Source organism: Sanguibacter suarezii NBRC 16159 (assembly GCF_001552735.1).
Lineage (GTDB): Bacteria > Actinomycetota > Actinomycetes > Actinomycetales > Cellulomonadaceae > Sanguibacter > Sanguibacter suarezii.
The window spans coordinates 1-46,131 of record NZ_BCRT01000002.1; the positions used below are offsets into that span (position 1 = coordinate 1).

The 46,131-nt window shown below is 72.0% G+C and carries 39 protein-coding genes and 1 pseudogene; 18 read left to right on the top strand and 22 right to left on the bottom strand.

Going from position 1 to position 46,131, the window contains the following annotated elements; translation table 11 throughout:
- Nucleotides 1-999, top strand: a pseudogene (locus SS2_RS17555) (hypothetical protein); the annotation flags it as partial.
- Nucleotides 999-2,354: a D-arabinono-1,4-lactone oxidase gene (locus SS2_RS01070; RefSeq protein ID WP_066460534.1), complete on the top strand. Its 1,356-nt coding sequence runs from the start codon at nt 999-1,001 to the stop codon at nt 2,352-2,354. The pseudogene SS2_RS17555 and the gene SS2_RS01070, both read left to right, overlap by 1 nt.
- Here SS2_RS01070 and nirD read toward each other — a convergent pair.
- The 5 genes from nirD to SS2_RS01095 form a co-directional block, all read right to left on the bottom strand.
- The gene (gene nirD / locus SS2_RS01075; protein WP_083941485.1) at nt 2,324-2,740 is read right to left on the bottom strand and encodes a nitrite reductase small subunit NirD; all 417 of its coding nucleotides are present in this window, start codon (nt 2,738-2,740) and stop codon (nt 2,324-2,326) included. The two genes, SS2_RS01070 and nirD, sit on opposite strands and share 31 nt — an antisense overlap.
- On the bottom strand, nt 2,737-5,325 hold the full coding sequence (gene nirB / locus SS2_RS01080; protein WP_066460536.1) for a nitrite reductase large subunit NirB: 2,589 nt from the start codon (nt 5,323-5,325) through the stop codon (nt 2,737-2,739). The genes nirD and nirB overlap by 4 nt, the downstream gene beginning before the upstream one ends.
- 64 nt (nt 5,326-5,389) lie before the next feature.
- Nucleotides 5,390-7,147, bottom strand: a complete 1,758-nt coding sequence (locus SS2_RS01085) for an FAD-dependent oxidoreductase (protein ID WP_066460538.1) — start codon at nt 7,145-7,147, stop codon at nt 5,390-5,392.
- Entirely contained in the window at nt 7,144-9,387 is a 2,244-nt protein-coding gene (locus SS2_RS01090) for a molybdopterin oxidoreductase family protein (RefSeq protein ID WP_066460539.1), read from the bottom strand. The genes SS2_RS01085 and SS2_RS01090 overlap by 4 nt, the downstream gene beginning before the upstream one ends.
- A 1-nt stretch (nt 9,388) precedes the next feature.
- Entirely contained in the window at nt 9,389-10,774 is a 1,386-nt protein-coding gene (locus tag SS2_RS01095; RefSeq protein ID WP_066460540.1) for an MFS transporter, read from the bottom strand.
- Nucleotides 10,775-11,016: 242 nt separating this feature from the next.
- On the opposite strand from SS2_RS01095, the gene SS2_RS01100 reads away from it, so the two are divergent.
- The 6 genes from SS2_RS01100 (at nt 11,017) to gadC (ending at nt 17,885) form a co-directional block, all read left to right on the top strand.
- Nucleotides 11,017-11,646 (top strand): hypothetical protein, encoded by a 630-nt coding sequence (locus SS2_RS01100; protein WP_066460542.1) that lies wholly within the window; start codon nt 11,017-11,019, stop codon nt 11,644-11,646.
- Between the two features lie 87 nt (nt 11,647-11,733).
- On the top strand, nt 11,734-12,426 hold the full coding sequence (locus tag SS2_RS01105) for a TetR/AcrR family transcriptional regulator (RefSeq protein ID WP_066460544.1): 693 nt from the start codon (nt 11,734-11,736) through the stop codon (nt 12,424-12,426).
- A 54-nt stretch (nt 12,427-12,480) separates the two neighbouring features.
- Nucleotides 12,481-13,455 carry a DUF5692 family protein gene (locus tag SS2_RS01110; protein ID WP_066460546.1) on the top strand — a complete coding sequence of 325 codons (975 nt, stop codon included), beginning with the start codon at nt 12,481-12,483 and terminating at the stop codon, nt 13,453-13,455.
- A 275-nt stretch (nt 13,456-13,730) separates the two neighbouring features.
- Nucleotides 13,731-14,372: an MBL fold metallo-hydrolase gene (locus SS2_RS01115; protein ID WP_066460548.1), complete on the top strand. Its 642-nt coding sequence runs from the start codon at nt 13,731-13,733 to the stop codon at nt 14,370-14,372.
- Between the two features lie 464 nt (nt 14,373-14,836).
- Nucleotides 14,837-16,237, top strand: coding sequence for a glutamate decarboxylase (gene gad, locus SS2_RS01120; RefSeq protein WP_066460551.1), 1,401 nt, complete (start codon nt 14,837-14,839; stop codon nt 16,235-16,237).
- Nucleotides 16,238-16,247: 10 nt separating this feature from the next.
- Nucleotides 16,248-17,885, top strand: a complete 1,638-nt coding sequence (gene gadC / locus SS2_RS01125; protein WP_083941487.1) for a glutamate/gamma-aminobutyrate antiporter GadC — start codon at nt 16,248-16,250, stop codon at nt 17,883-17,885.
- 75 nt (nt 17,886-17,960) lie between these two features.
- Here the strand turns inward: gadC and SS2_RS01130 are convergent, their stop codons facing one another.
- The 3 genes from SS2_RS01130 to pdhA all read right to left on the bottom strand — a co-directional run bounded on the left by SS2_RS01130 (nt 17,961) and on the right by pdhA (nt 21,942).
- Nucleotides 17,961-19,556: a dihydrolipoamide acetyltransferase family protein gene (locus SS2_RS01130; RefSeq protein WP_066460552.1), complete on the bottom strand. Its 1,596-nt coding sequence runs from the start codon at nt 19,554-19,556 to the stop codon at nt 17,961-17,963.
- Between the two features lie 158 nt (nt 19,557-19,714).
- Entirely contained in the window at nt 19,715-20,797 is a 1,083-nt protein-coding gene (locus tag SS2_RS01135) for an alpha-ketoacid dehydrogenase subunit beta (RefSeq protein ID WP_066460554.1), read from the bottom strand.
- The gene (pdhA, locus tag SS2_RS01140) at nt 20,794-21,942 is read right to left on the bottom strand and encodes a pyruvate dehydrogenase (acetyl-transferring) E1 component subunit alpha (protein ID WP_066460577.1); all 1,149 of its coding nucleotides are present in this window, start codon (nt 21,940-21,942) and stop codon (nt 20,794-20,796) included. The genes SS2_RS01135 and pdhA overlap by 4 nt, the downstream gene beginning before the upstream one ends.
- A gap of 333 nt (nt 21,943-22,275) precedes the next feature.
- On the opposite strand from pdhA, the gene SS2_RS01145 reads away from it, so the two are divergent.
- The 3 genes from SS2_RS01145 to SS2_RS01155 are packed head-to-tail and all read left to right on the top strand — an operon-like array spanning nt 22,276 to nt 25,309.
- On the top strand, nt 22,276-23,655 hold the full coding sequence (locus SS2_RS01145; protein ID WP_083941489.1) for a sensor histidine kinase: 1,380 nt from the start codon (nt 22,276-22,278) through the stop codon (nt 23,653-23,655).
- Nucleotides 23,643-24,317 (top strand): response regulator transcription factor, encoded by a 675-nt coding sequence (locus SS2_RS01150; RefSeq protein ID WP_066460556.1) that lies wholly within the window; start codon nt 23,643-23,645, stop codon nt 24,315-24,317. The genes SS2_RS01145 and SS2_RS01150 overlap by 13 nt, the downstream gene beginning before the upstream one ends.
- Nucleotides 24,314-25,309, top strand: a complete 996-nt coding sequence (locus tag SS2_RS01155) for a DUF4097 family beta strand repeat-containing protein (RefSeq protein WP_066460558.1) — start codon at nt 24,314-24,316, stop codon at nt 25,307-25,309. The genes SS2_RS01150 and SS2_RS01155 overlap by 4 nt, the downstream gene beginning before the upstream one ends.
- Before the next feature lie 46 nt (nt 25,310-25,355).
- Here the strand turns inward: SS2_RS01155 and SS2_RS01160 are convergent, their stop codons facing one another.
- Both SS2_RS01160 and SS2_RS17670 read right to left on the bottom strand, forming a co-directional pair.
- A complete protein-coding gene (locus tag SS2_RS01160; RefSeq protein ID WP_066460559.1) occupies nt 25,356-25,736 on the bottom strand; it encodes a VOC family protein in 381 nt (126 codons plus the stop codon).
- 90 nt (nt 25,737-25,826) lie between these two features.
- Entirely contained in the window at nt 25,827-26,396 is a 570-nt protein-coding gene (locus SS2_RS17670) for a DUF805 domain-containing protein (protein WP_066460560.1), read from the bottom strand.
- A 266-nt stretch (nt 26,397-26,662) separates the two neighbouring features.
- Here SS2_RS17670 and SS2_RS18215 point away from each other — a divergent pair, with 266 nt between their 5' ends.
- Nucleotides 26,663-28,282 carry an LLM class flavin-dependent oxidoreductase gene (locus tag SS2_RS18215; RefSeq protein ID WP_066460561.1) on the top strand — a complete coding sequence of 540 codons (1,620 nt, stop codon included), beginning with the start codon at nt 26,663-26,665 and terminating at the stop codon, nt 28,280-28,282.
- 78 nt (nt 28,283-28,360) lie between these two features.
- Here the strand turns inward: SS2_RS18215 and hisC are convergent, their stop codons facing one another.
- Nucleotides 28,361-29,473, bottom strand: coding sequence for a histidinol-phosphate transaminase (gene hisC / locus SS2_RS01175; RefSeq protein WP_066460562.1), 1,113 nt, complete (start codon nt 29,471-29,473; stop codon nt 28,361-28,363).
- Between the two features lie 50 nt (nt 29,474-29,523).
- On the opposite strand from hisC, the gene SS2_RS01180 reads away from it, so the two are divergent.
- The gene (locus SS2_RS01180) at nt 29,524-29,916 is read left to right on the top strand and encodes a phage holin family protein (RefSeq protein WP_066460563.1); all 393 of its coding nucleotides are present in this window, start codon (nt 29,524-29,526) and stop codon (nt 29,914-29,916) included.
- 57 nt (nt 29,917-29,973) lie between these two features.
- On the opposite strand, the gene SS2_RS01185 is transcribed toward SS2_RS01180, so the two are convergent.
- Nucleotides 29,974-31,569: a hypothetical protein gene (locus SS2_RS01185; RefSeq protein WP_066460564.1), complete on the bottom strand. Its 1,596-nt coding sequence runs from the start codon at nt 31,567-31,569 to the stop codon at nt 29,974-29,976.
- Nucleotides 31,569-31,805, bottom strand: a complete 237-nt coding sequence (locus SS2_RS01190; protein WP_066460565.1) for a hypothetical protein — start codon at nt 31,803-31,805, stop codon at nt 31,569-31,571. Before SS2_RS01190 ends, SS2_RS01185 begins: the two co-directional genes overlap by 1 nt.
- Nucleotides 31,806-32,019: 214 nt before the next feature.
- On the opposite strand from SS2_RS01190, the gene purB reads away from it, so the two are divergent.
- Together purB and SS2_RS01200 are read left to right on the top strand one after the other, a co-directional pair.
- Nucleotides 32,020-33,498: an adenylosuccinate lyase gene (gene purB, locus SS2_RS01195; protein ID WP_066460566.1), complete on the top strand. Its 1,479-nt coding sequence runs from the start codon at nt 32,020-32,022 to the stop codon at nt 33,496-33,498.
- Nucleotides 33,495-34,373: a nuclease-related domain-containing protein gene (locus SS2_RS01200; protein ID WP_245643269.1), complete on the top strand. Its 879-nt coding sequence runs from the start codon at nt 33,495-33,497 to the stop codon at nt 34,371-34,373. The genes purB and SS2_RS01200 overlap by 4 nt, the downstream gene beginning before the upstream one ends.
- 33 nt (nt 34,374-34,406) lie before the next feature.
- Here the strand turns inward: SS2_RS01200 and SS2_RS01205 are convergent, their stop codons facing one another.
- The 4 genes from SS2_RS01205 to SS2_RS01220 all read right to left on the bottom strand — a co-directional run bounded on the left by SS2_RS01205 (nt 34,407) and on the right by SS2_RS01220 (nt 38,331).
- Nucleotides 34,407-35,351: a GNAT family N-acetyltransferase gene (locus SS2_RS01205; RefSeq protein WP_157607144.1), complete on the bottom strand. Its 945-nt coding sequence runs from the start codon at nt 35,349-35,351 to the stop codon at nt 34,407-34,409.
- Nucleotides 35,352-35,389: 38 nt separating this feature from the next.
- Complete coding sequence (locus SS2_RS01210) at nt 35,390-35,929, bottom strand: GNAT family N-acetyltransferase (RefSeq protein WP_245643271.1); 540 nt, start codon at nt 35,927-35,929, stop codon at nt 35,390-35,392.
- A gap of 107 nt (nt 35,930-36,036) precedes the next feature.
- Entirely contained in the window at nt 36,037-36,960 is a 924-nt protein-coding gene (locus SS2_RS01215) for a Ppx/GppA phosphatase family protein (protein ID WP_066460568.1), read from the bottom strand.
- A 45-nt stretch (nt 36,961-37,005) separates the two neighbouring features.
- Nucleotides 37,006-38,331: a glutamyl-tRNA reductase gene (locus SS2_RS01220; protein ID WP_169796239.1), complete on the bottom strand. Its 1,326-nt coding sequence runs from the start codon at nt 38,329-38,331 to the stop codon at nt 37,006-37,008.
- A 55-nt stretch (nt 38,332-38,386) separates the two neighbouring features.
- On the opposite strand from SS2_RS01220, the gene hemE reads away from it, so the two are divergent.
- From hemE to hemC, 3 genes are all read left to right on the top strand, one after another.
- The gene (gene hemE, locus SS2_RS01225) at nt 38,387-39,454 is read left to right on the top strand and encodes a uroporphyrinogen decarboxylase (RefSeq protein ID WP_066460570.1); all 1,068 of its coding nucleotides are present in this window, start codon (nt 38,387-38,389) and stop codon (nt 39,452-39,454) included.
- Nucleotides 39,455-39,514: 60 nt separating this feature from the next.
- On the top strand, nt 39,515-40,966 hold the full coding sequence (locus SS2_RS01230; protein ID WP_066460571.1) for a protoporphyrinogen/coproporphyrinogen oxidase: 1,452 nt from the start codon (nt 39,515-39,517) through the stop codon (nt 40,964-40,966).
- A gap of 175 nt (nt 40,967-41,141) precedes the next feature.
- Nucleotides 41,142-42,077 carry a hydroxymethylbilane synthase gene (gene hemC / locus SS2_RS01235; protein ID WP_066460572.1) on the top strand — a complete coding sequence of 312 codons (936 nt, stop codon included), beginning with the start codon at nt 41,142-41,144 and terminating at the stop codon, nt 42,075-42,077.
- A 24-nt stretch (nt 42,078-42,101) separates the two neighbouring features.
- Here the strand turns inward: hemC and SS2_RS17280 are convergent, their stop codons facing one another.
- From SS2_RS17280 to SS2_RS01255, 5 genes are all read right to left on the bottom strand, one after another.
- Complete coding sequence (locus SS2_RS17280; RefSeq protein WP_157607146.1) at nt 42,102-42,263, bottom strand: hypothetical protein; 162 nt, start codon at nt 42,261-42,263, stop codon at nt 42,102-42,104.
- Nucleotides 42,260-43,738, bottom strand: a complete 1,479-nt coding sequence (locus SS2_RS01240) for a glycosyltransferase family 2 protein (RefSeq protein ID WP_083941495.1) — start codon at nt 43,736-43,738, stop codon at nt 42,260-42,262. The genes SS2_RS17280 and SS2_RS01240 overlap by 4 nt, the downstream gene beginning before the upstream one ends.
- Nucleotides 43,738-44,454 carry a PHP domain-containing protein gene (locus tag SS2_RS01245; RefSeq protein ID WP_066460573.1) on the bottom strand — a complete coding sequence of 239 codons (717 nt, stop codon included), beginning with the start codon at nt 44,452-44,454 and terminating at the stop codon, nt 43,738-43,740. Before SS2_RS01245 ends, SS2_RS01240 begins: the two co-directional genes overlap by 1 nt.
- On the bottom strand, nt 44,451-45,440 hold the full coding sequence (locus tag SS2_RS01250) for an ATP-grasp domain-containing protein (RefSeq protein ID WP_066460574.1): 990 nt from the start codon (nt 45,438-45,440) through the stop codon (nt 44,451-44,453). The genes SS2_RS01245 and SS2_RS01250 overlap by 4 nt, the downstream gene beginning before the upstream one ends.
- A partial coding sequence (locus SS2_RS01255) for a PIG-L deacetylase family protein (protein ID WP_174523178.1) occupies nt 45,433-46,131 on the bottom strand: 699 nt, incomplete at its 5' end. The genes SS2_RS01255 and SS2_RS01250, both read right to left, overlap by 8 nt.

Consider the following 46,131-nt stretch of genomic DNA (forward strand, 5'->3'; position numbering starts at 1 on the left):
TGGGCGGCCCGCCGCGCCCAGCTCGAGCAGCAGGCCGCCGAGCGTCGTCGGATCTACGAGTTCGACCAGGTGGCGCGCGCCCGCGGGGAGCGCCTGGCGCGGCGACGTCGGATGCTGCTGTGGTCCCTGCCGCTGATCCTGGCCGCTCTCGTGGTGATCTGGAAGGCTCTCTCCGTCCCCATCATCGCCAGCTCGGCCGAGGACAAGTACGCCGAGGGCGACTTCACCGGCGCGCAGAGCTCCTATCACCTGCTGCAGACGTGGAACGTCGCCGAGGCGTGGAAGGTGCACTTCAACGAGGGCACCGCCCAGCTGGCCGACAACCAGCTCGACGCTGCGATCGCGACGCTGTTCACCGCCCAGCGCCTGGCTCCGGCCCCGCCGTCGGACATGTCCACGCTGCCCGCGGGCGAGCTCGCCCCGATGTGCGCGGTCCAGGTGAACCTCGCCGTCGCCCACGAGCTCAAGGCCGACGAGACCCACGCCCTGGCCGACGGGTACGTCGACCGGATGAAGCGGGAGCAGATCGCCCTGGACGCCCTCGGTCCTGACGTCCCCACCGACGGCAGCGCACCGGACCCCGAGGCGACCAAGGACCTCGCCATCGCGACGTACCTCGAGGCGGAAGCCCTCTACCGCGAGTCCAACGCGATCCGGGTGCGCAACGGCTGCCCGGACGACGCCGAGGCAGCCGCGCGCAACGTGGAGAAGGAGACGATCGCGCGGGAGAAGCGCGAGGCGTTGGAGAACCCGCCACCGCCGCAGGGCGGTGGGGGCGAGGGCGAGCAGGACCCGCCGCCGGAGGGCGGCGAGCAGCCGCCCACCGACCCGTCCGACCCCTCCGACCCGTCCGCAGGCGGCGAGCAGCCGCTGACCCCCGAGGAGCAGCGCCAGGCTGACCTCGACGCCCGCAACCGTGCCGGTGAGCAGGAGCGACGTCAGACCGAAGGTCTGGTCGACCCGCCCGGGCCCGGCGGTTCCACAGCACAGAACTGGTGATGACAGACGTGACGCAGTCCGTGACGACGCAACCCGCAGGAACCAACTGGGCGGGGAACCTCGCCTACTCCGCTGACGCGGTGGCCTCCCCGAGGACGGTCGCCGAGGTGCAGGAGCTCGTCCGGGCGGCGGCCAGCGCGCCGTCCCGGGTGCGAGCCCTGGGCACCCGGCACTGCTTCAACGACCTCGCCGACACCGACGGGTTGCTGGTCAGCCTCGCCGGCCTGGACCCGGTCGCCGACGGTCACCTGCAGCTGCAGACCGGCGAGGACGGGGTGACGACGGTCCGGGCGAGCGCGGGCACGCGGTACGGCGACCTCGCCGCGGCGCTGCTGCCCCTCGGCCTGGCCGTGCACAACCTCGCCTCCCTGCCGCACATCTCGGTCGCCGGAGCCATCGCGACCGCGACCCATGGCTCGGGCGACACGAACCGCGGGCTGGGCGGCGCCGTCGTCGGGCTGGAGCTGGTGACCGGGACCGGTGAGCTGCTCGAGCTGCGGCGCGGGCAGGACGGGCCCGTGCCCTTCGATGCGGCCGTGGTGCACCTGGGTGCGCTGGGCATCATCACTCACGTCACCCTCGCCGTCGAACCGGCCTTCGACGTGCGCCAGGACGTGTTCCAGGACCTGCCGTGGGAGAGCCTCGCCCAGCACCTCGACGAGATCACCGGGGCGGCGTACTCGGTGAGCGTGTTCACGCGCTGGAACGAGGGCGGACCTGACCAGGTGTGGCTCAAGAGCCGGATGGACGCGCTCGGGGAGGGCCCGCTCGGGGAGGGCGGTGCGCTCGCCTACCAGGACGACTTCTTCGGGGCGCGGCGCGCGACCACCGCGCTGCACCCGCTGCCGGGCATCTCCGCGGTGAGCTGCACCGACCAGCTCGGGGTCGGCGGGCCGAGCCATGTGCGCCTGCCGCACTTCAAGATGGAGTTCACCCCGAGCAACGGGGCCGAGCTGCAGAGCGAGTACCTCGTTCCGCGCGAGCACGCCGTGGCCGCGATCGAGGCCCTGCGCGGGCTGCGCGAGCGCATCGTCCCGCTGCTGCAGATCACCGAGATCCGCACCATGGCCTCGGACGGCCTGTGGCTGAGCCCCGCCGGTCAGTACGACGCCGTCGGGCTGCACTTCACCTGGTTGCCGCTCCAGGCCGAGGTCGAGGCGCTGCTGCCGGTCATCGAGGAGGCGCTCGCGCCCTTCGACGCGCGCCCGCACTGGGGCAAGCTCTTCACGACCGACGCCGCGCGCCTGGCCGAGCTCTACCCGCGGCTCGGTGACTTTGCCCAGCTGGCCGAGACGCTGGACCCGGCTGGGGTGTTCAGGAACGACTACCTGGACCGGGTGCTGCGGTCCACGTAGACCGTGCCGTCCGCGACCCGCACCGGCCACGTGCTCAGGTGCTCGGGCTCGCGGCCCACCGTCTCCAGGCACCGGCCCGTGCGCAGGTCGAAGACCTGCTTGTACATCGGCGAGGCCACCGTCGGTGCGTCACCGCGGGTCCCCACGATCCCGCGGGCCATGACGTACGCACCGCTGAACGGGTCGAGCTGCTGCACGGCGTGCACCGTGTCGTCGGCGAGGCGGAAGACGGCCACCTGGACGCCGTCGACGAGGGCGACCGCGCCGCGCTCGGGGGCGAGGTCCGTCAGTGCGCAGACCGGCAGCCAGGGCTCGCCGGAGGCGAGCAGCGTGGCGGCGGGCAGGGCGGCGTCGGGCAGGGCGTGGGATGCGGCGTCGAGCGTCATGAACGGACCTCCAGAGTGGTTCCTGCGATGAGGACGGCGCCGCTCTCACGCTCGGCCAGGGTCGCCGGGCGGGCCTGGCCGCGCTCGGCGACGTAGGCGAAGGACCTGTCGGTCTCCTCGGGGGCGTTGATGAAGGACCCGAACCGGCGCAGCTTCTCCGGGTCGTCGAGGGTGGCCTTCCACTCGTCCTGATAGGTGTCCACGTGCGCAGCCATCGCCGCATCGAGGTCGGCGCAGATGCCCAGGGAGTCCTCCATGATCACCTGCCGCACTCCCTCGAGGCCGCCCTCGACCTCTTCCATCCACGGCGCGGTGCGCTGCAGGCGGTCGGCCGTGCGGATGTAGTACATGAGGTACCGGTCGATGGTTCGCACGAGGGCCTCGGTGTCCAGGTCCTCGGCGAGCAGCTGGGCGTGACGCGGGGTGAAGCCGCCGTTGCCGCCGACGTACATGTTCCAGCCCTTGTCCGTCGCGATGACGCCGACGTCCTTGCCGCGGGCCTCGGCGCACTCCCGGGCACAGCCAGAGACCCCGAGCTTGAACTTGTGCGGGGACCGCAGCCCGCGGTACCGGTTCTCCAGCTCGATCGCCAGGCCGACGGAGTCCTGCACCCCGAACCGGCACCAGGTCGACCCCACGCACGACTTCACGGTGCGCAGCGACTTTCCGTAGGCCTGGCCGGACTCGAAGCCGGCGTCGACGAGCCTGGTCCAGATCGCCGGCAGCTGGTCCATCCGCGCCCCGAACATGTCGATCCGCTGACCACCGGTGATCTTCGTGTACAGCCCGAACTCCTGGGCGACCGAGCCGATCGCGATGAGCCCCTCGGGGGTGATCTCCCCGCCGGCGATCCGGGGCACCACGGAGTAGGAGCCGTCCTTCTGCATGTTCGCCATGACGTGGTCGTTCGTGTCCTGCAGCGCAGCCATCTCGCCGGCCAGGACGTGCTCGGGGCCGGTCGAGCCGAGGATGTTGGCGATGACCGGCTTGCAGATGTCGCAGCCACGCCCACCGCGCCCGTGCCGGGCGATGATCTCGGAGAAGGTCCGCAGCCCGGTGACCCGCACGGCGTCGAAGAGTTGCGCGCGGGAGAGGTCGAAGTGCTCACAGAGTGCCTTGCTCACCGTCACCCCCGACTTCTCCAGCTCGGACGTCACGATCTTCTTCACCAGCGGCAGGCAGGACCCGCAGCTCGTCCCGGCCTTGGTGCACGCCTTGACGGCGGGGAGGTCGGTGCAACCGTGCTCGGTGACCGCGCCGCGGACGGTTCCGGCGGTGACGTTGTTGCAGGAGCAGACGTTCGCGTCGTCCGGCAGGTCGGCGCCGGGAGCGGGGGCGGACCCTTCCGGGAGCAGGTAGGCGCCGGGGTCGCCGGTGAGCTCGCGCCCGGTGAGCGGGCGCAGCCCGGCGAAGGCGGAGGCGTCACCGACGAACACGCCACCGAGGAGGGTGCGCGCGTCGTCGGAGAGCACGAGCTTCTTGTAGACGCCGGCGACCGGGTCGGCGTAGACGAGCTCCATGGCACCGGGGGTGACGGCGAAGGCATCGCCGAAGCTGGCAACGTCCACACCCTGCAGCTTGAGCTTGGTCGCGGTGTCCGCGCCCGGGAACGTCGCCTCGCCGCCGAGCAGGCGGTCCGCGACCACCTCGGCCATCGCGTAGCCGGGGGCCACCAGCCCGATGCACCGGCCCTCGATGCACGCGACCTCGCCGACCGCCCAGATGGTGGGGTCCTCGGTGTGGCAGGCGAGGTCGACGACGGCGCCGCCGCGCTCTCCGACGGGCAGCCCCGCCACGCGTGCCAGCTCGTCGCGGGGGCGCACGCCCGTGGCCAGGACCACGACGTCGACGTCGAGGCGCCCCCCGTCGGTGAAGTCGAGGCGACCCACGTGGCCGGACCGGCGGGAGGGTCGGATCTCCTTGGTGCCGGTGCTCACCCGCACCGCGATACCCATGGCGTTGATGAGGCGCTTGAGCGCCTCGCCGCCGCCGAGGTCGATCTGGGCGTTCATGAGGTGCGTGCCGGACTGGATGACGGTGGCCTGGACCTCGAGGGCCTTGAGCGCGCCCGCGGCCTCGAGGCCGAGGAGGCCACCCCCGATCACCGCGCCGCGCACGGGCCGACCAGACTTCCGCCGCTCCTCGACCCAGCCGCGCAGCGCTGCGACGTCGTCGATCGTGCGGTAGACGAAGACGCCGGGCAGGTCCGCGCCCGGGATCGGCGGCACAGCCGCGTCCGACCCGGTGGCCAGCACGAGCTCGTCGTAGTCCCATACCCGGCCGAGGCGGTCGGTGACCTGCTGAGCGGCCCGGTCGATCGAGTCGATCGCGCAGTCCTTGAGCAGGGTGACCTGAGGGTCGTCCCACAGGGCTGGGTCGCCGAGGGAGAGCTCCTCGGGGTCACGTGCGGAGAAGTACGAGGTGAGAGCCACCCGGTCGTAGGGGGACCGCGGTTCCTCGGCGAAGACCGTGACCCGCCAGGCGCCTGCGGTGTCCCGTGCACGCAACGCCTCCACCAGACGCTGCGCGACCATACCGCCGCCGACGATGACCACGTGCTTGCTGGGCGGGGGTGTCTGAGTCATGTCACCGACGGTAGGTCGCCCAGATTTCTGTCCGGTACCTCCCGGGTTTCTCTGTCGTTACGTTCTACGGCGCGGCGGGGACGGTCGTGAGCGCGGTGGCGCCCAGCCAGTCCACGAGTCCGCACACCACGTCCGTGCACCCCCCGCACCCGGTGGTGGCCCGGGTGGCGGCAGCCACGTCCGCGACCGACCGCGCTCCGCCGTGCCACGCCTCGACGATGGCGGCCTTGGTCACGGAGTTGCAGCGGCACACGGTCGTCCGGTCGGGCATGTGGGTGGGGTCCGACGCCGTCGTCGTCGCCGAGGCGACCGGTTGGAGCAGCAGGTAGGCCGGGTCCGCTGGCACCGGCGTGCGCCGGGTGTACGCGGCGGTGAGGTCCGCGCCGATCTGCGGTGCACCCACGCACGTCGCCCCGACCACGACCCCACCGGCCACGACGACCTCGACGTGCCGCCCGGCGCTCGGGTCGGACAGCCGCACGGTGCGGTGCGAGGGGTCGAGGGCGCGCCGCGCCCCGCACACCCCCATGGTCACCACGTCCAGGCCGGCGGCCTTGAGGCGCACGACGTCCGTCCCGCGGGGCGCTTCGAGTGCGGGCTGGGCGCTGGCCAGCGCGGTGCCCGACGACGGGCTGTCCACCAACGGGCCGACCGCCGCCCGGGTGACGACGTGCATGCTCAGCCGCAGCGCCATGCTGGCCCGGCCCGGGTCCAGCTGGACGCCGCCGAGCCGGACCCGCGGGGCCCCGGGTGCGTCGACCGTCCGGGCCGCGCTCGCTGCGAGGTGGTCGGCGAGGCGCCGGGACTGGTCCCAGCCCTGGGCGATGAGCCCAGTCCCACCCTCGGGGGGCTGGGCGCAGTCACCGATCGCGAAGATTCGCCGGTCCCCGGGGCTGCACAGAACGTCGTCGACGACGATCCCGCGGTCCACGGGCAGGCCGGCATCAGCCGCCAGGTGGGTCTCGGGGATGGTGCCGCAGGCGAGCACGAGGAGGTCGACGGGCAGGTGGTGCTCGCCGTCGGGCTGGGTCACGCGCAGGCTGGCGAGGTGCCCATCGGTCGTGTGGATCTCGGTGGTGCGGGCGGCGAGACGCACGGCGACGCCCAGCCGGGTGAGCGTCGCGGCGGCAACGGCCCCCGCGTCTGGGTCGAGCTGACGGTCCATGAGGGAGGGACCGCCGTGGACGACGCTGACCGCGAGACCGCGCCGTGCCAGCCCGCACGCCACCTCGAGTCCGAGCACCCCCGCGCCGATGACGACGGCGCGGCGGGCGTTGACGGAGGCGGCGACGATCTCCCGGGCGTCGTCGAGGGTGCGCAGGGCGTGCACCCCGCGGGGCAGCGCGGGTTTCTCGGGGTCAGGCTCGCCGGAACCGGCGGCGCAGGCCGCGCCGGTGTGGCTGGCGGGCCCAGCGAGGCTGGGGAGCCCGGTGATCGCCGGGATGCGGGCGCTCGACCCGGTGGCCAGCACGAGAGCGTCGTAGGGGTGGACCGAGCCGTCCGCGGCGTGCACCACGCGGCGCGCGCGGTCGATGCGCGCGGCGGCGGTGCCCCGGTGCACGGTCGCCCGAGGGTGGACGAGCGCGGGCAGAGCGAGCGAGGCGACCTCCACCTTGCCAGCGACCACCTCGCTGAGGAGCACCCTGTTGTAGGGCTCGTAGGCCTCCGCGCCGAGCACCGTCACCTCGAAGCGGGCCTCCGGCCCGGGACCGGGGCCGTCACGGGCGAGGAGGTCGTCGACGAAGCGGGAGCCGACCATGCCGTTGCCCACGACCACGACCCGGGTCCGAGGGGGGCGGGCCAAGGCGGTGCTGTCGGTCATCGCAGGACCTCCACGCTCGTGGGCAGAGCCGGGGCCAGCACGGTCCCGGCGAGGCTGACGTCGACCGCGCACACCTTGAACTCCGGCATGCCGGAGATCGGATCGGTGGCGTCGGTCGTGATCCGGTTGACGCTGCCCGCACCGGACCAGTGGAAGGGCATGAAGACGGTGTCCTGGCGCACGGACGTGGTCAGCCGGGCCGGGGCGACGATCGCCCCGCGGGCGGTCGCGAGGCGGACGGGTGCGTCGTCCTCGATCCCGAGGGTGAGGGCGAGCACGGGGTGGATCTCCACGAACGGCCCCGGCTGGGCTGCGGCGAGCTCCTCCACCCGGCGGGTCTGCGCCCCGGACTGGTAGTGCTGGAGCACCCGTCCGGTGATGAGGTAGAGCGGGGCGTCCGGGCGCAGGTCGTCGCTCGGACCGACGTGGTCGACGGCGATCATCCGGGCCCGCCCGTCGGCGGTGGGGAAGGTGTCGAGGAAGGTCCGCGGGGTTCCGGGGTGCGGTGCGCCCGTCTCGGCCGGAACCGCGGGGCACGGCCAGAACAGTCCCGGGATGGGCTCGGCGTCCAGACGGGCATGACTGAGCCCGGAGTAGTCGGCCGGCCCGCCGGCGCTCGCCCGGGCGAGCTCGTCGAAGACCTCCGCGGGATCGGTGCCGAAGTGCACCGGTGAGCGCAGGCGCGCGGCGAGATCAGCCAAGATGGCAAGCTCGGAGCGCACCCCCGGCGGGGCGGCGACCGCCTGGCGCCGACGCAGGACCCGTCCCTCGAGAGAGGTCATGGTGCCCTCCTCCTCGGCCCACTGGGTGACCGGCAGCACCACGTCCGCGAGCCGCGCAGTCTCCGACGGGACGAAGTCGCACACCACGAGGAAGTCCAGGGCCTGCAAGTTCGCGGTGACCATCGTGGAGTTCGGAGCGCTGACCACGAGGTTGGAGCCGTGCACGAAGAGCATCTTCGGCCCAGCCGGTGCATCCGGGCCAGCCGGTGCGCCGAGGCGGCGCAACAGCTCGACGGCGGGCAGACCCGGCCCGGGGAGGGACGCCGGGTCCACCCCCCACACCCGGGCGACGTGCTCGCGGGCGGCCGGGTCGTCGATCTTGCGGTACCCGGGCAGCTGGTCGGCCTTCTGCCCGTGCTCGCGCCCGCCCTGCCCGTTGCCCTGCCCGGTCACCGCGCCGTAGCCCGAGCCCACCCGCCCAGGCAGGCCGAGGGCGAGCGCGAGGTTGATCGCGGCGGTGACGGTCGCCGTGCCCTGGGTGGACTGCTCGACCCCACGGCCGGTGAGGATGTAGGCGCCTGAGCCGCCGCCCGCCGGGCTCGCCGCGGCCAGCAGCCGGGCGACCCGGCGCAGCTGCTCGGCGTCGATCCCGCACACCTGCTCGGCGCGCTCGGGCCACCACGGAGCGACCGACCGGCGGACGGCGTCGGCCCCGGTGGTGCGGGCTGCGAGGTAGTCGGCGTCGCCGAGCCCTTCGGCCCACACCACGTGCAGCAGCGCGAGGAGCACGGCGAGGTCGGTGCCCGGGACGGGCTGCAGGTGCACCCCGGCGCCGTCGGCGGTGAGCGCCGCGGTCGCGCTGCGCCGGGGGTCGACGACGACCAGGCCGCCACGTCCGCGGGCACCGGTGAGGTGCTGCAGGGACGGCGGCATGGTCTCGGCGAGGTTGGAGCCGAGCAGCAGGACGGCCTGCGCTCCGCCGAGGTCGGCGAGCGGGAACGGCAGGCCGCGATCCAGACCGAAGGCCCGGTTGGCGCCAGCTGCGGCACTGGCCATGCAGAACCGGCCGTTGTAGTCGATGTTCGCGGTGCGCAGCACGGTCCGGGCGAACTTGCCGAGGGCGTAGGCCTTCTCGTTGGTCAGCCCGCCACCGCCGAAGACGGCGACCGAGTCCCGGCCGTGCGCGGCCGCGATGGCCGTCGCCCGCTCGGCGACGAGGTCGAGGGCGTCGTCCCAGCTCGCCGCGTGCAGCTCGCCGTCGGCGCCGCGCACGAGCGGGGTGGTGAGCCGGTCTCCCACCCCCAGCAGGCTCGCGCTCGTCCACCCCTTCTGGCACAGCCCGCCCTTGTTGGTCGGGAAGTCCCGCCCCTGCACGACGACGGACGCCGACCCCCCGGGCGGCGCGGCGAGCACGGCGTCGGGCACGGCGTCGGGCGCAGGGTCCGGCGCAGGGTCGGGCGCAGGGTGCAGCGACATGGCGCACTGGAGCGCGCAGTAGGGGCAGTGGGTGGCTGTCATGTCAGATCGAGGACGCGGCCATGGCCGAGCCGCGGCGCTGGTAGACGGCCCAGGTGGTCAGTGCCATGACGAGGTAGACGCCGATGAAGACCCACAGCGCCGGGACGAGGCTTCCCGCGTGGGTGGTGGAGAGGGCGAAGCCACGAGGGATGAGGAAGCCACCGAAGGCGCCGATCGCGCCTGCGATGCCGATGCAGCCGGCCGCGGACTTGCGCGCCCGGGCGCGGTCTTCGTCGCGCGCGACACCGGCCTGGAAGACGGCCGGGATCATCCGGTACGTCGCGCCGTTGCCGACCCCGGTGGCCACGAAGAGCAGCAGGAAGGACGCAAGGAAGAGCGGAAAGCTGTGGGAGCCGAGGGCCTGGATGGCGCCCACCGCCCCCACGGACATGACCAGGAAGGCCGTGGTCGTCACGCGTGCCCCGCCGATCTTGTCGGCGAGGATGCCGCCGAGAGGGCGGGCCAGGGAGCCCACCAGCGCACCGAGGAAGGCGATGGACAGCGTGACCTCGGGGAACTGCCCTTTCAGCAGGGTCGGGAAGACACCGGCGTAGCCGATGAAGGAGCCGAAGGTGCCGATGTACAGGAAGGAGATGATCCACGTGTGCCGGTTGCCGGTGGCCGCGGCGAAGGAGCGGTAGTCGGCGCGGGCGCTGGTGAGGTTGTCCATGTACCGCCACGCGAGGAACGCTGCGAGCACGATGAACGGGATGAACATGAGCCCGGCGCGCTCGAGGGCGATGCCCGCACCCGAGACGATGACGAGCGGGACGGCGAACTGCACCGCTGCGGTGCCGAGATTGCCGCCGGCGGCGTTGAGGCCGAGTGCGCGCCCCTTCTCCTTCTCGGGGAAGAAGAACGAGATGTTGGCCATCGAGGAGGCGAAGTTGCCGCCGCCGACGCCGGCGAGCATCGCGATGACGAGCAGCACGCCGAAGGGGGTGTCCGGGCGCTGCACGGCCCAGGCGAGCGCGCCGGTGGGCGCCAGCAGCAGCAGCGCGGAGATGATCGTCCAGTTGCGCCCGCCGAAGAGCGGCACGGCGAAGGTGTAGGGGATCCGCAACGTCGCCCCGACCAGGCTGGGTACCGCGATGAGCCAGAACTGCTGGTCGACGGTGAGCACGAACCCCGCGTTGCCGAGCTGGGGGACGACGATGCTCCAGGTCGCCCAGACCGCGAAGCCGAGGAACTCCGCCAGGACCGAGATCCACAGGTTGCGGTTGGCCACCGCGCGGCCGCCGTCGCGCCAGAACGTCGGGTCCTCGGGGTCCCAGTGGTCGATCCACCGCCCGCCCCGGGCTGGCGGAGTGGCGGGCGGAGCGGTGGGAGCAGCGGTCTTCGCCGGCGCACCGGATGCCTCGAGGTCGTGCGATGTGGGAACAGTCATTGCGGCCTCATTCGATCGCGGCCCGCGGCTCGGGCTCTAGCAGGAGGCTAGGGAGGCCGTGTTTCGGGGGCGGCGTCGGCGGGTTAATCGACCGTTAACTCTGCGCACGTCGGCATCGGGCGGGCGCGAGGACGACGGTGGGCCCGCCGCCAGGAGCGCCCCCGTCCCCGATGCCATAGGGTCACCCTCTCGGCATCGTCGCCGAGCCCGGCGCCCGGCGTCGTGACCCGAAGGACACCGTCATGAGTCTCCTCGACCTCGTCGGCTGGATCGGTTCTGCGATCCTCGTCTGGTCCCTGCTGCAGACCCGCATCGTGCGGCTGCGGGTCATCAACCTCGTGGGCTGCGTCATCCTCATCGTCTTCAACACCCTCGCCGGGGTGTGGCCGATGATGGGCCTCAATGTCGGTCTCGCCGTCATCAACGTCTATCACCTGCGCAAGCTGCTGCTCTCCCGGCACCAGCCCGCGCAGTACACGGTGCTCCCCGCGGACCCGGGCGAGGAGTACCTGCGCTACCTGCTCCGCGTGCACGCCGCTGACATCGCCGCGGTCAACCCCAGCTTCAGCGCCGAGAGCACGCCCTTCGAGCGGGGGTACCTCATCCTCCACGAGGACGAGACGGTCGGTCTCGTCCTCCTGCACGACGCCGGGGACGGGCTCGCGCAGATCGCGCTCGACTATGTGACCCCTCGCTACCGGGACTTCACGCCCGGGGAGTTCGTCTTCCTGCGCAGCGGCCTGCTCGCCGACCAAGGATTCCTGCGGGTGGAGACCATGCCCGGCGCCGTCGACGTCGCCGACGCGGCGACGTACTACCGGCGCCTGGGGTTCACTGGCAACCGCGAGGTTGTGGGCCTCGACGTGGCCTGAGAGATACGACCAAAGTCCCATTGACGGTATGTCAATGGCTCCTACTCTGGTGACATAAGCAGAACGCCACCCCACAAGGAGCCCACCATGGCGACACCGAGCACCCGCCCGGAAGGCACGACGTCGAGCACCGCCGACGCCGCAGCCGTCCCCGCGGCGTCGAGCGCGGCGTCGGGCACGGCGAGCGCGACGGGCCGCACGGTCAAGGCGCCGGACGAGCGGCGCAGCGAGATCCTCGCCGCCGCCCGCGAGCTCTTCGCCGAGCGGGGGATCAACAAGACGTCGATCTCCGACGTGGCGGCCCGGGTCGGCGTCACGCGCGGCCTCGTCTACCACTACGTCGCCGACAAGGACTCCCTCGTGGACGCGGTGCTCGCCGAGTACATCGACGAGATGGTCGACCGCATCCGGGCCTGGGACGCCGCCCGCGAGACCGGCAACATCGAGCAGGCGCTGACGGACTGCATCGCCCTGTTCCGCAGCCTCGCCGGACCCGGGGCCGACGTCCCGCGCATCGACGACACCCGTCTGTACCACCGCTTCCTCGACCGAGCCGTCGAGGCGGTCGTCGACTGCTTCCGCACGACGACGGTCGAGGCTTACGCCCGCCGGCACCGGATCGAGATCGAGAACGTCTACGAGACCTTCTCGGTGCTGATCTACGGGCTCGTCGGGCTCATCCGCGCGGTCCCGACCGTCGACGACGACCGCCTGGTCTCGATCGTCCGGCAGACCCTGCGGCTGGACCGCGCCGAGGAGACCGGAGCGGCGCCCGCCTAGACCATCGCCCCACCCCCTTCCCCCCTTCCTGACGTCCTGTCCTAGGAGACACTGATGTTCTTGTTCGAATCCATCCCGTGGTACTCGGCGCTCATGTGGTTCGCCGTCGTGGCCGCACTCATGCTGGCCAACGAGATCGCCCGTGCCAGCAAGTGGGCGGGTCTGTGCCTGTTCGTGGCGCTGCCCCTCATGCTCACGATCTTCGTGTGGCCCAACACCGCCGGGCCCGGGTCCTCCACCGGCACGTGGTTCCACTGGGTCAAGGTCTACTCAGCCCTCGCCGGCTGCCTCGGCTTCATGGCGCTGCGCTACATCCCGCGCCTGCAGAAGAACAAGATCGCGCTGGCCTTCCCCGCCGCGATCCTCGCCCTGAACATCCTCGAGGCAGTCATCCGTGACTTCCAGGTCTCGAGCATGCACGGCCTCGTCGACGGCGTCATGATGGTCGGCGGATCGTGGAACATCATGAACGGCATCGCCGGCATCCTCAACCTCGTCACCATCTGCGGCTGGGCCGGCATCTACATCACCCGCGACAAGAAGCGGGACATGATCTGGCCGGACATGCTGTGGTTCTGGATCATCGCGTACGACCTGTGGAACTTCGCCTACGTCTACAACTGCGTCGGTGACCACTCCTTCTACGCCGGTGCCGCACTGCTCGTCTCCTGCACCATCCCCGCCTTCTTCCTCCGCAAGGGGGCCTGGCTGCAGCACCGTGCGCACACCCTGGCCTTCTGGATGATGTTCACCATGGCCTTCCCGGCCTTCGTCACCAGCTCGAAGTTCGCCGTGGACTCCTCGCACAACACCACGGCCCTGTTCCTGGTGAGCGCGATCTCCCTCGCCGCCAACATCGCCGTGGCCGTGTACCAGGCGTACCGGATCATCAAGTTCAAGAAGAACCCGCTGAAGGACGAGCTCTACACCGACCTGGCCGCGTACAAGAAGCTCGACGCGGACCGTCCGGTGGAGGCCACCCCCGCGCGGGCCGGTGCCGCCCCCGAGCTGGCCGGCGCCACCTCCTGACTCCGGGCTGAGCAGGGCCCTTCCCCTCAGGCCCTGCTCGGCTCGGCCCCTCTTCCGACGGGGCGTGCTCTCGACGACACAGCGTGCTTTCAACCGCACGCTTCATCGTCGAGAGCACGCCCCGTTCGTCGTCTGAGATGGGTGAGGAGGGAGAGGAGGAGGGCGGGCGGCGGAGGGGCGCTTGGCGCCTGGGGTGGGGGGCGTTGGCGGTGCCTGGTTCGGGGGGCGGGCGTACCGTGAACAGGACTCGCCGCGCGATCCTGAGGAGTCTTGCCATGGAGCTGACCAAGCATGGGCACGCCTGCGTCACGCTGACCAAGGACGGTGTCCGCCTGGTCATCGACCCGGGCTCCTACACCTCCCCCGACGCCCTCGACGGCGCGACCGCGGTGCTCATCACGCACGAGCACGCCGACCACTTCCAGCCCGACCTCCTCAACGACGCCCTGCACGACGACCCGGACCTGACCGTTTGGACCAACCCGGCCGTCGCCGACACGCTCGGGTCGCACGGGGGCCGGGTGCTCGTCGTCGGGCACGGGGACGGCTTCGACGTGGGCGGCTTCTCGATCACCGCCCTCGGGGAGTGGCACGAGGTGATCCACCCGGACATCCCCCGGGTGCGCAACGTCGGCTTCCTCGTCGACGGCACGCTGTTCCACCCCGGAGACGCCTACACCGTTCCGCCGGTCGCGGTCGACACCCTGCTGACGCCGCTGTACTCGCCGTGGACCGGTGTCACCGGTCTTGTCGACTGGGTGCGCGCGGTCCGACCGCGTCAGACCATCGCCGTCCACGATGCCCCGCTCAACGACATCGGCCACGAGATGATCAACCGGTTCCTGCGTCCCGGCGCCCTGGGCACCGGGGCCGAGCACCACCAGCTCGCCGTCGGCGACCGAGTCCAGGTCCCTTGACACACTCTCGCACACCAAGTCAGACATAGGTCAGCCAAGCCGCATCCTCGCTATTTCACTCGACCTGCATGTACCGCCTCACCTCGAACAACGCGATTTGTCTCGATTTACCGATTGCCGAGTCGAATGACACCTGTCACGGTAAAGATCACGGCATGCGAGAGGAGGAGGTCATGGACATCCGTCAGAACACCTCGATCGATCCGACGCCCGCCCGCCTCCACAGCCCCCCATGACCGCTGCAGCTTGGAGGCGCCCCGCTCGTTCCTTCCTGACGGACGAGCGCCTTCCACTCGACCCGAGGGGCCCGCTCTGTGAGCACGCTGCACTCGCCCTGACTCGGGAGCCGCGAGCGCCACGTCAGGGCAGCAAGCGTTCCTGACTGCCCTGTGTCCGCTGCGGCCCATCGCACCATCCCCTTCGACAGTCGACACCAAGCCCTGTCATGACAACGAGGAGAAACCATGCCTGGATCAGCCCGCGGCGCAGAGTCCGAGGACCGCGACGTCGTCTCGCTCAACCCGCTCTTCTCCCGGCCGGGAGAGGCGACCGAGCTTCCCCGCAACACACTTCCGTCCGGGGAGTCTCTACCGGAGACCGCCTACCAGATCGTTCATGACGAGGCGATGCTCGATGGCAACGCCCGGCTGAACCTCGCAACGTTCGTCGGGACGTGGATGGACCCGCACGCACAGAAGCTGTACGCGGAGACCGTGGACAAGAACATGATCGACAAGGACGAGTACCCCGCGACGGCAGCGATCGAAACTCGCTGCTGGAAGATGCTGGCGGGCCTGTGGCACGCTCCAGACCCGGCGAACACGATCGGCACCTCGACCATCGGATCGTCTGAGGCAGCCATGCTGGGCGGCCTCGCCCTCAAGCGTCGGTGGCAGCACGCGCGTCGGTCGGCTGGCAAGTCCACGGACAAGCCCAACCTGGTGCTGTCGAGCGCAGTCCAGGTCTGCTGGGAGAAGTTCTGCAACTACTGGGACGTCGAGGCCCGCTACGTTCCCATTTCCCTCGACCACAAGGTGCTCGACGGCTTCCAGCTCGAGAACTACGTCGACGAGAACACGATCGGGGTCGTCGCGATCCTCGGAGTCACCTACACCGGGATGTACGAGCCGGTGAAAGAGATCTCCGCCGCGCTCGACCGCATCCAGGAGTCGACGGGGCTTGACATCCCGATCCACGTGGACGGCGCGTCCGGTGGCATGATCGCACCGTTCCTCCAGCCAGACCTCGAGTGGGACTTTCGAGTCCCGCGGGTTGCCTCGATCAACACCTCGGGGCACAAGTACGGGCTGGTGTACCCCGGTCTGGGGTGGGCTGTGTGGCGCGACGTCGAGTCGCTCCCTGACGACCTGATCTTCCGCGTGAGCTATCTCGGCGGAGACATGCCGACGTTCGCGCTCAACTTCTCTCGCCCCGGCGCCCAGGTGCTGCTGCAGTACTACTTGTTCCTGCGCCTAGGGTTCGACGGCTACCACAAGGTGCAGAAGGCGTCGCAGGACGTTGCCCTCTACCTCTCGGGCGAGATCGCAAAGATGCCGCAGTTCGACCTGTGGAACGACGGAAGCGATATCCCCGTCTTCGCATGGAGTCTCAAGCAGGGCGGCGACACCAACTGGAACTTGTACCACCTCTCAGATCGCCTCCGCCTCAAGGGATGGCTGGTCCCTGCCTACCCGATGCCCGCGGACCTCGAGGAGCTCACGGTCCAGCGCATCGTCGTGCGAAACGGTCTGAGCATCGACCTGGCCCGTGCGCTGATCGAGGACCTCAACGCGGAGGTCTCCTATCTCGAGGCCCTGTCTGGGCCCATGCCCGTCGAGAACCAGCACCCCGGCTTCCACCACTGAGGGGGCAACGATGTCAACGAACTCACAGGGCGGCCCATCACGAGCGAGCAGCCCGCGATCTGGATCCGTCACCCGAGCAGATGGAACTCAGGCACCCAGTGGTACCCCTGTCCCCCCGCATCCATACGGCAAAGACCCAAACCACACAGGTCCCGCGATCGGAGCACCCGCCGCGTCTGCCACGGCGTTCCTGTCGGTCTTTCAGCTCGCAATGCTTACGGTCGTCACCGTCGCATCATTGCGTTCCCTGCCCGCGATGGGCACCTACGGCCTCGGGTCCATCACCCTCTTCGTCATCCCGGCGATCGTTTTCCTCGTGCCGACCGCGCTCGTCGCCGCAGAGCTCGCCACCGGGTGGAAGGGCGGTGTCTACACCTGGGTCAGGGAAGCCTTCGGCAACCGGCTCGGTTTCGCAGCCATCTGGCTCCAGTGGATCCAGAACGTCGTCTGGTACCCGACACAAATTGCTTTCATCGCTGCCAGCCTGTCGTTCGCCATCGGCAACCAAGGGCTCGCTGACAACGGGCTCTACACGGCAGTGGTCATTCTTGTCCTCTACTGGGGATCGACGCTCATCACGCTCAGGGGCGGCAACCTCTTCGCCAAGGTCGGTTCATGGAGCGGTGTCCTGGGAACCCTGTTCCCCGCCATCCTGCTGATCGTGCTCGGTGCGATCTGGCTCGCGACCGGGGAGAAGTCAGAGACGTCTCTCGAGGCCTCCGCCGTCATCCCCCCGTGGACAGGGATCGCCTCCATCGTCCTCGTCGTCTCCAACGTCCTCGCCTATGCCGGGATGGAGGTCAACGCAGTCCACGCGAACGACCTGAAGAACCCGGGCAAGAGCTTCCCCCGGTCGATCGCCATCGCCACGGTCCTCATCCTCGTCGTCTTCATCCTTCCCACGATCGCCATGGCAGTCGCAGTCCCCAAGAAGGAGCTAGGGCTGACCAACGGCATCAACCTCGCCTTCGAGGTCTTCTTCGACAAGTGGGATCTGCCTTGGGCGCTCACTGCGATCTCAGCGCTCATCGCCCTGGGCGCCTTCGCATCGGTCGTCACGTGGATCGCCGGTCCGTCACGAGGGCTGCTCGCGGCCGCTCGGACAGGCCTGCTGCCACCTGCCCTCCAGAAGCGCAATGCTGCGGGCGTCCAGGTGGGGATCCTCGGAGTCCAGGGGATCGTGGTGTCGGTCCTCGCACTGATGTTCATCGTCATCCCGAACATCAACACGGCCTTCATCGCCCTCATCGACATGGCCGCCGCGCTCTACCTGATCATGTACATGATGATGTTCGCCGCAGCCATCCGCCTCCGAAGCTCCAAGCCGGACGTGGTGCGGACCTACCGGACACCCGCGATGCGATTTGTCGCGGGACTGGGATTCGTCGCGTGCGCCGTGGCTTTCATCCTCGCCTTCGTCCCACCTGAGGGGTTCACGGGCCTACCTTCGGGTGCCTACCCCTTCGTGGTGGCCGCAGTGGTCATCGTCCTCGGCGGACCACCGCTCCTCTTCTACGCCATGCGTAAGCCGGACTGGGATCAGAGGACCCCTGACGAGAAGGACTCTCCGGAGAACGTGCTGGTCAACCCACCCTCGAAGACCAGCCCAGCATCACCCCCGACGCCCCCTGGCCCAGATCGTCATTGACCCTGTGTACACACCGCGGCACTGACCGTCCCTGGGTCGGTGCCGCGGTGAGCACCGCTACAGACGGTGAGCGGGTCAGCTCCAGACGAGGGCCTGGGAGGGCTCCTCCAGGACGGCGGCGACGTCGGACAGCAGGCGGGAGCCGAGGGCGCCGTCGACCAGGCGGTGGTCGAAGCTCAGCGCGAGCTGGGTGACGAAGCGCTTCTTGATCTTGCCCTTGTGCACCCACGGCTGCTCACGGATCGCGCCGAAGGCCAGGATCGCGGCCTCGCCAGGGTTGAGGATCGGGGTGCCGGTGTCGATCCCGAAGACGCCGACGTTGGTGATGGTGATCGTCCCGTCAGCCATGTCCGCCGGGCTCGTGCGGCCTGCCCGCGCGGTCGCGGTGAGGTCGGCGATGCCCTGGGCCAGGCCCTTGAGGCCGAGGCGGTGGGCGTCCTTGATGTTGGGCACCACGAGACCGCGCGGGGTCGACGCCGCGATCCCGAGGTTGACGTAGTGCTTGTAGACGATCTCCTGGGCGGTCTCGTCCCAGCTGGCGTTGATCTCCGGGTGACGGTTCACCGCGAGCAGCAGCGCCTTGGCCGTGATGAGCAGCGGCGTCACGCGGACGTCGGAGAACTCACGGTCCTCGCGCAGGCGGGTGACCAGACGCATGGTCTTGGTGACGTCGACCGTGTGGAAGACCGTGACGTGCGGGGCTGTGAAGGCGCTCGCGACCATGGCTTCCGCGGTGCGCTTGCGCACGCTCTTGACCGGCACGCGGGTCTGGCGTCCGTCGGAGGACACCTGACCGGTGGCCAGCCACGGCGCGTCGTCGTCGACGTAGGTGGCGAGGTTCCGGGGCTGCGCCTGCGCGCTGTAGGCGAGGACGTCTTCCCGGGTCACGATCCCTCCCGGGCCGGTCGCGTGGACGCTGGAGAGGTCGACTCCCATGTCCCGGGCGAGCTTGCGGACGGGGGGCTTGGCGCGGACGGCGAGGGTCCCCGGGCGCGGGGCGACCTGCGTGACGGACTGCACCGGGTGCGCGAGCGCGGGCACGACCGAGGCGGGGCGCCCGGCGGGCGCGGCCGGTGCGGTCAGCCCGGCAGCGGCCACAGCGGGAGGGATCGGTGCGGAGACGGCAGGCGCCGGAGCCCCCTGCTGCCGGACGGCGTCCGGCCGGGCCGGCGCAGCAGGCACAGCGGGCGCGGCTGAGGCGACGGGCGCAGCAGACGCCGCCGGCTCGCTCGCCCGGCGGGCGCGGCGGGTGGTCCCGGCGGTCGCGACGCCGTAGCCGACGAGCACCGCGCCGCTCTCCCCCTCGGCCGCCTCGCTCGACGACCCGCCCTGAACCCCTGCCACGTCCGACGCCGCAGCGACAGGCGCACCAGCAGCAGCCGCAGCACCGGCGGAGCCGGAGTCCGCGGGTCCAGCGGTGCCGGTGGGGTCGGTGTCGATGACGATGATCGGCTGCCCCACCTCCACGGTCGTCCCCTCGACGGTGAGGATCTCGGCGACCACCCCGGTGAACGGGGACGGCAGCTCGACGAGAGACTTCGCGGTCTCGATCTCGACGATCGTCTGGTTGACCGTGACCGGGTCACCCACGGCCACGTGCCAGGTGACGATGTCCGCCTCGGTGAGGCCTTCGCCGGCGTCCGGCATGGTGAAGCGCTCAAAGGTGGGCATGGGGCTCCTTCGGCAGTGCAGGTAGGTGAAGCGCGGTGCTGAGCCCCTCGCGGGGCCGGTCTGTCAGGTCAAGTGTCGTCGATCCCGGCTGGGACCCTCGACGGTGCGGCGCGGACGCCGGCGATCAGGTCAGGCGGCCCGGCAGGGCCGTGACCTGGTCAGAATGCCAGCGAACGGTCCACGGCGTCGAGCACGCGGTCCAGGCCAGGCAGGTACTCGTGCTCGATCTTGGCCACGGGGTAGGGGGTGTGGAAGCCGCCCACGCGCAGGACCGGTGCCTCGAGGTCGTAGAAGCAGGCCTCGGTGACGGCGGCGGCGATCTCCGCGCCGGAGCCGAGGAAGGTCGGCGCCTCGTGGACCACGACGCAGCGGTGGGTCTTGCGCACCGAGGCGATGACCGTCTCGGTGTCGATCGGGGAGATCGAGCGCAGGTCGACGACCTCGATGCTCGTCCCCTCCGAGGCAGCGGCCTCGGCGACCTTGAGCGCGGTCGCCACGGTGGGCCCGTAGGCCACCAGCGTGAGGTCGGTGCCCGGGCGGGCGACGACGGCCGTGTTGAGGGTCGAGAAGCTGTTCGGGTCAGCGGCCGGGGCTGCGGCATCCCGGGCTCCTGCGGCGTAGGGACCGGCACTGAGGTCCACCGCGCCCTTCTCCCAGTAGCGGCCCTTGGGCTCGAAGAAGAGCACCGGGTCGGGGCTCGCGATGGCCTCCTGGATCATCGTGAAGGCGTCCTGGGCCGAGCCGGGCGAGACGACGCGCAGCCCGGGGGTGTGGGCGAAGAGCACCTCGGGGCTCTCGGAGTGGTGCTCGACCGCCCCGATCCCACCGCCGTAGGGCACGCGGATGACCACGGGCAGCGTGAGGCGCCCGCGCGAGCGGTAGTGCATCTTGGCCAGCTGGGTGGTGATCTGGTCGAAGCCCGGGAAGATGAAGCCGTCGAACTGGATCTCGCAGACCGGCCGGTAGCCGCGCAGCGCGAGGCCGATCGCGGTCCCGATGATCCCCGACTCTGCGAGCGGGGTGTCCACGACGCGGTCCTCGCCGAACTCGGCCTGCAGCGCGTCGGTGACGCGGAAGACGCCGCCGAGCGGGCCGATGTCCTCCCCCATGAGCAGGACCTTCGGGTCGGCGGCCAGGGCCGCGCGCAGGCCGGCGTTGATCGCCTTGGCGAAGGGCAGCGTCGTCGGGCCAGCGGGCGCGGTGGGTGCGGCGGTGGCGGACGAGGTGGGTGCGGCGGTCATCGGTGGCCTCCCTGGGTCTCGGCGAAGGACGCCTCGTAGTCGGCGAACCAGGCGCTCTCGCGGGTCACGAGGGAGTGGTCGGTCGCGTAGACATGGTCGAACATGGACGACGCCGCAGGCCGGCCCAGTCCCTTGACGTAGGTCCGCACGCGCTCGCCGAGGGCGGCTGCCTCGGCGTCGAGCTCAGCCTGCGCGGCGTCGTCCCACAGGCCCTCCGCGACGAGGTAGGCGCGCATCCGGTCGATCGGGTCGCGGTCGCGCCAGTGCTGCTCCTCCTCGGCGGTGCGGTAGCGGGTGGGGTCGTCAGAGGTGGTGTGCGCACCCATCCGGTAGGTGACAGCCTCGATGAAGGTCGGGCCGCCGCCGGTGCGGGCCCGCTCGAGGGCCTCCTGGGTCGCGGCGTAGACGGCGAGCACGTCGTTGCCGTCCACCCGGATGCTCGGTACCCCGAAGCCGGCGCCGCGGCGGTAGATCGGCACGCGCGACTGCTTGGCGGTGGGCACCGAGATGGCCCACTGGTTGTTCTGGCAGAACAGCACGACCGGGGCGTTGTTGACGGCCGCGAAGCCGAGGGCCTCGCTCACGTCCCCCTGGGAGGTGGCGCCGTCGCCGAAGTAGGCGACGACGGCGGTGTCGGTGGCCGGGTCACCGGTCCCGACGAGCCCGTCGCGCTGGACGCCCATGGCGTAGCCGGTGGCGTGCAGCGCGTGCGAGCCGATGACCAACGTGTACAGGTGGAAATTGTGGGCCTGCGAGTCCCAGCCGCCGTGGTCGATGCCGCGGAAGAGCTGCAGCACGTGAGGCAGGTCGACGCCGCGGGTGTAGGCCACGCCGTGCTCGCGGTAGGAGGGGAAGACCATGTCCTGGGGCGCCATCGCGCGACCGGAACCGATCTGGGCGGCCTCCTGCCCGAGCAGCGGGGCGTACAGGGCGAGCTCGCCCTGGCGCTGCAGGCTTGTCGCCTCGGTGTCGAAGGCGCGGACCAGGACCATGTCCCGCAGCAGGCCGCGCAGGGCGTCGGCGTCGAGGTCGGCGACGCGGGCCCGGTAGGGCGCGTTGCGCGCGTCGGCGACGCGGCTGCCGTCGGGGGCGAGGAGCTGCAGAGGGGTGTCCTCGTCGACCTGGGGCCCCTCGGTCGACTGCATCACTTCGGTCACGCGTTCTCCTCTGGTCGCGGCGCCCGGTGGAGCGCCCTGCGTAGAGATGAGACGACACCCGATCACCGGGCGGCGTCAACCTACGTTTGCGTAGGCTACGCCAGCGTAACCTACGGCTCCGTAGGTCAAAAGCCCCGCACCCGCGCAACGCCGCCATCTCCGGCCCCAGGCCTCTGTCAGATGAGACGACCCCAGCCAAACATATCGGACATCGGCAGTGACTCGGCAGGTGTCAGTGCAGGTGGGGGTGGGTTAGCCCTACCGTGAAGACGTGGGTCGGCGGGCTGGGGAGCGTGCCGCGCGGTCCCCTACGGTTGCGGCATGGACATCTCCGCCCCGCAGACCGGCGTGCTCGACCGGACCGCCTGGCACCCCCGCTCCGGCGGCCGGGTGGCCACGGTCGCCCCGGCCCTGACCGACCGACGAGCGCTGCTCACCGCCCCCGTCGCCCCCGCCACCTGGCGGGCGGTGTCGCAGGCGACCATCGGCTTCCCGGTCCTGCTCGCCGCGGGGATCCTCACGCTCGTCCTCGTCCCGCTGTCCGTGGGGCTCATCCCGGTCTTCGGCGTCGGCGTCCCGCTGCTGCTCCTCACGCTGGCCGGCGCACGCTGGTTCGCCGGCGTGGAGCGCGCCCGTCTGCGCGCCCAGCTCGACGTGGTCATCGCCCCCGGTGCCCGCCACCAGGCGCCGAGCCTGCGCAGCTGGGCGGGGCTGCGCGCAGCCCTCACCGAACCGGTCGGCTGGGCGTCGCTCGCCTACTCCGCCGCAGCACTCGGCCTGGTCTGCGTCCAGGTCTGCGTCGCGTGGGGGCTGGGCCTCGCGCTCGCACTGATCGCCGCGCCCTTCGTCGTGTGGGACTCCACCCCGACCCGATGGCAGCTAGCCCTGCTCGCGCTGGGCGTGGCCGGCCCGTGGCTGTGGGCCGTCGCCTGCCAGGGCCTGGCCCTGACGCAGACGCGCCTCGCCGGCGCCCTGCTCAGCCGGTCGAGCCTGGACGCCGACCTCGCCCGCGCCGAGGCGGCCACCGCCGCCGCCCGCGCCGACGCCGAGCGCGCCGAACAGCGCGCCGAGCACCTCGACGCGACCCGCACCCGGGCCGTCGGCGCGGCCGACGACGACCGCCGGCGCATCGAGCGCGACCTGCACGACGGCGCCCAGCAGCGTCTGGTCGCCCTCGGGGTCAACCTCGGCGCCGCCAAGCGCGCCGCCGCCACCGACCCCGCCGCTGCCACCGCGGCCCTCGATCACGCCCACCACGAGATCAAGGAGACCCTCGCCGAGCTGCGCGACCTCGTCCGCGGCATCCACCCGGCCGTCCTCACCGACCGCGGCCTCGACGCCGCTCTCTCCGCGATCGCCGCCCGCCACCCGGTCCCGGTCACGGTCGAGGTGCCCGACGCCGCAGCCCTCGGGGCCACCAGCCCCGGCGCCCAGGCCGCCGCGTACTTCGTGGCGGCGGAGGCGCTGACCAACTCCGCCCGGCACGCCGGGGCCACCCACGCAGTGGTCCGCGCCGAGGTCGACGCCGGTCGGCTGCTCCTCACTGTGGCCGACGACGGCCGCGGCGGCGCGCTCGCCTCCCCCGGCGGCGGGCTCGCCGGGCTGCGCAGCCGCGTCGAGGCCCTCGACGGGACCTTCCACCTCGACAGCCCTGCCGGTCGCGGCACCCGCATCACCGTGGAGGTCCCGTGCGCATCGTGATCACCGAGGACTCCGTCCTCCTCCTCGACGGCCTCACCCGCCTGCTCGTGGCCGAGGGGCACACGGTCACCGGCCACCGCACGGCCGACGAGCTCGTCGCCGCCTTCGCCCACCTCACCCCGGACGAGCTGCCTGACGTCCTGGTCACCGACGTCCGGATGCCGCCCACGCACACCGACGAGGGCCTGCGGGCCGCCGTCCACCTGCGCAGCCTGCACCCCCGGCTGCCGGTGCTCGTGCTGTCCCAGTACGTCGAGCAGCGCTACGCCTCCGAGCTCTTCGCCGGAGACGTGCGCGCCCTCGGCTACGTCCTCAAGGACCGCGTGGCGGACGTCGACGACTTCCTCGACGCCCTGGGCCGGGTCGCCGCCGGCGGCACCGTGATCGACCCTGAGGTGGTCTCCCAGCTCCTCGCCCGCACCCGCGGTACCCAGCTGGACCGGCTGACGCCCCGCGAGCACGAGGTGCTCGCGCTCATGGCCGAGGGCCGCTCGAACGGTGCGATCGCCGAGCAGCTGTTCATCGGCACCGCCGCCGTCGAGAAGCACGTCACCTCGATCTTGACCAAGCTCGACCTGCCACCCGACTCCGACGACCACCGCCGCGTGCTCGCCGTCCTGCGCTGGCTCGAGCACACCCCCACCCAAGGAGACCGCTCGTGAGCGCCCTGGACGTCCACCCCTCCCCCGCCCAGCCCGCCCCCGGCGAGCCGACGCCGCCGCTCCCCACCGCGCGCGCACCACGCGGCCCGCGCTCTCGCGCCCTGCTGTGGGCCGGCGTCGGGCTCGGTGCGCTGGCCATCGCGCAGGTCACCTACCAGGGAGTGGACTGGCTGTCCGCGACCACCTCGGTGTCCACGCAGGTCTACGCGAGCGCGCCGGTCGTCGAGCTGATCGCGGACGGCGACGTGACGGTCACCGGCACGAGCACGGACGCCGTGACGGTCGAGCGGAGGTCCCGCACCGGGCTCCAGGAGACGCGCTACACGGCCAGCGAGGCCGCGGACCTGGTGCGGGTCGAGCACACCTGCCCCCGGGTGTGGAGCAACGGCGTCTGCCAGGCGAAGCTCGCGGTCGAGCTGCCCCGTGGCACCACGGTCGTGGTCCGCTCCGCCGCCGGAGCCGTGCGCGCCGAGGGCGTGGTGGGCGACGTGGACCTGCGGACCTGGGACGGTGGCGTGACGGTGCTGCAGGCCGGAGGGTCGGTCGAGGCGCGGTCAGCCAGCGGGTCCATCGACGTCGACGGCGCAGGCGGGGAGGTCGTGGCGATCACCGGCGACGGCAGCGTCACGGTGCGCGCTGCCGGTGGCGCGGTCACGGCGACGTCGTCCAGCGGACGCGTGCTGGTCGACGGCGCCGGCGGGGACGTGAGCGCGCTCACCGGAGACGGCGCCGTGGAGGTCCGGACCGTGACCGGGTCGGCTGTGGCCAAGTCCTCGGCCGGCGGGGTGCGCGTGGGCGGGGTCACCGGGGACGTCTCGGCGATCTCCGGCGACGGGGAGGTCGTGGTGCGGGGCACCGGGACGCCCGTCGCCCTGCAGATCAGCACCGGCGACGGACGCTCCACGGTCGAGGCCCCCACGGACCCGGCGGCCTCCAGGACGGTGACGATCCGCTCGAGCAGCGGGGACGTGTCCTACCTCGGCGCGGAGTAGGTCGGGGGCTCTGACGGCGTCCTTGACATGTGGGGCGTCAGGGACCTCAGGGATGCTCCGCACGGTCGGAGTCGCTGCGCAGCACGCAGAACTCGTTCCCCTCGGGGTCGGCCAGGACGACCCACCCGGAGCCGTCGGGATTGCGGTAGTCGGAGACGTGCGTCGCGCCGATCCCGGTGAGCCGGGCGACCTCCTCCTCGCGCGAGGTCTCCGGGCGCAGGCACAGGTGGATCCGGTTCTTGATCGTCTTGGGCTCGGGGACCTGGTTGAAGTAGAGCACCGGCCCCTCGGGCAGCAGCACCTCGGTCTCCGCGTCACCCGGAGCGCACCCGGGGTCCACGGGCTGTCCGGTCACCCTGCTCCAGAACTGCGCCAAGCCATAGGCGTCCGCGCAGTCGATCGCCACGTTCTGCACCACTGAGACCATGTGCGGCCGGCCTTCCATGCTCGATGGGACGGTGGGCTGCGCCACCGCCAGCCACGGCTACCGGTGGCTGGCGGTGGCGTCAGCGCGGCGTCAGTACTTGGGGCCCTCGGGGGTGTCGTTCTGCTCCGGGGAGAAGGCGGAGTAGGGGTTCTGGCGCTGACCGGTCTCACCGGTGGGCTGGGTCGGGTATGCCTGCCCGGTGGCCCCGTAGCCCTGGTCAGCCGGGGCGTCGTAGCTCGGAGCTCCGTAGCCCTGGGGGGCGCTGTAGCTCTGGGGCGCGCTGTAGCCGCCGTAGCCCTGGTCAGCCTCGTAGCCCTGCGGGTAGCCCGACGCCGCGCCGGACCCGATCTGGTAGTTGCCGTAGGCGGGCAGCTGGGACCCGGGAGGGAACGGGCTGCCCGTGGCAGCCTCGAGCGCCCGGCGGGTGAGCTCGAGCTCGCGCTCGACCGGCCACGGCCGCAGCGCGAAGATGCAGAGCATGACCAGGTTGACGATGGGCACGAACATGATGAACACCCACGGCCACGGGTACCCGGAGCGAGCCACGATCTTGGCGTAGATGAACACCCCGAAGGCGATCACGGCGAGGTAGACGGCGATGATGATGGGAACGAGGACGAACGATCCGTCCTCGGACGCTGCGAGCAGTTCTGGCTGCATGGGGACTCCTGAGGTCTGGGCGCCACCTGACGAGAGAGATGAACGTCAGGCGGTTCGCCCCACAAGATATCGGATCCAGCCCTTTGGGCGGGTCGGGCGAGAACATCCGGACTGCCGCCGGACGCACCGGCGGACCTCGTGGCCCGCAGGACGGCCGATACCTGATTGAATGTTCAATGAGATAGGCCCGCGTCCGCCCTCCCTACGCCTACCCCGTCCCGCTCCCTCGCCCTGCCCCGCACTCGCCAGCAAGGAACACTGCACTCATGACTGACTACGGCCACGACCTGCTCTTCGGCACGTTCCTCACGCCTGCGGCGGCCCAGCCGCAGGCCGCAGTCGCGCTCGCCCAGGTCTCCGAGCAGGCCGGGCTGGACCTCGCCACCTTCCAGGACCATCCCTACCAGCCGGCGTTCCTGGACTCCTGGACCCTGCTGTCCTATGTCGCAGCCAGCACCGAGCGGATCCGGCTCAGCCTCAACGTCGCCAACCTGCCCCTGCGCCAGCCCGCGGTCCTGGCTCGCTCGGCGGCCAGCCTCGACCTGCTCACCGGTGGGCGGGTCGAGCTCGGCCTCGGCTCGGGGGCGTTCTGGGACGCCATCGAGGCCATGGGCGCGGCGCGGCTGACACCCGGGCAGGGCGTGCAGGCCCTCACCGAGGCGATCACCATCATCCGCGGCATCTGGGCCGCCGACGACCGCAGCGCCCTGCGGGTGGCCGGCGACTTCCACCGCGTCGACGGCGCCAAGCGCGGCCCCGCCCCGGCCCACGACATCGGCATCTGGCTCGGCGCCTACAAGCCCCGGATGCTCGCCCTCACCGGCCGCACCGCCGACGGCTGGCTGCCGTCCATGGGCTACCTCAAGCCCGGCGACCTCACGCGAGGCAACGCCGCGATCGACGCCGCCGCCACCGACGCTGGCCGCTCCCCGGCAGCCGTGCGGCGCCTGCTCAACATCAACGGCTCCTTCGCCGCGCGCTCCGGCGGGCCGCTGCAGGGGCCGGTCAGCCAGTGGGTCGACGAGCTCACCGCGATGGTGCTGACCGAGGGGATGAGCGCCTTCATCCTGGGCACCGACGACCCTGCCGACATCCAGCGCTTCGGCGAGGAGGTTGCCCCCGCGGTCCGTGAGGCCGTGGCCACCGAACGCGAGGCCGCCCTCCAGCGCGCCGCAGCCCCGTCGACGATCGACGTCGCAGACGTCGCAGCAGTCGCCCCTGCGGGCGAGCCGCACGCCGCGAGCGCGTCACCCGCTGCCGCAGCCGCAGCAGCCTCCCGCCTGGGCCTGTCCCCCACGCCCGACGACGGCCGCCGCCTGAGCAGCCAGCGTCCCTTCGACGAGGCGACCCGCCCGCACTACACCCCGCCCACCCCGGACGTGACCTACACCGACCAGGGACGCGCCGTCGGGCAGCACCTCATCGATGTGCACGACGCGCTGCGCGCGGAGCTGGACACGCTGCTGGACGTCGTCGGGCAGGTGGTGGCCGGGGTGCGCAGCGTGGGCAGCGCGCGCTCGGAGATCAACAAGATGACCATGCGGCAGAACAGCTGGACGCTGGGCGCCTACTGCGCGGCGTACTGCACCACCGTGACCGGGCACCACAGCCTTGAGGACACCGCGATCTTCCCGCACCTGGCATCCTCAGACGAGGCCCTCGAGCCGGTCATCGACCGGCTCACCGCCGAGCACCACACCATCCACGAGGTGCTCGAGGGCGTAGACAAGGCGCTCATCGCCCTGGCGGCCGACCCGTCACGCATCGACGAGGTCCAGGAGGCCGTCCACGTGCTGGCCGACACCCTGCTCTCGCACCTGTCCTACGAGGAGATCGAGCTCGTCGAGCCGCTCGCCCGGCTCGGGTTCTACCCGGGACAGGTGTAACGCTCGCGTCAGCTGACCCGCCCGGCGCCTGCTGTCCTGCCCAGCGCCACTCGTCCTGGTCAGCGCCGGTCGTCCTGGTCAGCGCCAGCCGGCGGCGATCTTGACGAACAGGTCGGTCGCCTCCGGCTCGCCGACGCTCACCCGCATGCCCTCACCGGCGAAGGGACGCACGATGACCCCGGCTGCGGTCGCCTCAGCGGCACGTGCCGCGGTCCGCGCGCCGAGCTCCAACCAGAGGAAGTTCGCCTGGGCGTCGGGGACGTCCCAGCCCTGCTCGCGCAGTGCGGCGGCCATCCGCGCACGCTCGGCGACGATCGTCTCGACCCGCGCGAGCAGCTCGGTCTTGGCGCGCAGCGAGGCGACCGCGGCCCGCTGAGCGATGTGGGAGACGCCGAAGGGCGTGGTCGCGGACCGGATCCCGGCGGCCAGGCGCGGCCGGGCGACGGCGTACCCCACCCGCAGGCCCGCCAGGCCGTAGGCCTTGGAGAAGGTCCGCAGCACGACGACGTTGGGGTGGTCGGCGAGCGCGGCCAGGCCGTCGACGGGGTCATCCATGCGGACGAACTCCAGGTAGGCCTCGTCCACGATGACCAGCACGTCCGTGGGGACCTGGGCGAGGAACTCCTCGAGGGCGGTGTGCGTGATCGCCGAACCGGTCGGGTTGTTGGGGGTGCACACCATGACCACCCGGGTGCGGTCGGTGACAGCCGCCGCCATCGCGGGCAGGTCGAGCCCGCCCGCTGCCGCCAACGGGACCGGCACCGACGTGCCACCGGCCACGGACACCACGATCGGGTAGGCCTCGAAGGACCGCCACGGGTAGACCACCTCGTCACCGGCGTCGACGACGGCCTCGAGGATGTGGGCCAGGACGGCGACCGACCCATTCCCCACCACGACCTGCTCCGGGGTGATGGGTCCGTCAGCCGCGAGCGCCTCGAGGCTCAGCCCCGCGGTCAGGTCCGCAGCGAGGGCCTCGGTCAGCTCGGTCGCGAACATGTCCGGGTAGCGGTTCACGTCCGACGCCGCGTCGATGATCGCGGCCTGGACCGAAGGCAGCGGTGGGAAGTGGTTCTCGTTGGAGGACAGCTTGAACGCCGCCGCACCGACGGGCACGCGGGCACCGGGGACGTAGGCGGGCAGGGCGCTGATGGCGGGGCGGAGGGGGACGCGAGGAGTCACGTACCTCATACTCCCACCTCCTGCCCACCCTCGGCAGGCATCAGTGGCAGGATCACTCCATGAGCTTCGTGATCCGAGTCATCGTCAATGCCGTGGCCATCTGGCTGACCACGCTGCTGCTGGGCAGCCACTTCGAGGTCGTCGGAGGTGAGGGCACCGGAGGGCGCATCGTCGTCTTCGCGGTGGTGGCCCTGATCTTCGGGGTGATCAACGCCTTCGTCAAGCCGATCGTCCAGCTCTTGTCGCTGCCGCTCTACATCATCACCCTGGGCTTGTTCACCCTCGTGGTGAACGCCCTGATGATCCTGCTGACCGCATGGATCACCGAGGCTGCGGACTGGGGGCTGCGGGTCAACGGCTTCTGGTGGGCGGTCCTGGCGGCCCTGCTCATCTCCTTCTTCTCCATGATCATCTCGGTCATCGTGCCCGGTGGGCGCAAGCAGTCCCGCTGACTCGCACGCGGCGCGCCTGACCTGCGCGCAGCCCCGCCGGGCCCGCGGCGAGGATGCTCACCTGTCCCCGACGATCGCGACTGCGGCGTCATACCGCCGGGTCATCTCCGCCCAGTCCGGCGACCCGTCCGCCGCGGTGGGCGGCGCCGGCACGGTCAGGGCCGGTGGCGGCGGCGGCGCAGGCAGGCAGACCGGTGGTGGGACCGGCGTCGGGCCGGGCGAGAAGCGCGTGATGACCACCTCCGTGGGCGGAAGGCTCACCTGCCGGCCGGCGTCCGGGACGCCGGCGCCGAGCATGACCGCCGTCGGTGCCGCGAGCACCTCGGTCTGCTGCTGCACGGCTGCGGCCACCCCAGGCAGGTCTTGGTCCAGCGCGGACCCCAGGACGGCGGCGTGCGTGTCCAGGGAGTGCGCGCCGGCGCCCGTGGGGCCAGCGCCGAAGGCCCCGGGCAGCTCCGCGTCGATGGTCACCCGTTCCGGGGAGTCCGGGGGCGCAGCTCCCGCCAGGCTCGAGACCACCTCGTCCTGGTTCTGGACGCTGAGCATCGGCACCGGTGTGCTGGGGACGATCGCGGCGACCGGCGAGCCGAAGGTCGCCACGCTGCGCACGTCGTAGCGACGCCGGAAGGTCGGGTCGGCAGCCAAGGACGCCGCGACGGTGCCGCCCTGGCTGTGCCCGTAGATCCCGACCACCCCGCCCACCGGGATGCCTGCCTGCACCATGGCGGACTCGACGAACGCCATGCCGTCAGAGCGTTGCCCCTGCGCCAGGAGGAGGTTGTTCTCGGCGCTGAAAGGGCTGGTGGACCCCACGGTGAGGTCGTCGGTCCCACGGACGAAGACAGCCCAGGTGACGCTGCCGTCACCGTGGGTGACCTGCTGGACCTCGACGGTCTCGTCCGGCAGCGCCGCGATCTGCGCCATCGCCCCCGGCACCGTGGTGACCGGAGCACCCGAGGTCCGGCTCTCGGTGAGGTGGCCCGGCCGCAGGTCCCTCGCCGTGCCCGGGCGCGCTCCGGGCAGGTGCTGCCTGGTCATCGGGACCGTCCACGCGCCGTAACCCGCGGCGCCGAGACGCAGCAGCCCGGCCGCATCCGCGGTCTGGGGCGGACGCAGGAAGTTGCGCCCCAGGTTGTACTTGCCGAGCCCCGCCCCGAAGCCCGCCACGAGCCGTTCCCGAGCGGACCCGCCGGTGGCGCTGAGCGCGCCGAACAGCGCCGTGCGCCCCACCATCACCGGGTTGAGGTCCCAGCCGTCGACCGTGCGCGCGGTGGCCCACAGCCCGTCGAGCAGGCCCTGCTCGGCGGCGTCGAGCACCTGTGCCGCGCTGCGGGTGCTCTGGTCGAGGCTGTGGAGCAGGCTCACCTGGGCGGCCAGCGCGGCGTCGAGCAGGTGGGCGGCCTCGATGGCGCTGCGCAGGTGGACGCCGCGGACCGGGTCACGCGCGGGCGAGGGGTCCAGGCAGTGCTGGGCGTAGGCCGTCTGGGTGGCCGCGGCCAGGACGGCGCAGCGACGGCGGGCGTCGTCGAGGTGGGTGGCGGCTGCCGCGACCAGGGCCGCTGACGTAGCGATGTCGGCTGTGTTCGCGGCCTGGCCGCCGGCGCCACCGGTGACGGTGATGCGGATGGGCGGCTGGGGCGGGTCCTGGCTCATCACAAGGCCCGGGTCACCGCTGTGCGCACGCTCGCCACGGTCAGGCTTATCGCGGCGATGCGCCGCTGGGCGTCGGCGAGCTGCCCGCGGAACAGGTCCGCCGAGACCGACACCCAGTGCGCGGTCGACGCCGCGGCGAGGGTCGCGTCGGCGTCGGTCAGGTCGGTGTCGATGTGGGCGAGCACCGCCCGCAGCGGTGCCAGGTCGAGGGAGGCGAGGTCACGAGAGAGGGTCATGCCCGCGACGCTAGGCCGGTGCCAGGGAGAGGCGCCGGCCCGGGGAGCACGGGTGTGGGCGCGGCTCACCAGCAGCGCCCTGTGGGCGCCGGTCCGCGGCCCGATCACCTACGTCCACCGCTCAGCAGACCCCCGTTCGACGGCCGTCCACGACCCCTGCGCCGCCCTGCGGACACCCCTCCGCTGACCGGCACGGTCATGGAAGAATGACGCCATGCCCAACAGCTCCGCGCCCTCGCCCGCATCCCTCGAGTCCCCCCGCGTCGCCCTGGCGGACGTCACCCCGCCCATCGCCCTGGGGCCGCTCGACGGACGCTACCGCGCGACCATCGCACCGCTCGTGGACCACCTCTCCGAGGCGGCCCTCAACCGCGAGCGCCTGCACGTGGAGGTCGAGTGGCTCATCGCGCTCACCGACGGCACCCCCGCCGGCCCCATCGTCCCGGGCGCCCCGCGCCTGAGCGACGCCGAGAAGACCTACCTGCGCACCGTCGTCGCCGACTTCGGCGGGGCAGGCATCGCGGAGATGGCCGAGATCGAGCGCGAGACCGTCCACGACGTCAAGGCCGTGGAGTACTTCCTCAAGCGTCGCCTGGCCGCCGCCCCCGGGCTGCTGGGAGAGAACACCGTGCTGCCCAGCGTCGGTGAGCTCGTGCACTTCGCCTGCACCAGCGAGGACGTCAACAACCTGTCGTACGCGCTCATGGTGCGTGGCGCCGTCGTCCAGGTCTGGCTGCCCGCCGCCCAGGCCCTCGTCGACCAGATCGCCGACCTGGCCCGCGAGCACGCCGCCGTGCCGATGCTCAGCCGCACCCACGGCCAGCCGGCCACCCCGACCACCGTCGGCAAGGAGCTTGCCGTGCTCGCGCACCGCCTGCGCCGCCAGGTCCGCCGGGTCGAGGGCGCGGAGTACCTCGGCAAGCTCAACGGCGCCACGGGCACCTACGGCGCGCACGTCGCCGCCGTCCCCGGGACTGACTGGCCGGCCGTCTCCAAGGCCTTCGTCGAGGGCCTGGGTCTGACGTGGAACCCGCTGACCACGCAGATCGAGAGCCACGACTGGCAGTCCGAGCTGTACGCGGACATCGCGCGGTTCAACCGCATCCTGCACAACCTCGCCACGGACGTGTGGACCTACATCTCGCTCGGCTTCTTCAAGCAGATCCCGGTGCCTGGTGCGACCGGCTCCTCGACCATGCCGCACAAGGTCAACCCGATCCGCTTCGAGAACGCCGAGGCCAACCTCGAGATCTCCTGCGCGCTGCTGGACACCCTCTCCGCGACCCTGGTCACCAGCCGCATGCAGCGTGACCTCACCGACTCCACCACCCAGCGCAACATCGGCCCGGCCTTCGGCCACTCGCTGCTCGCGATCGACAACGTGCGCCGCGGCCTCAAGGCCCTCGCGGTCAACACCGACCTGCTGGCCGAGGACCTCGACGCCAACTGGGAGGTGCTCGGCGAGGCCATCCAGTCCGCCATGCGCGCCGCCTCCGTCGCCGGCGTGGCCGGCATGGAGAACCCCTACGAGCGTCTCAAGGAGCTCACCCGCGGGCACCGGATCAACGGGGACGACCTGCGCACCTTCGTCGCCGGCCTCGGCCTGCCCGACGACGTCGCGGCGCGCCTGGCAGCCATGTCACCCGGGTCCTACGTGGGCCTGGCCGAGCAGCTGGTCGCCGACTACCTGTGACCGAGGCTCCCCAGCCGCCGGTGGCGGCAGCAGATGCCGCCGCCGCTGCCGACGCCGGGCGCGCGGTGGCCTCGCTGACCGCCCACGTCCCCGGGCAGTCCGTCATGGTCGAGGCGCTCGCGGCGCAGCAGTCCGCGCCCGAGCGTGGCTGGTGGGCGCGGGTGACCGGACGGTCGCCGCTCACCGAGGAGGCCCGCCCGTGGTACCTGGGGGCCGTCGGGGAGATCCGCGTCGCCCGGCTGCTGGCCCGGCTGGGTCCGGAGTGGACCGTGCTGCACGCGGTGCCGGTCGGGGCGGGGACCTCGGACATCGACCACGTGCTGGTCGGGCCCGCCGGGGTGGTGACGGTCAACACCAAGAACCACGGGCTGCAGAAGGTGTGGGTCGCCGGCAAGGCCTTCCTCGTCGCCGGGCAGAAGCAGCCGTACATCCGCAACTCTGAGCACGAGGCCGCACGGGCCGCGAAGCTGCTGACCGCCGCGGTAGGCCGCCCGGTCACCGCGTCGGCGATGATCGTCGTCGTCGACCCCAAGCAGATGGTGGTGCGGGAGAAGCCCGCCTCGGTCGTGGTCGTGTCCTCCGACGGGATGCTGCGCGCGCTGCGGAACCAGGCCAGGCGCGGTCCCGTGCTCCCGGCCGCGGACCTCGAGGCGCTGCGCGCGGCGGCCATCGAGCCGCGCACCTGGCACCGTTCCCCGCAGCCCGCCATCGACACTGCTGAGCTGCAGGGACGCTTCGACCGCCTGCACCGCACCGTCGTCCAGGCCCGACGACGCCGCGCGGCCTGGCGCTTCGCCGGCCTGCTGGCCGTGATCACCCTGGCCTGCACCGCCTACCTGGCGATCACCTCGGGACTGCTCGACGCGATCACCTGAGGCCGCGCGCGAAGCTGTCGCGACGGATGAGCCCTACTGCGCATGGACGATCCGCGCGCGCGTGAGGGAGAAGCCGGCCCGTTCGAATGCGGCCCGCATCGGCGTGTTGGCCGCGTCGGTCGTGCCGACGATGCGCGCCTGCGCGTCGCCGTGGTGGACATGGACCATCTCCGCGAGCAGGTCGTGCACGTAGCCGAGGCCCCGGTGCTCGGGGAGGACGCCGAGGTAGCTGATGCTCGCGTCGTAGGCGGTCCGCGTCGGGACGATGAACCCGACTGGTGTTTCGTCCTGCAGCTCGGCCGCGCGCCAGGCCTCCCGCTCCCCAGGGAGGGAGAGATAGAAGGCGAGGTCGTCGTCGGCGAGGGCATCGACACCTTCGCGGTCGACCATGTCGAGCGTGTGCGCGTCGAGGCTGCCTGCCGCGACGCGGGCGAACAGCTCGCGGAACGCCTCGTCCGACGCCGCGCCGAAGCGCAGGCGCGTCGAGCGCTCCGGCCAGGGATCGGCGTCCGATCGCGCGAAGCTGACTCGTTCTGTCCTGCGCGTGAACCCACCCGCTCGGGCGGCCGCGTCGCGCCAACGGACGGCCGCGACTGCTGCGGGGTCATCGTTCCAGCGAGGGGGGACGTCGACGTTGAACTCGAGGGCTGCGGCCGACCCGAAGGCGTCGCGCCCGGCACGAATCAGGGCGGCTCCGACGTTCTCGGCAGCACCGGTGGCGCCAGACGTGAGAAGGCAGTCCAGGGTGGAGGGTCGGTCGGCGGTCGGCGTCCCCCACCACAGGGCCCGCCCCACCGCGCGGCCGCCCTCCTCCGCGATCCACGACCACTCCGGCCGGTAGCTTCGTGTGGACAGCTCCGCAGCGAAGCGCGACGCATCAACCCACGCCACGGGGCCGTCGCTCCGCCATGCGCTCAGGGCGGGCAGATCATCGGGTCCTGCTCGTCGGATCGTCAGGGAAGCGCTCGCGTCAGTCATCGCCCCCAGCGTGACGCAGGGGAGGCCGTGCCGCCAGGTTAATTGGCGGCAGATCCCCGCAGGTCAGGCGGGTCCGTCCGGTCTACGGCGGGCGCCGTCGCGGACAGGTCGATCCAGTAGCGCCGTGTCTGGCCGAGCACCGTCTCCCGCACGTCCTCGAGAACGCCGCCGTTGCGTTCGATCGTCCGGGCCGAGGGGATGTTCCCCTCCTGGCAGGTCAGGAGCACCCGGGTCAGGCCCAGCTGGCGGGCGCGGGGCAGGACAGCCCCTAGCGCCCACGTCGCGACCCCGCGGCCACGTGCCGAGGGACGGACGCTGTAGCCGATGTTCCCCGCTGCCTCGAGCATCAACGGGGTGAGCTCGTGGCGCACGTCGATCACCCCGAGATAGTTCCCGTGCTCGACCATCCACCACCGGGTCGCGTGCACCTGTCCGGGCTCGACCACGGTTGTGGGGTCTGCCTGTCGGGTGAGGCGGTCGACCCACGCGGCGAAGCCCGCGCTCGTCTCCACATCGTCCTCAGGGCGCAGGCCCGACCCGTCCTGGTGCCCGCCCGGCCACTCGTCGCGAGCCTGCAACCAGGACGTATGGAGGGCGACGGTGGGCGCGACAAGGTCGATCTTGCGGCGACGCTACCAGGGCCGCTGCCCAGGCCCGCCAGCCGCGGCGCGGACGGGTGAGACCGTCAGAGGTGGTCGAGGTGGCGCAAGAGGACTCCCTCGCGCAGCGCCCAGGGGCAGACCTCGACCTCGTCGACGTCGAGGGCCTTCATCGTGGCGCCGGCGACGACGCCGCCGGCGACGATCTGGTGCGTGCGCTCGGCCGTGATGCCGGGCAGCGCCACCCGCTGCTCGGCCGGGATCTGAGCCAGCCGGGCCACCCACCCCTTGAGGTCCGTGCGGCGCAGCCGCCACCGGTCGTCCGGGCCCACCGCGTCCACCTCGTTGCCGGCCAGGCGGGCCAACGAGCGGAAGGTCTTCGACGTCGCCACGACGTGATCAGCGCGGGGGTAGCCCGCAAATGCCTCGCGCACTGCCGCCAGCTCCTCCCGCACGACGGCGCGCAGCGCGGACATCTCCTCCGGGTGCGGCGGGTCGTGGCGCAGGTGCGCCCGGGTGAGCCGGCCCGCTCCGAGCGGGAGGGACAGGGCGATCTCCGGCTCCTCGTCGCTGCCGGCCGTGACCTCGAGGGAGCCGCCGCCGATGTCCAGCACGCACAGCCGCCCGGCGCCCCAGCCGTACCAGCGACGGACCGCGAGGAAGGTCAGGCGGGCCTCGTCCTCCCCGGAGAGCACCCGCAGCGGCGCGCCGATCCGTTCCTGGAGCGTCTCGAGCACCTGAGGTCCGTTGGGCGCCTCGCGCACGGCGGACGTCGCGATCGCCAGGATCTCGTCCACGTGATGGGAGCGGGCCGCGGCGACGGCGCTGGTCACCGCGTCGGTCAGGGCCGCGACGCCCTCGGGGACGATGACGCCGTCGTCGTCGAGGTAGCGCATGAGCCGCACGATGGACCGCTGGGAGGCGGCGGGCACCGGGCGCGCGCCACGGACCGCGTCCACCACGATGAGGTGGACGGTGTTGGACCCGATGTCGATCACGCCTAGTCGCACGCCGAGAACCTTAGCCCCCGGTGCGCACAGCCCTGACCCGGGTGGTCAGCGCAGCGACCCGGCCAGGGTGAGATCGACCTCGATCTCGTCGAGCGGGGTGCCGGCCCTGGTGGCCTCACGGATCCGGGCGATCGCCCGGTGCAGCAGCGTCGCGCCCAGGCGGCGCAAGGACTTCTCGTGCGCCGCGGCGTCGGCGGCGGAGCTGAAGGACCCGGCGGTACGCACCACCTCGGCCTCCACCTCGGCGAGGATGCGCTCGCGCAGGGAGACGACGATGCGGTCGGCGGCGCGGACCGCCTCGAGGTCGACGTAGTCGACCGCGGCCTGGGCGACGATGGCCCGGGCCATCTGGACCGGCTCCGAGCCGACCGACGGCACGTGGGCGCGGATGGTGCCCAGGTCCATGAGGAGCACGTGGTCGATGTCGCCGACCCGCGGGTCGACGTCGCGGTGCAGGGCGAGGTCGAGGATGACGAGGGGGCGGGGTGGCAGGTGCTCCCCCATCCGCTCGGCTGCCCGCTCCCGGGCGGTCAACACGGCAGCGGTGTGCAGGATGTACTCGAGGGAGTCGGCCGGGTCAGTGCCTGCCTCGGTCGTCAGGGGGCGCCGCACGCCGGCTCCGCTGCACGAGACCACGAGGTCGGCGTCGCTCAGCGCCGTCACCAGGTCGGGGGCCGCCCGGACTCCGCGGGTCTGGGCGAAGGCCTCGGCGCGGCCGGAGGCGGAGTAGACCGAGACGTCGGTGCAGCCGCGGGCGCGCAGCGCCGCGACCGAGGCGCCCGCGTAGGCGCCGGTGCCCACGATCACGGCGCGGGTCTGGCGCCAGGGCGGGATCGCGGCCTCGGCCAGGTCCAGGCCCACCGAGACGACCGACCGGCCGTCCGCGCCCAGGTGAGTGAGCTGGCTGACCTTCTTGGACGTGCGCGAGGCACGCTGGAAGAGCCGCTCGAGCTGGGCGCTCGTGGTGCCGGCAGCGTGGGCGGCGTCCAGGGCGCGGCGCACCTGCCCGGCGATCTCCCGCTCGCCGACGACCATCGAGTCCAGCCCGGAGGCGACGGAGAAGAGGTGCTCGGCGACGTCGGGGCCGCTGCGCACGGTGAAGGCGGACCGCGCGGCCTCCACGCTCGCCCCGGACTCGGCGGCGATGAGCCGTGAGACCTCCTCGGAGGCGTGGAGCAGATCGCGCTCGGTCGGCGCGGCATCGGCTGCGACCTCGAGGTACACCTCGAACCGGTTGCACGTCGCGAGCACGACGGCACCGGTGATCATCTCGCAGGCCTGCACGGCTGAAGAGCCCATCGAGCGCGCGCCGGAGGACAGCTGCTCGAGCGCTTCGAGGTCCAGCTCGTGGTGGCTTGCGGTCAACGACATGAGAACCATAGCGATTCGATTTAAACATTGTTGGTTCCAAAGGCAGAATCGAGGTGTGAACCTTCCTACCGCGCACCCCCTCGTCGACGGCCGCACCACAAATGCACCTCTGATCCGCGCATTTCGAGGTGAGCGCCCTGACATCACGCCGATCTGGTTTATGCGCCAGGCTGGACGTTCCCTGCCGGAGTACCTCAAAGTGCGCGAGGGGATCGGCATGCTCGAGTCCTGCCTGCGCCCCGATCTTGCGAGCGAGATCACACTCCAGCCGGTCCGCCGGCACGGCGTCGACGCCGGCATCTTCTTCTCCGACATCGTCGTCCCCCTCCTCCTGGCGGGCGTGGACGTGGACATCGTCCCGGGCGTCGGGCCGGTGCTCGGGCAGGCTGTGCGCACCCCCGAGGAGGTGGACCGCCTCGTCTCGCAGACGTTGACGCAGGAGGCGATGGCCCCGATCCGTGAGGCGGTCGCGCTGACCGTCGCCGAGCTCGGGTCGACCCCGCTCATCGGCTTCGCCGGTGCACCGTTCACGCTGGCTGCCTACCTCGTGGAGGGCCGCCCCTCCCGCGACCACCTCGCCGCCCGCACGATGATGCACGCGGACCCGCAGTCCTGGGCCCGGCTCACCGAGTGGGCCGCGGACGTGACCGGGATGTTCCTGCGCGGGCAGGTGCTGGCCGGTGCGAGCGCCACCCAGCTCTTCGACTCCTGGGCCGGGAGCCTGAGCCGCGCCGACTACGTCACGCACGTCGCGCCGTCGTCGCAGCGCGCGTTGTCCCACGTCAAGGACCTGCCGGTGTCGGTGGTGCACTTCGGCACCGGGACCGAGCACCTGCTCACCGCGATGCACGACGTCGGCGCGGACGTCATGGGCGTCGACTACCGGACCCCTCTCGACGAGGCCAACCAGCTGCTTGGCGGTACCGTCCCGCTGCAGGGCAACATCGACCCGGCACTGCTCGCGGCCCCCTGGCCGGTGCTCGAGGCCCACGTCCGCGACGTCGTGGAGCGGGGACGCACCGCTCCCGCCCACGTGGTCAACCTCGGCCACGGGGTGCCTCCGCACACCGATCCCACGGTGCTGACCAAGATCGTCGAGCTGGTCCACTCACTGTCCGCCTGAGGCCGCCGATCGGGTGAGCACCCGTCCCCCGTCACCCGATCCAGCCCAGAGAGGCCTGTCATGAACCAGCGCAGAGGACTCAGCGACGACGCCGCGAGCCGCGTCGACGCCGTCGTCGTGGGAGGCGGGATCGCCGGACTGGTCGCGGCGCACATGCTCGTCGAGGGCGGGGCGCTGCCGGTCGTCCTGGAGGCCCGCGCGCGCTGCGGCGGCTACCTCGCGGGCGGCACGCTCACCGCTGGCGGCGCGACGGTCCGGGTGGACGTGGGCGCGGAGTCCTTCGCCGCGCGCAGCAGCGCGACCCGCTCGCTCGTGGAGATGCTCGGGCTCGAGACGGCGCCGCCCGCCGCCCTGTCCGCCTGGGGCTACACCCCGGCCCGGCGCCGCGCACAGGCCTTCCCGCTGCCCGCCACCGGGGTGCTGGGCATCCCCGGCTTCCCCTGGGCGGCGGACACCCGCCGGGCGATCGGCGTCGGCGGGGCGGTGCGCGCGAGCCTGGACTCGGTGCTGCCGGCTGACCGGGTGGACACCTCGAGCCTTGCCGCGCTGGTCCGCTCCCGCCTCGGGTCGCGGGTGCTCGACCGTCTTGTCACGCCCGTGGCCGGCGGGGTGCACTCCAGCGACCCCGCGCTGCTCGACGTCGCCGCCGTGGCTCCCGGGCTGCTCGAGGCCTACCAGCGCACGGGGTCCCTCACCGGCGCGGTGCGGGCCCTGCGGGCCCAGGCCCCTGCGGGCTCGGCGGTGCGTGGTGTGGTGGGCGGGATGAACCAGCTGGTCACCGCCCTGGAGCGGTCGATCGAGGCGAGCGGCGCGGAGATCCGCCGCTCCACCTCGGCGCTCACCCTGCGCCGCGACGGGGACGAGTGGCTGGTGCGGACCGGCCCCGGGCAGATGCTGCGGACCTCGCGCGTGGTGCTGGCGGCCCCGGCCCGCGCGACGCTGGGCCTGCTCGCCGACCTCGTCGACGTCGAGGGCGCGGAGCCCTCCCGCGGGACGGACATCCGCCTGGTGACCCTGCTCGTGCGGTCGGCGGCCCTCGACGCGGCGCCGCGCGGGACGGGGATCCTCGTGGCGCCCGGGACGTCCGTGGCGGCCAAGGCGTCCACCCATGCCTCGGCCAAGTGGCCGTGGCTGCGGCGCCAGCTCGACGAGACGGTCGGCACGGACGTGCACGTGCTGCGGTTCAGCTACGGACGCGGCGGCACCGACACCGCCCACGCCACCGCAGCCGACGACGCGCTGGTCGCCCAGGCCGTCGCCGACCTCGACCAGCTCTACGGCATCACCGACGCCGAGGTGCTGTCCTCGCTGGTCACAGCCTGGGACGACGCCCTGGCTCCGCCGACCCCGGCCTCTCGCACGCGGACCGCCCGTCTGCTCGAGGACGTCGACGGGCTCGCTCCCCGTGGCCTCCCCGGGCTCACCGTGACGGGGGCGTGGGTGGCCGGTACAGGGCTGGCTGCCGTGGTGCCGCACGCTCAGAATTCTGCACGTCTGCTGAATGGACGCTGAATGTCGCGTCGACGCGGCGGCGACTGTGACGTCGAAGAGACATTCTGTCAGAATTGTTGAGCGCGGGTAAATGCCGACCGCCGGGCCTGCTGTTATTCCATTCTGACGTCATGTCAGAACACATTCTAGGACCCGGAATTTCGACTCCCGCGGGGAAGGAGCGCAGACTGGGGCAGTGACCTCACCTCTGCGTATCGGTACCCGCGCCAGCACCCTTGCCCTCACCCAGACCGGCCTCGTGGCCGACGAGCTCCGCCGGCTCACCGGGCGTGAGGTCGAGATCGTGCGGATCAAGACCGACGGCGACGTGCTCACCGGCTCGCTGTCCCAGATGGGCGGCACCGGCGTGTTCGTCACCGCGCTGCGCGACGCCCTGCTCGACGGCCGCTGCGACGTGGCCGTGCACTCCCTCAAGGACCTCCCGACGGCGCCCTTCGCCGGCCTGACCTACGTCACGCCCGTGCGCGAGGACCCGCGCGACGCCCTGTGCTCGCGCGAGCAGCTGCGCCTGGCCGACCTCCCGACCGGGGCGAGCGTGGGCACCGGCTCACCGCGCCGCGCGGCCCAGCTGCTGCTGGCCCGCCCCGACCTGACCGTGGTGGACATCCGAGGCAACGTCGACACCCGGCTCGGGCGCGTGGACGCCTCCGGCCCGGGCGACCTGGACGCCGTCGTGCTCGCCGCCGCCGGGCTCAACCGGCTCGGCCGCAGCTCGGTGATCACCGAGCTCATCGACCTCGACACCATGGCTCCAGCCCCCGGTCAGGGATCCCTGGCCGTGGAGTGCCGCACCGAGGACCTGACCGAGGACGTCTCCCTCGCCGAGGCCTTCGCCGCCCTGGACGACGCCGGGACGCACCTCGCCGTCACGGCCGAGCGCGCTCTGCTCGCCCGCCTGGAGGCCGGCTGCGCCGCACCGGTGGGCACCTACGCCAACGTCAGCGACGGCGTGCTGTCCCTGCGCGCCGTCGTCGCACGCCCGGACGGGTCCGAGCACCTGCGCCACGGCGGCACGGTCGAGGTGACCGACACCGACCTCGCCGGCGCCAGCGCGCTCGGGGAGTCCGTGGCGGACCACTTCCTCGCCCTCGGCGCAGCAGACTTCATCTGAGCACCTCGCTGACCCGCGGCCGGTCTAGAAGTAGATCACTCGCATCATGACGGCCGCCGCGACCAGGGCGAGGGCGCCGAGGGCCTTGACGATGAGCAAGCCCTCCCGGCGCCGGTCACGACGACGCTCGGCGTCGGCCTGCCGGGTCGTGTCGTCGGCGTGCCCTGCCTGCGGCTGGCGACTCACGAGGCTCTCACCCGGCCCGTCTTCTCGGTCTTGTCCCACACCTGCGCGGCGCCGCGGTACTCCTTGATGTAAGCATCGAAGGTGATCGCGCACAGGATCGGCCCGTAGCCCACGAGGTAGACCAGCGGCGGCGCGAGCCAGCGGCCCACCCGGGTCGGCTCGATCCGCTTGATGAGCCAGGCGCCCAGCATGGACACCGAGATCCACAGGTAGGCGAAGAGCGTCCAGCCGACCGTGTCGAAGGGGTCCCAGCCGACGAGGTGGGTCAGCGGGCGCTCGATGAGCCCGGGCAGGAAGGCCGTGGTCATGACGAGCAAGGAGATCGCGCCGGGGAAGAACAGCGCCTCCCGCCAGGCCCGGCGTCCGGTGCTGCCGTCGATCATCACCGTCAGCGCCGTGATGTAGACGTACGTCCCGCCCGCGAGGAACCATGTCGCCTCGAAGACCAGCCGCGCCAGGGCGCTGTCCAGCAGGAACAGGCCCACCAGCCCCACCGACGTCAGCACCATGGTCACCGGGAGCAACAGGATCGCGAACCAGAACAGGCCGAAGCTGAAGGCGCCGAGGTTGTGGCCGCGCCGCGGCCGGAACCACAGGTTCTTGAACTCCTTGGTGATCTGGACGTTCCCGCGAGACCAGCGCAGACGCTGCTTCCACAGCGCCGCGACGGTGCCCGGCTCCTCCGCGAGCACGATCGCGTGCGGCTCGAAGACCACCTTGCGCCCGGCGAGCTGGGTGCGGAAGGTCGTGAAGGTGTCCTCGGCCAGGGAGGTCATGTCGATCTCGCCGCCGATGGCCTCGAGGTTCTCCCGCGAGTGCAGCTGCGCACCACCGGCCAGGCACGCCACCGCGCCGAGCACGTTCTGCGAGCGGCGCGCCGCGGCCTGAGCCGCGATGTACTCGTAGCCGATGAACCTCGTGAGGTAGTTCGGGTCCGCGCTGCCTTCCTTGATGTACGCGGTGACCGCCCCCACCTCGGGGTCGGCGAGGTGGCGCGTGAGCAGGCGCATCGAGTCCGGCTGGTAGATCACGTCGGCGTCCATGATGAGCAGCGCCTGCATCCAGTCGTCGGCGAGGATCTCGCGGATGCCGTGGTTGAGGGTGTGCGACTTGCCCTGTCCACCCACCTCGCGGCGCAGGTGCACCACGCGCCCCGGGTACTCCAGCTCCTTGGCCCGGGCGACGTCGGGGGTGTCGTCGGTGCTCGCGTCGTCGACGAGGTAGACCCGCAGCGACTGCGGCGGGTACTCCAGGCGCATGAGGCGGTCGATCGACGCGGCGATGACCGCGCCCTCGTTCCACGCCGGGATGACCACCGCGACCCGCGGGAAGTAGCCCGCCGTGCGGCCGTAGTGGTTGCGCACGCCGTGGAAGGGGATGACGAGGAACTGGAAGGCACCGGCCGCCACCGGGATCGCGCCGGTGGCGACGAAGGCCAGGCACAGCCAGGTGGCGACGGACTCCAGCACCTCCATCAGCGGTCCTGCGCAGCCTGCAGGATGCCCGGGACCCGGGAGTACACCCCGACGTCGGCGCTGTCGTGGCTGTCGGTGCTCACCACGAGGTGCGCACCGGCGTCGGCCAGTGCGCGCACGGCGCGCGGGGACGGGCACGCCCACTTCTCGTTGACCTCGATGAGCGTCCCGGTGCCCACCGCGGCGGAGGCGATCGCGGCGAGGTGCTCGTCGGTGACGGCGTCCTCGGTGAGCCCGATCTTCGGCAGGATCGAGAACAGGTGCGCGAGCTGGCCGCGGTCCACCCGGCTCATGGCCGCGACGGTCGCACCCACGAGGGTGTCGACGGCGTCGCGGGCGCGCTCGGGCGTGGTGAGGGACTCGCGGACCACCCGCGGGCTCAGCGGGCCGTCCGGCCCGGGGAACTGGTGGTCGGCGATGAGCACGCGCCCCAGCCCGGGGTGCGTGGCCAGCCCGGGCGGCAGGTCGAGGGCGCCGGAGGCGTCGAGGATCTTCGCCTCGACGCCGGTCTCCACGCTCAACCCGTCGGGGACCGTCAGCCCGGCCACGGCCTCGAGCATCTGCGGCACCCAGGTGGTGCTCACCCGGACGTGGTCGACGAGCCGCAGCACCGCGACCCCGCGGGCCGACGCCGCGGCGACGTTCTCCGCGAGGGTGCTGACCGCGTCGTCGGAGAAGCTGGAGTGGACGTGGTGGTCCTGGGCGAGCGAGATCACGGCAGCGCCGGGGCGGCCGACGCGGCGGAGGTCACGGCGAGCACCTCGGCGGGGTCGAGGAAGACGTCCTCGAGGAAGCGCACGTTGGCCAGCTCACGGAACTCCAGGCGCTCGGGGACCGGGCGGCCGAGCACGATGTCCAGGCACAGCCGGGGCATGTCCACCCCGCTGGCGATGGTCAGCGGCATCGCGCCGGGGAAGCGCGGGTTGACCTCGAGCAGCGCCGGCGTGCCGTCCGCCCTGCGGCGCAGCTGCACGTTCGCGACCGTCGTCAGGCCGATCGCCGCGGCCACCCGGGTCGCGGTCTCTTCGAGGCCGGCGTCCTTGACGGTCCGGCCGGCCACCGTCACCCCGGAGTCGACCCGCAGCCGCGAGCGCGGCACGGCGGCCAGCACCGTCCCGGACAGGTCCGCGATGACGTCGACCGAGTACTCCTCCCCCGGGAGGTTCTCCTGGACGATGGTCTGCTCGTCGGTCCCCAGCGCGCGCAGGGCGGCCTCGTCCTCGACCAGGTGGACCCCCCGCGAGCCGCTGCCCGAGCGGGGCTTGACGATCACCGGGTAGTCCCAGTCGTAGGAGGCGCCGAGCAGCTCGGTGCGCGGCACGACGTCGCCCAGACCGGCGCAGACCTGAGCGAGGCGGTACTTGTCGAGGGTGTTCTCCAGCGTGGTCAGCGACGGGCTGGCGACGGTGACCCCGAGGGCGGTGAACTCGGCGAGGCGTCGCGCGATCGGGACGAGCTCGACGTCGACGGTGGGGAAGAGCACGTCGATGCCCTGCCGCTCGCACAGCGCGAGCAGGTGGTCGACGAAGTCGGGGGCCAGGCCCGGGCGGACCAGGTGGCGCTGGTCGGCGGGGACGAGGTAGAGGGCGCTCGCCCACACGTCCATGTCCGCCGCGTGCACTCGCGCGTCGGTCGCTGCGAGGGAACGCACGATGGCGACCCCGGCAGGGCCACCTACTCCTGTGACCAGCACGTCAGTCATCCAGCACGCTTCCTTCTGCTTCGTTCGAGGGGTGGATCGAGGGGGCGCTCAAGTCGTTGCTCAAGTCGTTGCTCAAGGGGTTGAGCGAGGCGATGGTGGGGAGCACGGGGGCCAGGGCGCCGGGGGCGGCGTGCCCCAGGGAGTGCTCGCCGTGCCCACGCGCCTGCAGGCCGCGGTCGGCCTGGTGGGCGGCGCTGAGCCGCACCCCGGTGGCGTCGCGGACCACCTCGAGGGGCTCGGCGTACGTGCCCCCTCCGTAGCGCGACCAGTACCGCGCGGTCGCCAGGACGAAGTCCGGCTCGAGGTAGTCACGGATGGATGCCTGCGAGGCGAAGGACCGCAGCAGGGCCAGCTTGGTGTCGGTGAACCCGTCGATGGAGACGAACCGGTTGGGGCGGAAGTCAACCGTGGCGGAGGGGCTCTGGTAGCACGCGAACATCGGGACCCGGCGGGTGGCCACCGAAGCGGCACGGTGCACCGCGACGTGGTCCTGGTGCCGGTCGTTGCTGGAGTGGGTGTAGACGATCGTGGGCTGCACCTCGGCGACGACCTGCTCGATGATCCCGACCGTGGGGTCCGACGAGGAGATGCGCGTGTCCTCCAGGTCGTTGAGGAACAGGCGCGCGCCGATGAGCTCGGCGGCGGCCAGCGACTCGTCCTGACGGCTGCCCGCCGCCCCGCCGCGAGCACC

What these genes read in the sequence shown, in the direction of transcription:
- SS2_RS01070 (WP_066460534.1), top strand. Translation starts at nt 999, where the DNA reads ATGACAGACGTGACGCAGTCCGTGACGACGCAACCCGCAGGAACCAAC.
- nirD (WP_083941485.1), bottom strand. Translation starts at nt 2,740, where the DNA reads ATGACGCTCGACGCCGCATCCCACGCCCTGCCCGACGCCGCCCTGCCC.
- nirB (WP_066460536.1), bottom strand. Translation starts at nt 5,325, where the DNA reads ATGACTCAGACACCCCCGCCCAGCAAGCACGTGGTCATCGTCGGCGGC.
- SS2_RS01085 (WP_066460538.1), bottom strand. Translation starts at nt 7,147, where the DNA reads ATGACCGACAGCACCGCCTTGGCCCGCCCCCCTCGGACCCGGGTCGTG.
- SS2_RS01090 (WP_066460539.1), bottom strand. Translation starts at nt 9,387, where the DNA reads ATGACAGCCACCCACTGCCCCTACTGCGCGCTCCAGTGCGCCATGTCG.
- SS2_RS01095 (WP_066460540.1), bottom strand. Translation starts at nt 10,774, where the DNA reads ATGACTGTTCCCACATCGCACGACCTCGAGGCATCCGGTGCGCCGGCG.
- SS2_RS01100 (WP_066460542.1), top strand. Translation starts at nt 11,017, where the DNA reads ATGAGTCTCCTCGACCTCGTCGGCTGGATCGGTTCTGCGATCCTCGTC.
- SS2_RS01105 (WP_066460544.1), top strand. Translation starts at nt 11,734, where the DNA reads ATGGCGACACCGAGCACCCGCCCGGAAGGCACGACGTCGAGCACCGCC.
- SS2_RS01110 (WP_066460546.1), top strand. Translation starts at nt 12,481, where the DNA reads ATGTTCTTGTTCGAATCCATCCCGTGGTACTCGGCGCTCATGTGGTTC.
- SS2_RS01115 (WP_066460548.1), top strand. Translation starts at nt 13,731, where the DNA reads ATGGAGCTGACCAAGCATGGGCACGCCTGCGTCACGCTGACCAAGGAC.
- gad (WP_066460551.1), top strand. Translation starts at nt 14,837, where the DNA reads ATGCCTGGATCAGCCCGCGGCGCAGAGTCCGAGGACCGCGACGTCGTC.
- gadC (WP_083941487.1), top strand. Translation starts at nt 16,248, where the DNA reads ATGTCAACGAACTCACAGGGCGGCCCATCACGAGCGAGCAGCCCGCGA.
- SS2_RS01130 (WP_066460552.1), bottom strand. Translation starts at nt 19,556, where the DNA reads ATGCCCACCTTTGAGCGCTTCACCATGCCGGACGCCGGCGAAGGCCTC.
- SS2_RS01135 (WP_066460554.1), bottom strand. Translation starts at nt 20,797, where the DNA reads ATGACCGCCGCACCCACCTCGTCCGCCACCGCCGCACCCACCGCGCCC.
- pdhA (WP_066460577.1), bottom strand. Translation starts at nt 21,942, where the DNA reads ATGCAGTCGACCGAGGGGCCCCAGGTCGACGAGGACACCCCTCTGCAG.
- SS2_RS01145 (WP_083941489.1), top strand. Translation starts at nt 22,276, where the DNA reads ATGGACATCTCCGCCCCGCAGACCGGCGTGCTCGACCGGACCGCCTGG.
- SS2_RS01160 (WP_066460559.1), bottom strand. Translation starts at nt 25,736, where the DNA reads ATGGTCTCAGTGGTGCAGAACGTGGCGATCGACTGCGCGGACGCCTAT.
- SS2_RS17670 (WP_066460560.1), bottom strand. Translation starts at nt 26,396, where the DNA reads ATGCAGCCAGAACTGCTCGCAGCGTCCGAGGACGGATCGTTCGTCCTC.
- SS2_RS18215 (WP_066460561.1), top strand. Translation starts at nt 26,663, where the DNA reads ATGACTGACTACGGCCACGACCTGCTCTTCGGCACGTTCCTCACGCCT.
- hisC (WP_066460562.1), bottom strand. Translation starts at nt 29,473, where the DNA reads ATGAGGTACGTGACTCCTCGCGTCCCCCTCCGCCCCGCCATCAGCGCC.
- SS2_RS01180 (WP_066460563.1), top strand. Translation starts at nt 29,524, where the DNA reads ATGAGCTTCGTGATCCGAGTCATCGTCAATGCCGTGGCCATCTGGCTG.
- SS2_RS01185 (WP_066460564.1), bottom strand. Translation starts at nt 31,569, where the DNA reads ATGAGCCAGGACCCGCCCCAGCCGCCCATCCGCATCACCGTCACCGGT.
- SS2_RS01190 (WP_066460565.1), bottom strand. Translation starts at nt 31,805, where the DNA reads ATGACCCTCTCTCGTGACCTCGCCTCCCTCGACCTGGCACCGCTGCGG.
- purB (WP_066460566.1), top strand. Translation starts at nt 32,020, where the DNA reads ATGCCCAACAGCTCCGCGCCCTCGCCCGCATCCCTCGAGTCCCCCCGC.
- SS2_RS01205 (WP_157607144.1), bottom strand. Translation starts at nt 35,351, where the DNA reads ATGACTGACGCGAGCGCTTCCCTGACGATCCGACGAGCAGGACCCGAT.
- SS2_RS01220 (WP_169796239.1), bottom strand. Translation starts at nt 38,331, where the DNA reads ATGTCGTTGACCGCAAGCCACCACGAGCTGGACCTCGAAGCGCTCGAG.
- SS2_RS01230 (WP_066460571.1), top strand. Translation starts at nt 39,515, where the DNA reads ATGAACCAGCGCAGAGGACTCAGCGACGACGCCGCGAGCCGCGTCGAC.
- SS2_RS01240 (WP_083941495.1), bottom strand. Translation starts at nt 43,738, where the DNA reads ATGGAGGTGCTGGAGTCCGTCGCCACCTGGCTGTGCCTGGCCTTCGTC.
- SS2_RS01250 (WP_066460574.1), bottom strand. Translation starts at nt 45,440, where the DNA reads ATGACTGACGTGCTGGTCACAGGAGTAGGTGGCCCTGCCGGGGTCGCC.